Origin of the sequence: Flavobacterium sp. UBA7682, from assembly GCF_002482945.1 — a bacterium.
Classification (GTDB): Bacteria; Bacteroidota; Bacteroidia; order Flavobacteriales; family Flavobacteriaceae; genus Flavobacterium.
The window spans coordinates 173,014-230,684 of record NZ_DLGY01000026.1 but is presented as its reverse complement, the minus strand read 5'-3'; the positions used below and the strand labels follow the sequence as shown (position 1 = coordinate 230,684).

The 57,671-nt window shown below is 34.5% G+C and carries 57 protein-coding genes (2 of these 57 only partly in view); 45 read left to right on the top strand and 12 right to left on the bottom strand.

Translation table 11 applies throughout. The features are described 5' to 3' along the window. The 16 genes from B3C16_RS07360 to B3C16_RS07285 all read left to right on the top strand — a co-directional run. Positions 1-754: the 3' portion of a sugar phosphate isomerase/epimerase family protein gene (locus B3C16_RS07360; protein ID WP_199717090.1), read on the top strand. Its footprint begins 38 nt before the window's first position; the window shows 754 of its 792 coding nt (coding positions 39-792); its start codon lies off the left edge, out of view; its stop codon occupies positions 752-754. Further along, positions 735-1,538 (top strand): glycosyltransferase family 2 protein, encoded by an 804-nt coding sequence (locus B3C16_RS07355; protein WP_121312206.1) that lies wholly within the window; start codon positions 735-737, stop codon positions 1,536-1,538. The genes B3C16_RS07360 and B3C16_RS07355 overlap by 20 nt, the downstream gene beginning before the upstream one ends. Positions 1,539-1,568: 30 nt before the next feature. After that, positions 1,569-5,231 carry a hypothetical protein gene (locus B3C16_RS07350; protein ID WP_291130387.1) on the top strand — a complete coding sequence of 1,221 codons (3,663 nt, stop codon included), beginning with the start codon at positions 1,569-1,571 and terminating at the stop codon, positions 5,229-5,231. A gap of 47 nt (positions 5,232-5,278) precedes the next feature. Beyond that, positions 5,279-6,244, top strand: coding sequence for a glycosyltransferase (locus B3C16_RS07345; RefSeq protein ID WP_121312208.1), 966 nt, complete (start codon positions 5,279-5,281; stop codon positions 6,242-6,244). Between the two features lie 3 nt (positions 6,245-6,247). Continuing rightward, positions 6,248-7,987, top strand: coding sequence for a glycosyltransferase family 39 protein (locus B3C16_RS07340; protein WP_291130385.1), 1,740 nt, complete (start codon positions 6,248-6,250; stop codon positions 7,985-7,987). After that, positions 7,987-9,117 (top strand): FAD-dependent oxidoreductase, encoded by a 1,131-nt coding sequence (locus B3C16_RS07335; RefSeq protein WP_121312210.1) that lies wholly within the window; start codon positions 7,987-7,989, stop codon positions 9,115-9,117. The genes B3C16_RS07340 and B3C16_RS07335 overlap by 1 nt, the downstream gene beginning before the upstream one ends. Next, positions 9,110-10,030 (top strand): glycosyltransferase, encoded by a 921-nt coding sequence (locus tag B3C16_RS07330; RefSeq protein ID WP_121312211.1) that lies wholly within the window; start codon positions 9,110-9,112, stop codon positions 10,028-10,030. Before B3C16_RS07335 ends, B3C16_RS07330 begins: the two co-directional genes overlap by 8 nt. A 65-nt stretch (positions 10,031-10,095) precedes the next feature. Beyond that, positions 10,096-10,467: a hypothetical protein gene (locus B3C16_RS07325; RefSeq protein ID WP_121312212.1), complete on the top strand. Its 372-nt coding sequence runs from the start codon at positions 10,096-10,098 to the stop codon at positions 10,465-10,467. Positions 10,468-10,536: 69 nt separating this feature from the next. Continuing rightward, complete coding sequence (locus tag B3C16_RS07320; protein ID WP_121312213.1) at positions 10,537-11,802, top strand: oligosaccharide flippase family protein; 1,266 nt, start codon at positions 10,537-10,539, stop codon at positions 11,800-11,802. Between the two features lie 42 nt (positions 11,803-11,844). Next, positions 11,845-12,522, top strand: a complete 678-nt coding sequence (locus B3C16_RS07315; protein ID WP_121312214.1) for an acyltransferase — start codon at positions 11,845-11,847, stop codon at positions 12,520-12,522. Further along, positions 12,522-13,748 carry a hypothetical protein gene (locus tag B3C16_RS07310; protein ID WP_121312215.1) on the top strand — a complete coding sequence of 409 codons (1,227 nt, stop codon included), beginning with the start codon at positions 12,522-12,524 and terminating at the stop codon, positions 13,746-13,748. Before B3C16_RS07315 ends, B3C16_RS07310 begins: the two co-directional genes overlap by 1 nt. Further along, positions 13,745-14,908 (top strand): glycosyltransferase family 4 protein, encoded by a 1,164-nt coding sequence (locus tag B3C16_RS07305; protein WP_121312216.1) that lies wholly within the window; start codon positions 13,745-13,747, stop codon positions 14,906-14,908. Before B3C16_RS07310 ends, B3C16_RS07305 begins: the two co-directional genes overlap by 4 nt. A 53-nt stretch (positions 14,909-14,961) precedes the next feature. Continuing rightward, positions 14,962-16,077, top strand: a complete 1,116-nt coding sequence (locus B3C16_RS07300; RefSeq protein WP_121312217.1) for a DUF1972 domain-containing protein — start codon at positions 14,962-14,964, stop codon at positions 16,075-16,077. Beyond that, a complete protein-coding gene (locus B3C16_RS07295) occupies positions 16,010-17,362 on the top strand; it encodes an O-antigen ligase family protein (RefSeq protein WP_291130383.1) in 1,353 nt (450 codons plus the stop codon). Before B3C16_RS07300 ends, B3C16_RS07295 begins: the two co-directional genes overlap by 68 nt. A gap of 6 nt (positions 17,363-17,368) precedes the next feature. Next, positions 17,369-18,352, top strand: a complete 984-nt coding sequence (locus B3C16_RS07290) for a UDP-glucuronic acid decarboxylase family protein (protein ID WP_121312219.1) — start codon at positions 17,369-17,371, stop codon at positions 18,350-18,352. Between the two features lie 6 nt (positions 18,353-18,358). Next, a complete protein-coding gene (locus B3C16_RS07285; protein ID WP_291130379.1) occupies positions 18,359-19,726 on the top strand; it encodes an undecaprenyl-phosphate glucose phosphotransferase in 1,368 nt (455 codons plus the stop codon). On the opposite strand, the gene B3C16_RS07280 is transcribed toward B3C16_RS07285, so the two are convergent. Genes B3C16_RS07280 through B3C16_RS07265 form a run of 4 tightly spaced genes read right to left on the bottom strand, consistent with a single transcriptional unit; the run spans position 19,723 to position 24,730 of the window. After that, positions 19,723-20,907 carry a glycosyltransferase family 4 protein gene (locus tag B3C16_RS07280; RefSeq protein ID WP_291130376.1) on the bottom strand — a complete coding sequence of 395 codons (1,185 nt, stop codon included), beginning with the start codon at positions 20,905-20,907 and terminating at the stop codon, positions 19,723-19,725. The two genes, B3C16_RS07285 and B3C16_RS07280, sit on opposite strands and share 4 nt — an antisense overlap. A 37-nt stretch (positions 20,908-20,944) precedes the next feature. Next, positions 20,945-22,030 carry a non-hydrolyzing UDP-N-acetylglucosamine 2-epimerase gene (gene wecB, locus B3C16_RS07275; protein WP_291130373.1) on the bottom strand — a complete coding sequence of 362 codons (1,086 nt, stop codon included), beginning with the start codon at positions 22,028-22,030 and terminating at the stop codon, positions 20,945-20,947. Positions 22,031-22,033: 3 nt separating this feature from the next. Next, positions 22,034-23,347 (bottom strand): phenylacetate--CoA ligase family protein, encoded by a 1,314-nt coding sequence (locus B3C16_RS07270; RefSeq protein WP_121312223.1) that lies wholly within the window; start codon positions 23,345-23,347, stop codon positions 22,034-22,036. A 57-nt stretch (positions 23,348-23,404) separates the two neighbouring features. Beyond that, the gene (locus tag B3C16_RS07265) at positions 23,405-24,730 is read right to left on the bottom strand and encodes a T9SS type A sorting domain-containing protein (protein ID WP_121312224.1); all 1,326 of its coding nucleotides are present in this window, start codon (positions 24,728-24,730) and stop codon (positions 23,405-23,407) included. 105 nt (positions 24,731-24,835) lie between these two features. On the opposite strand from B3C16_RS07265, the gene purD reads away from it, so the two are divergent. After that, the gene (gene purD / locus B3C16_RS07260; RefSeq protein ID WP_291130368.1) at positions 24,836-26,110 is read left to right on the top strand and encodes a phosphoribosylamine--glycine ligase; all 1,275 of its coding nucleotides are present in this window, start codon (positions 24,836-24,838) and stop codon (positions 26,108-26,110) included. Here the strand turns inward: purD and B3C16_RS07255 are convergent. Next, on the bottom strand, positions 26,102-26,332 hold the full coding sequence (locus B3C16_RS07255) for a DUF6341 family protein (RefSeq protein ID WP_121312226.1): 231 nt from the start codon (positions 26,330-26,332) through the stop codon (positions 26,102-26,104). The two genes, purD and B3C16_RS07255, sit on opposite strands and share 9 nt — an antisense overlap. Before the next feature lie 45 nt (positions 26,333-26,377). Here B3C16_RS07255 and B3C16_RS07250 point away from each other — a divergent pair, with 45 nt between their 5' ends. Further along, on the top strand, positions 26,378-27,307 hold the full coding sequence (locus B3C16_RS07250; protein WP_121312227.1) for a DUF6427 family protein: 930 nt from the start codon (positions 26,378-26,380) through the stop codon (positions 27,305-27,307). Here the strand turns inward: B3C16_RS07250 and upp are convergent. Next, positions 27,302-27,955, bottom strand: coding sequence for a uracil phosphoribosyltransferase (gene upp, locus B3C16_RS07245; protein ID WP_121312228.1), 654 nt, complete (start codon positions 27,953-27,955; stop codon positions 27,302-27,304). The two genes, B3C16_RS07250 and upp, sit on opposite strands and share 6 nt — an antisense overlap. Before the next feature lie 134 nt (positions 27,956-28,089). On the opposite strand from upp, the gene B3C16_RS07240 reads away from it, so the two are divergent. Both B3C16_RS07240 and B3C16_RS07235 read left to right on the top strand, forming a co-directional pair. Further along, entirely contained in the window at positions 28,090-28,695 is a 606-nt protein-coding gene (locus B3C16_RS07240; RefSeq protein WP_162126792.1) for a DUF4254 domain-containing protein, read from the top strand. Between the two features lie 59 nt (positions 28,696-28,754). Continuing rightward, a complete protein-coding gene (locus B3C16_RS07235; RefSeq protein WP_291130571.1) occupies positions 28,755-29,753 on the top strand; it encodes a glycosyltransferase family 9 protein in 999 nt (332 codons plus the stop codon). Between the two features lie 34 nt (positions 29,754-29,787). On the opposite strand, the gene B3C16_RS07230 is transcribed toward B3C16_RS07235, so the two are convergent. Beyond that, positions 29,788-30,843: a ferredoxin--NADP reductase gene (locus B3C16_RS07230; RefSeq protein WP_291130360.1), complete on the bottom strand. Its 1,056-nt coding sequence runs from the start codon at positions 30,841-30,843 to the stop codon at positions 29,788-29,790. A 118-nt stretch (positions 30,844-30,961) separates the two neighbouring features. Here B3C16_RS07230 and B3C16_RS07225 point away from each other — a divergent pair, with 118 nt between their 5' ends. The 22 genes from B3C16_RS07225 to B3C16_RS07120 all read left to right on the top strand — a co-directional run bounded on the left by B3C16_RS07225 (position 30,962) and on the right by B3C16_RS07120 (position 50,564). Then, positions 30,962-31,303, top strand: a complete 342-nt coding sequence (locus B3C16_RS07225) for a PadR family transcriptional regulator (protein WP_291130357.1) — start codon at positions 30,962-30,964, stop codon at positions 31,301-31,303. Beyond that, entirely contained in the window at positions 31,300-31,920 is a 621-nt protein-coding gene (locus B3C16_RS07220; RefSeq protein ID WP_291130354.1) for a hypothetical protein, read from the top strand. Before B3C16_RS07225 ends, B3C16_RS07220 begins: the two co-directional genes overlap by 4 nt. A gap of 1 nt (position 31,921) precedes the next feature. After that, the gene (locus B3C16_RS07215; RefSeq protein ID WP_291130351.1) at positions 31,922-32,128 is read left to right on the top strand and encodes a hypothetical protein; all 207 of its coding nucleotides are present in this window, start codon (positions 31,922-31,924) and stop codon (positions 32,126-32,128) included. Then, positions 32,116-32,613: a hypothetical protein gene (locus tag B3C16_RS07210; RefSeq protein ID WP_291130348.1), complete on the top strand. Its 498-nt coding sequence runs from the start codon at positions 32,116-32,118 to the stop codon at positions 32,611-32,613. The genes B3C16_RS07215 and B3C16_RS07210 overlap by 13 nt, the downstream gene beginning before the upstream one ends. Before the next feature lie 56 nt (positions 32,614-32,669). Then, on the top strand, positions 32,670-34,136 hold the full coding sequence (locus B3C16_RS07205; protein WP_291130345.1) for a DUF5687 family protein: 1,467 nt from the start codon (positions 32,670-32,672) through the stop codon (positions 34,134-34,136). Positions 34,137-34,168: 32 nt separating this feature from the next. Beyond that, complete coding sequence (locus B3C16_RS07200; RefSeq protein ID WP_291130342.1) at positions 34,169-34,867, top strand: ABC transporter ATP-binding protein; 699 nt, start codon at positions 34,169-34,171, stop codon at positions 34,865-34,867. Between the two features lie 89 nt (positions 34,868-34,956). Further along, entirely contained in the window at positions 34,957-37,752 is a 2,796-nt protein-coding gene (locus tag B3C16_RS07195) for a tetratricopeptide repeat protein (protein ID WP_291130339.1), read from the top strand. A 4-nt stretch (positions 37,753-37,756) separates the two neighbouring features. Then, on the top strand, positions 37,757-38,161 hold the full coding sequence (locus tag B3C16_RS07190; protein ID WP_291130336.1) for a bactofilin family protein: 405 nt from the start codon (positions 37,757-37,759) through the stop codon (positions 38,159-38,161). Then, the gene (locus B3C16_RS07185) at positions 38,130-38,363 is read left to right on the top strand and encodes an AtpZ/AtpI family protein (RefSeq protein WP_121312236.1); all 234 of its coding nucleotides are present in this window, start codon (positions 38,130-38,132) and stop codon (positions 38,361-38,363) included. The genes B3C16_RS07190 and B3C16_RS07185 overlap by 32 nt, the downstream gene beginning before the upstream one ends. A 1-nt stretch (position 38,364) precedes the next feature. Continuing rightward, positions 38,365-38,763 (top strand): hypothetical protein, encoded by a 399-nt coding sequence (locus B3C16_RS07180; protein WP_121312237.1) that lies wholly within the window; start codon positions 38,365-38,367, stop codon positions 38,761-38,763. 117 nt (positions 38,764-38,880) lie between these two features. Further along, positions 38,881-40,056, top strand: coding sequence for a F0F1 ATP synthase subunit A (gene atpB / locus B3C16_RS07175; protein WP_291130331.1), 1,176 nt, complete (start codon positions 38,881-38,883; stop codon positions 40,054-40,056). 60 nt (positions 40,057-40,116) lie between these two features. Then, a complete protein-coding gene (atpE, locus tag B3C16_RS07170) occupies positions 40,117-40,308 on the top strand; it encodes an ATP synthase F0 subunit C (RefSeq protein ID WP_199717091.1) in 192 nt (63 codons plus the stop codon). Positions 40,309-40,388: 80 nt separating this feature from the next. Next, complete coding sequence (locus tag B3C16_RS07165; protein WP_291130326.1) at positions 40,389-40,889, top strand: F0F1 ATP synthase subunit B; 501 nt, start codon at positions 40,389-40,391, stop codon at positions 40,887-40,889. Beyond that, on the top strand, positions 40,889-41,422 hold the full coding sequence (gene atpH, locus B3C16_RS07160) for an ATP synthase F1 subunit delta (RefSeq protein ID WP_291130568.1): 534 nt from the start codon (positions 40,889-40,891) through the stop codon (positions 41,420-41,422). Before B3C16_RS07165 ends, atpH begins: the two co-directional genes overlap by 1 nt. A gap of 21 nt (positions 41,423-41,443) precedes the next feature. Continuing rightward, positions 41,444-43,021: a F0F1 ATP synthase subunit alpha gene (gene atpA / locus B3C16_RS07155; RefSeq protein ID WP_291130323.1), complete on the top strand. Its 1,578-nt coding sequence runs from the start codon at positions 41,444-41,446 to the stop codon at positions 43,019-43,021. 75 nt (positions 43,022-43,096) lie between these two features. Continuing rightward, positions 43,097-43,957, top strand: a complete 861-nt coding sequence (gene atpG, locus B3C16_RS07150) for an ATP synthase F1 subunit gamma (protein ID WP_121312243.1) — start codon at positions 43,097-43,099, stop codon at positions 43,955-43,957. Positions 43,958-44,110: 153 nt separating this feature from the next. Then, a complete protein-coding gene (locus B3C16_RS07145) occupies positions 44,111-45,577 on the top strand; it encodes a lipopolysaccharide biosynthesis protein (protein ID WP_291130318.1) in 1,467 nt (488 codons plus the stop codon). Position 45,578: 1 nt separating this feature from the next. Next, positions 45,579-46,013, top strand: coding sequence for a dUTP diphosphatase (gene dut / locus B3C16_RS07140; protein WP_121312245.1), 435 nt, complete (start codon positions 45,579-45,581; stop codon positions 46,011-46,013). A 119-nt stretch (positions 46,014-46,132) separates the two neighbouring features. Then, on the top strand, positions 46,133-47,143 hold the full coding sequence (locus tag B3C16_RS07135; protein ID WP_121312246.1) for a sugar phosphate nucleotidyltransferase: 1,011 nt from the start codon (positions 46,133-46,135) through the stop codon (positions 47,141-47,143). 7 nt (positions 47,144-47,150) lie between these two features. Beyond that, a complete protein-coding gene (locus tag B3C16_RS07130) occupies positions 47,151-48,500 on the top strand; it encodes a tetratricopeptide repeat protein (RefSeq protein ID WP_291130314.1) in 1,350 nt (449 codons plus the stop codon). After that, complete coding sequence (locus B3C16_RS07125) at positions 48,500-49,285, top strand: DUF4292 domain-containing protein (protein WP_291130311.1); 786 nt, start codon at positions 48,500-48,502, stop codon at positions 49,283-49,285. Before B3C16_RS07130 ends, B3C16_RS07125 begins: the two co-directional genes overlap by 1 nt. Positions 49,286-49,307: 22 nt before the next feature. Then, positions 49,308-50,564, top strand: a complete 1,257-nt coding sequence (locus B3C16_RS07120) for a murein hydrolase activator EnvC family protein (protein ID WP_121312249.1) — start codon at positions 49,308-49,310, stop codon at positions 50,562-50,564. Between the two features lie 39 nt (positions 50,565-50,603). On the opposite strand, the gene B3C16_RS07115 is transcribed toward B3C16_RS07120, so the two are convergent. Further along, on the bottom strand, positions 50,604-51,113 hold the full coding sequence (locus B3C16_RS07115) for an acyl-CoA thioesterase (protein WP_291130308.1): 510 nt from the start codon (positions 51,111-51,113) through the stop codon (positions 50,604-50,606). Positions 51,114-51,173: 60 nt separating this feature from the next. Continuing rightward, positions 51,174-52,118: an SPOR domain-containing protein gene (locus tag B3C16_RS07110; protein ID WP_291130305.1), complete on the bottom strand. Its 945-nt coding sequence runs from the start codon at positions 52,116-52,118 to the stop codon at positions 51,174-51,176. 101 nt (positions 52,119-52,219) lie between these two features. Here B3C16_RS07110 and dprA point away from each other — a divergent pair, with 101 nt between their 5' ends. Beyond that, complete coding sequence (gene dprA, locus B3C16_RS07105; protein ID WP_291130302.1) at positions 52,220-53,323, top strand: DNA-processing protein DprA; 1,104 nt, start codon at positions 52,220-52,222, stop codon at positions 53,321-53,323. A gap of 10 nt (positions 53,324-53,333) precedes the next feature. Beyond that, a complete protein-coding gene (locus B3C16_RS07100) occupies positions 53,334-54,770 on the top strand; it encodes a hypothetical protein (RefSeq protein WP_291130299.1) in 1,437 nt (478 codons plus the stop codon). A gap of 11 nt (positions 54,771-54,781) precedes the next feature. On the opposite strand, the gene trpS is transcribed toward B3C16_RS07100, so the two are convergent. Continuing rightward, positions 54,782-55,759, bottom strand: a complete 978-nt coding sequence (trpS, locus tag B3C16_RS07095; protein ID WP_121312254.1) for a tryptophan--tRNA ligase — start codon at positions 55,757-55,759, stop codon at positions 54,782-54,784. Between the two features lie 54 nt (positions 55,760-55,813). Further along, positions 55,814-56,065 (bottom strand): GxxExxY protein, encoded by a 252-nt coding sequence (locus B3C16_RS07090; protein WP_349680453.1) that lies wholly within the window; start codon positions 56,063-56,065, stop codon positions 55,814-55,816. A gap of 229 nt (positions 56,066-56,294) precedes the next feature. Here B3C16_RS07090 and B3C16_RS07085 point away from each other — a divergent pair, with 229 nt between their 5' ends. Further along, a complete protein-coding gene (locus B3C16_RS07085; RefSeq protein WP_291130296.1) occupies positions 56,295-57,032 on the top strand; it encodes a lysophospholipid acyltransferase family protein in 738 nt (245 codons plus the stop codon). Between the two features lie 82 nt (positions 57,033-57,114). Here B3C16_RS07085 and B3C16_RS07080 read toward each other — a convergent pair whose 3' ends face one another. Beyond that, positions 57,115-57,671: the final stretch of a hypothetical protein gene (locus B3C16_RS07080; RefSeq protein ID WP_291130293.1), read on the bottom strand. It continues 1,075 nt past the right edge of the window; the window shows 557 of its 1,632 coding nt (coding positions 1,076-1,632); its start codon lies beyond the right edge, outside the window; the stop codon is at positions 57,115-57,117.

The window sequence follows — 57,671 nt, the reverse complement described above, 5'->3', positions numbered from 1 at the left end:
AAGCGATGAATCAATGTATACTTTTTTAAAGTCTGTAGATTTTGAAGGATTAGAAATTGCGCCAACGAGGATATTTCCTGAAAAAGCGTATGATCAATTGGAGGAAGCCCAATTATTTAAACAGCAAATACTAAGTAATTACAGCTTAGAAATTCCGTCTATGCAAGCTATTTGTTTTGGCAGAAGCGAAGCCATTTTCGGAACAGAAGAAGAGCGAAGTAGTATCATGGAATATATAAAAAAAGCTATCGATTTTGCAGCAGTATTAGAGTGCAAAAACTTGGTTTTTGGTTCGCCCAAAAACAGAATTATTGGCAAAGGCCAAGAAACGATAGCCTTTTCTTTTTTTGAGGAATTAGGAATTTATGCCGCTTCAAAAGATACTGTTCTTGCCATGGAACCGAATCCGGAAATTTATGGAACCAATTTCCTGAATACAACAACCGAAGCTATCAATTTTGTAAAAGAAATCAAAAGCACAGGATTGAAAGTCAATGTTGATTTAGGCACTATAATTTACAACACTGAAACACTTGATACGATTGCCGATAATATTGATTTGATTAATCATATTCACATCAGTGAACCTAATTTGGAACCAATTACAGAAAGAGCTATACACGTCGAGTTGTATGGCTTATTAAAAGAGTATAAATATGGTAATTTTGTTTCCATTGAGATGAAAAATGCCAACGATATTTCAGTAGTTAAGAACACCATTCATTACATAAAAGATGTATTCAAAAGAAAATAAAAATATTTCAGGAGTTCCAGACTATATTTCTACTGAGTTTCATGAAAAAAAAACTAAGTATTGTCTTTGTATTCCTATAATTAATGAGGCTGAAAGAATTCATTTGCAGTTGGAACGCGCAAAAAAAAGTGGCGTTGACCAATTAGTTGACATCATCATTTGTGACGGAGATTCTAAAGACGGTTCAACCGAATTGTCCAAAATGGAAGCTTTGGGCGTAAACACGTTATTGGTAAAAAAAGGATTTGGCAAGCAAGGCGCACAACTAAGAATGGGCTTTTGGTTTGCTTTAGAAAGAGGTTATGAGGGCGTTTTAACCATTGACGGAAATAATAAAGACAGTATAGAATCAGTGTCATTATTTATTGAAAAATTGGAACAAGGTTATGATTTTATTCAAGGATCAAGATATGTCAAAGGCGGAAAAGCGATCAATACACCGTTAATCAGAAGTTTTGCAGTAAAGTTTATCCATTCTCCCATGATTTCGTTAACGGCAAAGCACAAGTTTACGGATTCCACTAATGCTTATAGAGCTTACTCTAAAAAATATTTAACACATCCTAAAGTGCAACTCTTCAGAGATATTTTTGTTACTTATGAATTGTTGGCTTTTTTATCGGTGCGAGCAACGCAAATCGGATTAAAAGTTGGCGAAGTTCCTGTAGAAAGGCGTTATCCTGAAAAAGGGAAAGTTCCAACGAAAATCAGTTTTTTTAAAGGAAATATGAATTTGATTAAAATTCTATTCAATAACTTAAAAGGAAAATACAACCCAAAATAAACAGCAAGATACTTTATAATTCAGCAGAAAATGAAAATAAAATTAAGTTTAAAAAATCTGATACAATTTCATCAAAACAACGCTAATCTGTCAAAAACCTTTATCGTTTTTAGTGGGTTTTTGGCGTTGGCTTTTGGCGCGCCGTTTTTAAATCTCCTTTTTGCTTTAAAACCCGAAATGACCTCTTTTAGTTCGCACATTATTTCAAATGTAGCTCTGAATGATTTGGACATTTCTAAGCGTGTGAATTACTATTATTATGGCTTGTTTTCGGTTTTATTTTTTGGATCTCTGTTTTATTATTTATTGTACCAATGGGTTGGCAAAACCTATCAAGCAAGCAATGAGAACGAATCAGACAAAGTAATCAAAGCACTTTTATCAGCTTCTTTAATAGGAATCGCTGTGGTTATTATCAGCTTTTTTATAGTTAAGGTTGACATCTCGATTTATTTTTTAGTTATTTTAGGATTCGTGTTGGTTTTAAACCTTAAAAGAAATCACAAACTTCTTGATTTTGATTTAGCAATTTGGCCAGTATTAATAGCGCTTCCTATTGCTCAGTACTTATTTATTTTCTTCAAAAAGCATAATTTATTTCAAATAACCCCTGAAAAATTTGTTTTCAAAAAGATACCAATTCCTTTAGATCCTGCGCTTTTGACGTTTGTCTTGTTATTGCTTATTACCGCATTAACAGCTTATTTTTTTAGAAATCAGATTTTTAAAAATGTGACCGAGAGCAATTTTTATAGTATCAAAAATGCTTTTTTGATTTCTTTTATTCCGGTATTATTAGTGCCGATAGTTTTTTCGATACTAATCGAAATTACTAATATTTTCAACATCAGATTTGATATTGTATTCAATAATCCGTTTCTTTTGTTCACGTTGTTGTTTGTTTTAGCCGGAGTAGTTTCTTTCGTTTTATTCAAGAAAAATAGTCAGAAAACCGAAGTCAATGTCTCAAAAACTGACATGATAGGAAAATATTATTATCCTTTGTTGTTCTTGGGATTTATGATGATAATAACTCAGCCTTGGAGAATGGCAAGTTCGGGTAATGAGTTTTTTGAAACTGCCAATCACGGATTAGCTATTGATCATTTTTTCAGATATGGCAGCATTCCGATAGTTGAAAATTATGATGCTCATATGCTAAGTATCCAACTCTTTGCGTACCTATTTAGTTTCCTGAATGGGTATGAACCTTGGTCGCCATTTCTTTATGGTCCCTATTTTTATGTAATAGAAATTTTTGTAGTTTATTTTATTTTCAAAAGAGTTTTAGGTTCTTATTACGCCTTTCTAATTCTATTGTCTTTGCCAATTATTACTGTGGTTTCCAATGAGTTTATTGTATCCGGATTGTTAGCGTTGTTTATTTTAAAGATAGTAAACAATAAATCAACCAAACAGTACTATTATTTTTGGGCGATTGCTTTTTTCCTTTGTTTGTATAAATTAGATATTGGTTTTGCGGCTATTTTGTCCGGAATCGGTACTTTTTTAATAGTCGATTATTATCAAAACCGAACACTAAATTTAAAGAAGTTAGCGTTAACCGGAGCAGTTTCGGTTGCTTCGCTTATGGGTCTTTTTGTGTTATTGTGTTTGATAAAAGGCATAAATCCTATAGCTCGTTTTGGAGAATTTCTATTGGCTAGCATGTCAAACCAAAACTGGGCAGTTGTAAAAATGGGCGATATGGATCATATCGTTTTTAGATTGTCATATTATGTACTCCCGATAATTACCATGATTAGTTTGGGATATGTTTTTTTTAAATTAATCTTTAGCGAGAAAATGTTGCTAATGCTGAAAACTAATAAAAAACAAATGAATGTCTTAATCTTCTTTTTGTTTTTTAGTTTGTTCTTTATTTTTAATGCGCCACGAGGAATCGTTAGACATAATTTCGAATATGGCAATATCATCAGAATTACCAGTACTATTCCGTTAGTGTTTTTAATGCTGACACTTTTGTTGAGTAAGTCGAATAAGTTATTGAAATTTTTAAGTGTATTTATTGTTTCTTATTTGTTAGTCAATGCCAATAACACAACTTTTAAAGACAAAAACAGTAGTTTCTTGAATCAAGAATTGGCTTCTTATTCTTTTCATGAAAAATTTTTAGAAGCCGAAAGATTTAACGGGACCAGAGTCAGACAATCCTCTGATCTTTCTGAAGTCAAAACGTTTAAAAATTTATTGGACGCAGTTTTAAAACCTAATGAAACCTATTTTGATTTTTCGTCTAAAAATTATTATCACGCTTTGGTTGGAAGAAAAAACCCATGCTATTTGAACCAAACGCCTTTGATGATTAACGGCGACAAAGGTCAGGATTTAACTATAGAGGAAATCAAAACTGCGCAAATTCCAATTGTTTTAATGCCGATTAAAAATGTCATTTGGTCCTCTATTGACGATGTATATGTTGATTATAAGTTCTATAGAATATCAGAGTATATTTACGCCAATTATACGCCTTTATATAAAATGGGCTCTTTTGACGTGTATGCCAGAAACGATAAAAAGAATCAGTATTCAAGTATTTTAACAGCAAAAGGATTTTTTAATAATAAAACCCAAATCGAAGATTTTAAGTTTTTATTAGCCGACAAAGTAACTAAAAGCAATTTGCAAATTACAACCGATCCTAAAGGTAAGGCAATAATCACAAGTACCGGAGCCAATGCTTTTTTCAGCGGTATGATCCAAAGCCTGAAATCAGACAATAAAATAAACGATGGTAACGGATTGCCAATTACTTTACGTTTTAACATTACTACAGTTGGTGCCGGAAATATAAAAATTTATTATAATCAAGAGCCAGGGGAAAGCTATTCGGAAGAAAGAATTAAAGAATTTCCCATAACAGAGGCAGGCACTTCAGATTTGAGTTTAGATTTTCCTAAAATGCCTTCAGAATTAATGGTTGCGATTAATATGCCTACGATTACAATAAATAATTTTTCTGCTAGTTCCGGTTCGTCAGGCACTGTTTCTAATCCGGAAAAAAAGGATTATTACTTATTAAATCTTCCTAGAATTTGGGCAGAATATGATGGGCAAACCCTTTTTGATATGGTAAAGCCGCTTGAGGAAAATGTAAATGAAACGACGATTTCGATGAACAAATCGGAGCTTAAGAATACTAGAAAACCTTACTATGTTTACCTTGAAGCTAATGCTAATTTTGATTTTGGTGCCAAAATAGAGCTAATGGACGGAAGAGGAAGCCTAGCGTCGTTCTATTTCAATATAATAAAAGGCAAACATCGTTATGCCATAAGAGTTAGCAGTAACTATTATTGGTGGAGTACTCGAAATTCAAAAATTACGTTCACGGCTGATCAACCGATAGAAGTTTTAAAATACGCCATTCTTTCAGATGACGGAAAAGAAATTCAAAATTATAAGGCAGGTGCTATGACCTTGAGTAATGTTAATGATGAAAACTGGAAAGGTGGTGTTGGATTGAAATATAACCTACTTTTGCTAGACTTTTCTCCTAATAAAGAAAAGCTGTTGGTGCCGGGATCCAAAATAAAATTTGCTGACGGAACATTTGCGACTATTGTTGGGCATAATGTAGCCGGGAATTATATTCAGGTAAGCGTAAAAGAAGATGTCAAGAATTTTGTGAACAGCGGTAGCTATCCAAATCCCATTAGAATTGTAAAATAAAGATTTTTAGTTAACTTCAAATTCTGATAAATTTAATAACAGGGTAAATGAGTAAAGAGCCAAAAAAAATAATTTGTTTGACACCGGTCTACAATGATTGGGAAAGCTTCACGATTTTGGCTACCAAAATAGCGGAAGTTGATGCTAATAATGAAAATTATTCTGTTCGCATAGTGGTTGTTAATGATGGTTCTAATGAAGAATTTGATGAGGCTGCTTTTTTAATGAAGGTTCCAATTGAAATCATTACGTTAAAAAGCAATGTAGGACATCAAAGAGCCATCGCCATAGGATTACAGTATATAAACGATGTCAAAACAGATTTTGATTTTGTTGTTGTTTTAGACAGCGATGGCGAAGATCGGCCGGAAGATATAGTTACTTTAGTTTCAAAATGTGAAGAACAGAACAGCAAGAATATTATTTTTGCCCAAAGAAAAAAAAGACAGGAATCGCTTTTTTTTATGATTGGTTATTTTTTCTACAAGTACATATTCCATTTGCTTACGGGTCAAAAAATTAATTTTGGTAACTTTAGTTGTATTCCTAAAAAACTTTTGAAAAGAATTACAGTTCAAGATAATCTTTGGAACCATTATTCGGGAAGTATTATCCAATCAAGAACGTCTTATGATGGTGTTTTTTTAGACAGAGGCAAAAGATATGCAGGTGAATCAAAAATGAATTTCAACAGTTTGGTTATTCACGGCTTGAGTTCTATTTCGGTTTATTTTGACTCTTTGTCAGTACGCATTTTAAAACTGTCTATTTATGGTATAATGGTTTGTTTTTTGGCAGTATTGATAGTTTTGTATAAGAAATTTGTCACCGATACGGCTATACCTGGTTGGGCATCTAATTTAATCTTTATAATTTTCAGCATTATCCTGCAACTGTCTTCAGTTACATTAATTATATTGTTAATGCAATTGAGTTCCAGAAAAAACATAAAAAGTCCCTCAATAAACATTTACAAAGACTTTATTGAGGAAATCAAAGAAATTAAACCATAAAGAATGAAAGAAATTAACTGGACTAAATCGAATTATGCTTTAATAGCTATACTGATTTTTGCAGCAATATTAAGATTTTATCATTTAGATTATCAAAGTATTTGGCTAGATGAAATTCACACTATGCTTGAAGCCAATCCGAAGCAGTCAATGTCGGATGTCTATGTAGCCATTAGCACTGGTGAACAAATGCCACCGCTATATTTTTACAGCATTTATTTTCTCTTTAAAATCTTTGGTTATACCACAATAGTTGCTAGAGTTTTTTCGGCAGTTTTAGGGATAATTAGCATATTTACTATTTACCAGTTCGGGAAAGAGTTGTACTCAAAACAAGTTGGTTTAATTGCAGCTTTGCTTTTGTGTCTCAATCCGTTTCATTTGTTTTTTTCCCAGGAAGCCAGACCTTATATTATTTTACTGATTTTCACCATTTTGGCATTTACAGCTTTGGTAAAATTTGTAAAAAAACCAAATAGAAAAAACGCAATTTTTTATGGTCTTTTTGCTGGATTAATGCTTTCAAGTCATTTCTTTGGTTTGTTTGTAATTGTCTCACAGTATTTTGTTCTTTTAGTGTTTTTGATCTTATCAGATAAAGCTACAAGGGTATCGTTTTTTGTCAATTCCTTTATTTCTGGCATAGTTACTTTATTGCTTTTTATTCCGGCTATAAAAATTTTAATAAGAGTTACCGAAATAAAGGCATTTTGGATTCAACCGACTACGATAGAAACTATCAAGCAAATTTTTAAAGATTTTTGTGGCAACTCAGACTTTATTTTAACGCTTTCCATCTTGGCGCTGTTGTACTATCTTTTTATACAAGTTAAAGAACCAAAAACCAAGAAAACCTATTCCGATATTGTTTCCAACAAGCTGTTTTTGAGTTCGATAATATTATTTTCATGGGTATTAATAGTGTTAGCCATACCAATTTTACGTTCCTATTTGACAGTTCCAATGATTGTAAGCCGCTATTTTATAGTTATTTTGCCGGCTTTGATTGTTTTAATTTCGATTTCGATTTACAGAATCAAAAGCAACCTGATTGCCACATTAGTTGTACTTCTTTTTTCAGTTGGATTGTTATATCAAACCATTGTAAATAATAATTATTACACATCGATTTCAAAGACACAGTTCCGAGAGATTACCCAGTTTATAATTAATAACAATACCTCTAATGATCCGGTTGTTACAACGTTGGGTTGGCATTTTTCCCATTTTTTGGCCAATGACAAAGTAATGATGACATTAAAAGGAAAACCATTGCAAGACTATGTAGTTGAAATGGAACAGGATTCAACAAAAGTGCAATCCTTTTGGTATGTTGATGCTCATGGCAATCCATATAAAGTAAAGGAGCAAGAACAGAAATTTTTAGACCAAAAATTCATAGTAGAAAAAAGTAAAGATTTATTTGATTGCTGGACTAGACATTATGTGGTTAAAAACAAACAAAATTTTCCGGAAAGCAGTATTGTTTTAACCAATCTTACCGATCAAAATTGGATTGGTGGCGTAGGTACCAATTACAATATGTTATTGTTGGATTTTTCTGCAGAAAATGAAGAAAAGATTAAAAGAGCTTCCAAAGTAAAATTCAAAGACGGAAGAATCGCTAATGTTGTTGGTTATGCAAAAGCTGGAGCTTATATTCAGATACAAATAGCCGGAAGTACAAAAGTTTATTCTGAGGTAGCTTCTTATCCAAACATAATTGAAATCATCAATAGATAATGAGTAAGCAGTATGATAAAATCATAATCGGAGCCGGATTGTACGGTCTGTATTCTGCATTAGTTTGTGGCGAAAAAGGCGAAAAAGTATTGGTTTTAGAATACGACAAGCAACCTTTTATGAGAGCAACATATATTAATCAGGCTCGAATTCATATGGGATATCATTATCCTAGATCTTATACGACCGCAACGAAATCAGCCAATTATTACAATCAATTCCTAGAAGATTACGGCTATTGTATCAATGAAAGTTTTGATAAAATATACGCTATTTCTAAAAATTTTTCATGGACCAATAGCAAGCAGTTTGAAAAGTTTTGCAATGATTCTAAAATACCTTGTAAACCAATAAATACCGCCGAGTTTTTCAACCCAAATGTATGTGAAGGAGCTTATCTGTCTAGAGAATGTACTTATGATGCTAAAATTCTGATGACAGGAATTCTAAAGAAAATGGCTATCTTAGAAAATGTGGATATTGTTTATAATTCCAGAATTAAAGAAATAAAAAAAGAGGAAATAAATTATTTAATCACATTACAAAACGAAGAAACGCTGTCAACACCTTATCTGCTAAACTCGAGCTATGCTTCAGTAAATCAAATTATATCACTGTTAGATTTTGAAAAAATAAAGATCAAATATGAACTTTGTGAAGTAATTCTTTGCAAGGTTAGTGACAATTTTAAAAACATTGGAATAACGGTAATGGACGGCCCTTTTTTTTCATTAATGCCATTTGGAAAAACAGGACTTCACACACTGACTTCGGTTTCCCATACACCGCATGCAACCAGTAATAATGATTTACCGACTTTTGAATGCCAAACCAGAAGCAACGGAACTTGTTCTCCAAATCAGTTAGGGAATTGCAATGCTTGTGTAGCAAAACCGGAAACTTCTTGGCAATACATGAAGTCATTGGCCAAAAAATATTTAAAAGAAGAAATCGAGTTAGAATATGTAGAGTCATTATTTTCCATAAAACCAATATTAAAAGAATCAGAAATTGATGATTCCAGGCCAACTATAATAAAAAAACACTCCAGTAAACCTACCTTTGTTTCTGTCTTATCTGGAAAAATTAATACGGTATACGATTTAAATGATATTTTAAACGATGATTAACAAAGAAAAAAAAGTAGTTTCGGCCGTTCTTTATCTTTATAACAATGAGAATGTTATCGTTCCGTTTGTTAAAAAAATAGCCGATGCTTTAGAAGCACTATTTGAAAAGATTGAAATTGTAATTGTAAATGATGCCTCTACAGACAGTTCGGTTGAATTAATAAAAAAAAATTCAGAGCTAAAGAATTACACTATTTCCATTGTCCAGATGAGCTTCCATCAAGGCATTGAAGTGTCAATGACAGCAGGTGTAGACTTGTCATTAGGAGATTTTATATATGAATTTGACGATTTGCTAATTGATTACGACATCTCATTAATTGAAAAATCTTACCGTCAGCTTATTGAAGGAAACGATATCGTTACGGTTTCACCTTTAAAATCAAATTCTTTGATGTCAACACTTTTTTATAAAGTGTATAATTATTTCTCCTTAAGCCGTTATAAAATTCAGTCTGACCGATTCAGAGTTTTGTCACGAAGATCAATCAACAGAGCTTATTCTATCAGCAAATCAATTCCATACAGAAAAGCGCTTTATGCCAACAGTGGATTAAAAATCAGTTCGATTGATTATGTGCCAAATCAAAACAGAGAAAAAAGCACCAATCTTTTTAGGAATAAAATGGCCATAAACACACTGATTATTTACACTAATTTGGCTTTCAGAATTTCGATTGCTATAACAATGTTGTTGTTCTTATTCACGTTGGGAACCGTTTTTTACACACTCATGATTTATTTCAGTAATCAAAAACCAATTGAAGGTTGGACAACATTGATGATTTTGATTTCGGGAAGTTTTTCGGGATTGTTTTTCTTATTGGCCATTATCATAAAATACCTGTCATTGTTGGTTGAATTAGTTTATTCCAAAAAAGTCTATCTTTATGAGTCAATAGAAACAATTTAGACACAAAAAAGTTGAATATTGTTATATTATGTATAAATTTGGCAAAAAAATTAAAATACATTTTTATGAAAATACGTCTTATTTTATGTGCATTTGCTATTCTTACTATAATTTCTTGCAAAGATAATAAGGTAGCTGAAGAAACAAAAACTGCAGAAACTGCTGTTGAAAAGAAAAATAGTTTTAGCTTAACTAATTTAACAGATGAAAATTGGCAAAAAGGAGTTGGAATTAAATATAAAATGTTTTTAACTGATTATTCTAAAGAGAAAGAAGAGTTAATCAAAAACGGTAAGACTTTAGAATTAGCTGACGGACAATTAGTGCCTTATTTAGGGTATGAAGTTGCCGGCACTTACATTCAGATTTTTTTAAATGAAGATGCCATCAAATACAGCGCAGCTGCAGAATTCCCTAATGAGATTACGGTTAAGTAACCCAAAACAATAAAAATTAATTACCACAAATGAAAGCTGTCTTTTATTTGTGGTTTTTTTTTCCTTTTAATGCTGAAATTTTTAAAAACATATATTTCAAATCATAAACCACTCAGCAACCTAATCACTTATGGTTTTGGGCAAGGGTTTAATTTGATAACACCATTGTTGGTCATTCCTTACATCGTTTCTATTTGCGGCGAAGAAGGTTATGGGAAAATTGGGGTAGGAATGGCATTGGCCTTTTTTATCATGGTTTTTGTTGATTATGGTTCTGAAATTGTCGGTGTAAAAGAAGTGGCCATTAATCGGGAAAACCAGCCGGAATTGGAGCGAATTTTTGTCGTAACTTATTTAACCAAATTAATATTGTTGATAGCAATGTTGGTTTTGGTTTCAATTATTTTCTACTTTTTTCCTTATTTCAATCAAGAAAAAACACTTTTCTTTTTCAGCTTGTCTATGGTCGTTGGGCAGTACATCAACCCAACTTGGTTTTTGCAAGGCATAGAGAATTTTAAATGGATAACCATTCTCAATATTCTGTCAAAAGTAATCTACCTAATTGGTGTTTTTCTCTTTATCAACAAAGCAGAAGATTATGTTTACAGCAATCTCCTTTGGGGAATCGGAATGATTATTGCCTATGGAATTACTTGGTTTTACATTGTTTTTCATCATTCTTTTTCTTTCTCAAATGTAAAAAAGACCGAAGTAATCCAAATGATTAAAGAGAATTTTTCCATCTTTTCTTCACAGATTTTTGTGTCACTCCAAATGTATTCTCCAATAGTGTTAATCAGTTTTTTTGGTGGAAATGTGATGGCAGGACAATACAAAATCATCGACCAAATCATCGTCATTTTTAAAACCTATATTTTACTTTTCTTTAATTTTGTTTATCCGAGAGTGTGTTATTTATTAGAAAAAAGTACCGAAGAAGCGCTTCGTTTCTGGAAACTTTACAATGGTTTGAACTTGCTTTTTATTGTTGTATCAATGATAGGCATCATGTTTTTTTCAGTTGAAATTGTTTCCTATTTTAATCCGAAAGAAATAACATCTATCAGCAATCTACTAAAGATTGCCACCATTATTCCGATACTACAAAGTATTACGATTCCCATGAAACAATTGGTTTTAGGTTCCAATAAGCAAAGTGAATATGTTAAATTTACCATGATTATTACGATAATAAGTTTGATTATTATTGTGTTAATTACGCCAATTTACCATGTTTTAGGAGTGCTTATTGCCTTAATCGCCACTGAAATTATTACCTCATTCATTTTTTTCAAAACGATTAAAAACAGCTTATTTCTTCGCACAAGTTAAAAACTATTGTATTTTTGAGGCGTTTAGTAAAATTGCGCTTAGATGATTAAAAGATTTTTTCAAAAAATGCTTTCAAAATCAGGGAAAAGTTATCAGATTGATGACAGAATCCCGACCAAACTGATTTATTCGGTACTTTATAATCGAATGGTTATGTTGGTTAGAGGGTTTTTGAAAACAGGAAAAAAAGTATTCATCGGTAGCAATACAAGAATTCTCAATTCCCGAAACATTACTTTTGGTAAAAACGTTACCATCGGAAGCCACTGTGAAATAGACGGTTTTGCGTCAGAGAAAATTATCTTAGGCGATTGTGTCAAAATTGGATGCTATTCCAAATTACTTTCAACCAGCCATTTTTCAAAATTCGGTAAAGGATTGACTATGGGAAACAATTCGGCCATAGGTGATTTTACGCATTTTGGTGCGCCGGGTGGCATTGAAATAGGAAATGATGTAATCATGGGTTCCTATATTTCTTTTCATTCGGAAAACCACAATTTTACCGATATTTCAAAACTAATCAGAGAACAAGGCGTAACCTCTAAAGGCATTAAATTGGGCAATAATATTTGGGTTGGTGCTAAAGTTACTTTCTTAGATGGTTGTTCTGTCGGAAACAATTCCGTTGTTGCCGCCGGAGCAGTTGTAAACGGAATCTATCCGGATAATGTTGTTATTGGCGGAATTCCGGCCAAAGTAATCAAAACGTTAGCCTAATGAAAATAATCATTCCTAATAATTGGTTTCATCAATTCCTGTTTATACTTTGTATTGCGGTACCTTATTTAGATAATTTTGAGTCAACGATATCAGTATGGAGCTTAGCTTTTATACTTACAATTCAGAGAAAATATTCGGTTTCTCTATTTAAATTAATCATTCCTTACGCTCTAATTTTACTCATTGCGATTGTAGTTTCGTTTAATTACGACTACCAAAAATACTTGATGATTAGAGACATAACCTATCTGTGTAAACCGATGATCGGATTCTTTTTAGGATACCAGTTGTGTGGTCGGAATTTTCAAACTGCTTTCAGATTAATAGTTAAAACAGGTTTTTTTATTGCTATTTGTCACATACTAATTATCCTAAATGCCATTTTTATCCATGGAGTAAGAACAGTGTCAGAACTAAGATTTTATTCGGGCTATTTTAGTGACTATGAAATTTATACGTTTATCATTTTATTATTTCACAAAGAGTTTCAGCTTGATTATTCTAAAAAGACATTAAGGATACTTACAATAATTGTTGGTTTTTCTGCCTTTATGTATTTGGCTCGAACCAATTTTATCCAATTCGTTATACTTTTTATAGCTGTTAAAGGCTATTTGGTAATCAATAAAAAAGCATTAATCATTATAGGTAGTATTATCATTACCTCTGTGGTTGGCTACTCTGTAATAGTTTCAACCAATCCAAGACGAGGCGCAGATGGACTTGAAGGATTTTTGTATAAATTAAAAGTGGCACCAATGGAGCCGTTTAAAACTAAAATCAATAGAGAAGACTATAGGGATTTCAATGACAATTATCGTTCCTATGAAAACATTTTAACCATACGTCAAGTGACCAGAGATGGAGTAACACCCACAATATTTGGGAAAGGAATTGGTTCCCAAATCGATTTGAAGCAACATGTTTGGCTGGGCGACATGCATCTTAGATTCATATCTATACTTCACAACGGATTTATGATTGTCTTTCTGAAATCAGGGTTACTTGGTATTTTTATTTATTTGTTTACCATAATATTTTTCTTCCGGAAACTCAAAACAGAGAAACCAATTGTCAATAATATTAACCTTCTTTTTATAGGAACAGGTGTTTTCCTCTTAGTATCTAATTGGGTATTTTTAGGATTTTATAATTTAACAGAAACCAAATCGATACTTATAGGATTCTTAATTGCCTATAGAGAGAAAATAAATAATCAATGAAAAGCATCCTTTTTATACACCAATCGGCCGAACTTTACGGTTCCGACAAAACGATTTTAATGTTTATCTCAAGTTTGGATAAAAAAAAATACAAATCAGTAGTTATACTTCCTTTTGACGGACCATTAAAAAGAGAGTTCGAAAAGAATGGTATTGAAGTAGTTATTGCTCCGGTTTTAAAGCTTTACCGAAAAATGTTTACCCCAAAAGGCATTTTAAATTTCTTCAAAGAATACCGCGACGGACTAAAAACTCTAAATGCACTTCATAAAGAATACAATTTCAGCATTGTATATTCACATACTTTGGCCGCTTTGATAGGCATTTTTTTTGCCCAAAAAAACAAAATTAAACACCTTTGGCATGTTCAGGAAATTATAGCCAAACCGGTAATTTTTAACAAAGGATTCGTGAAATTATTATCGTTGGACTGTAATCATGTAGCGGCTTATGATTCGAAAACCACGATGGATTTTTGGATAAAAGACAATGAAAAATTAGCTAAAAAATCCCATTTTGTCTGGAATGGTTTAGATGTTGCCCAAAAGCAAAACACTAGCCAAGAAGAGATTGCAGCCATTAGGAAAGAATATTTCAAAGTTGCTGATAATGAGCTTGTCATAGCACTAGTCGGGAGAATCAACAGCTGGAAAGGACAACAATTACTGTTGGAAGCATTTCACAAAATTGCCGGCAACTATCAAAATGTCAAACTGGTTTTTATCGGTTCAGCACCACCAAACCAAGACGTTTTTGAAATAGATTTAAAGCAAAAAATAACCGATTTCGCCCTTACTGAAAGAGTCGTGATTATTCCTTTTCAGGAAGAGATTTGGAAATTTTGGGATTCAATCGATATTGCAGTCGTACCGTCAACTGAACCGGAACCTTTTGGAATGGTGGCTATTGAAGCAATGCTTTCAAAAAAACCGGTAATTGCTGCCAATCATGGTGGTTTAACGGAAATAGTATTGCCTAATGTAACAGGCATATTATTCGAGCCAAAAAACGCCTCTTCGTTGGCTTCTGCTTTAGAAAGCATTATAGTAGATGGTGAAAAGAGAAAACTTTTTGGCGAAAATGGTTATACCAGAACCGTTAATCATTTTTCTTTGCAAAAACACGTTGAAAAATTCGAGGACATTTTTGAAAAAATTTAAATTTCCGGTATTTAAATCCCTATTTTTGCACCTTTAAAAAAAAAATTTTCTGCATGAAAATAGCCATACTAGGAACTCGTGGTGTGCCCAATTATTACGGAGGTTTTGAACAATTTGCCGAATTTTTTTCGGTATATCTGGTTGAACAAGGTCACGAAGTGTATTGCTATAATTCACACGACCATCCTTTTCAGGAAAAATATTTTCATGGTGTAAATATCATTCACCAATACGATCCCGAACACAAAATGGGAACTTTTGGACAATTTATTTATGATTACAATTGCATCATGGATTCTCGAAAAAGAGATTTTGACATCATTTTGCAATTGGGCTATACCAGTAACTCTATTTGGTATTTTTTGCTACCAAAAAAATCAATTATCATCACCAATATGGATGGTTTAGAGTGGAAAAGAACCAAGTATTCCAAACCGGTTCAGCAATTCCTGAGATTTGCCGAAAGATTAGCTGCCAACAGCAGCGATTTTTTAGTTTCGGATTCGTTGGGAATTCAAACGTTCTTGCTACAGAAATACAAAAAAGAGTCAACTTATATTGCTTACGGAGCTTACCCTTTTGCCAATCCCGATGAAGCCATTCTCAAAGAATATGACGTCGAAAAAGAACAATACAATATGATAATGGCGCGCTTCGAACCTGAAAACAACCTTGATATGGTTTTGGAAGGCGTTGCGATGAACGAAGATAAAACCCCTATTCTTGTTATTGGAAAACACCAAACCAAATATGGCGACTATTTGAAAAACAAATTCAAAGCCCATCAAAATATTCGTTTCATCGGTGGTCTGTACAATTTGGAACATTTAAATAACCTTCGCTACTTTTCAAATTTATATTTCCACGGACATTCGGTTGGCGGTACCAATCCGTCATTGTTAGAGGCAATGGCCTCAAAAGCATTGGTAATTGCTCACCATAACGACTTTAATAAAGGTATTTTAAAAGAGAATAGTCATTATTTTTCTAATGCCAAAGAGGTAAAAAATATTCTGAATACTATCAAAAAAAATGATAACTTGCAATTAGTTCAAAACAATTTTGACGCTATCGTCAATGAATTTAATTGGGAAAAAATAAATGGGGAATACTTACAACTCTTTGAAGAATGTTTTTCAAAATCTGATAAAAGAAAGCAAAGAAAATAGGTCTTTTATTCCTGTACTTTTAGTCTTAGTTACCGTTCCGCTGAGTTACGCAATGAATAACATTGCTTTAGGATTGTTTTTTGCAGTAGCCGTAATTAACTTCCGAAAAGCTAATTTTTTCTTTCAAAGCCATTTGATTTTACCAATATTACTCTATGCTTTAATGGCAGCATCCTATTTTTGGTCCATCGATAAAGAGAGCACTTTGTCAGCCTTATCAAAGGAAGTTTCGTTACTGATTATCCCATTAGGCTTTTTGTTTATCAAAGATTTTTCTAAAGATGAAAAAAAGAAAATCATCTCTTATTACAGCTATTTTATTGCCATTTTGGTGGTTTATTATCTGATAAGAGCAGTTATTCGCTATTTCGTTTTACAAGATTTTAGAGTATTTTTCTATCATGGAACCAACGAAGATAATTTTGGATTAGTGCCTAAATTGCTCAATGCGATTCATGTTTCTGTATTTGTGGCCGTAGCCTTTTTCTATTTTTTCACCAAGGAAATAAAATCGAGAATGGATATTTTTTTATCGGTATTGCTTTTTGGTTTTGTACTGTTGCTTTCTTCAAAAAATATTATTTTGGTATTTATTTTATTGGTCATACTTCATCTTTTCTTTTTTTCAAAAGCATCACACAAACTGCGCTTGCGAAACTTAATCGTCTTCGGTCTAATCATCGGCTTAATTTTTTCGTTTGGCAGAATAAAAACTAGATTCCAACAAGAATTTCAAACCAATACCAATAAAAGTTTAAGTGCTAATGTCATAGAAGGAGTTCCGGTCGGAGTTCATTATGTAAGTTTGAAAGAAGCATGGTCAAATGAGACTTTCACACCAAATGATTACTTTCCGGGAACAGCTTTTAGGGTATACCAATTTAGAATTTTTACAGAATTGTTATGTGAAGAAAATGTATTTTTAACCGGTTTTGGACTAAATGCTTCTTATCCAAAAATTGAAGAAAAGGCAAAGCATTACAATCTTTTCATGGGTAATGACGAAACAGAAGGCTATCAAGCCAAAAATTTTCACAACCAGTATATTCAAAATTTCGCCGAATTAGGTATTTTAGGTTTTGTATTATTGTTGTTAATGTTTGTTATTAACGTTAAAATCGCATACAAATCGAAAGATTTTGTCCATTTTGCTTTCGCAATTCTAATGATAAGTTTATTTTTGACGGAATCATTTTTATGGAGACAAAGAGGCGTAGTGTATTTTACGATAATGTATTGTCTTTTTAATTCCGGAATTACAATAAATAATTCCAAAGCAGCATAAAATTATATGAAAAGAATATTAATTACCGGAGCGGCAGGTTTTTTAGGTTCCCATCTTTGTGATAGGTTTATAGCAGAAGGCTATTTTGTAATTGGAATGGATAATTTAATTACAGGAGATTTGAAAAACATTGAGCATTTATTTAAAGATAGAAACTTTGAGTTTTATCATCATGATGTGACTAAGTTTGTTCATGTACCGGGAAAAATCGACTATATCCTTCATTTTGCTTCACCCGCAAGTCCTATAGATTATCTGAAAATTCCAATTCAAACACTAAAAGTAGGCTCACTGGGAACTCACAATCTCTTAGGTTTGGCCAGAGTTAAGAAAGCCAGAATTCTTATTGCTTCCACTTCAGAAGTATACGGCGATCCATTGGTTCATCCTCAAACAGAGGAATATTACGGAAACGTTAATACCATCGGCCCAAGAGGTGTTTATGATGAAGCGAAGCGTTTTCAAGAATCGATAACTATGGCTTACCATACTTTTCACGGTGTAGAAACCAGAATCGTTAGAATTTTTAATACTTATGGTCCAAGAATGCGACTCAATGACGGTCGTGTAATTCCCGCTTTTATCGGACAAGCTTTGAGAGGTGAAGATTTAACGATTTTTGGAGACGGAAGCCAAACGCGTTCGTTTTGTTATGTAACAGACCAAGTAGAAGGTATTTTCAGATTACTCCATTCAGATTATGTGTATCCGGTTAATATTGGAAATCCTGATGAAATCACCATTAAAGATTTTGCAGACGAAATCATAAAACTAACAGGAACCAATCAAAAAGTAGTGTATCATCCACTCCCGATAAATGATCCTTTACAGCGCCAACCTGATACCACCAAAGCCAAAGAAATTTTGGGATGGGAAGCCAAAGTAAAGAGAGACGAAGGAATGAAATTAACTTACGATTATTTCAAATCCCTTTCGAACGAAGAACTTTTAAAAGAAGAGCACAAAGATTTTAAAGGATATATCCATTAGTATTTTATGGTTGCACAGCAAACAGGAAGATATTCAAAATACATAAGACCGATAAGCATTTTATTCGATCTGATTGTAGTAATAACATTGAGTTTGTATTTCTTTAGTGAATTGAAACTTAACGAGTTTTACTATTTGCTATATCAAACATTTACCTGGTTTCTGATTGCTGTAATTGTAAAATACTATGAAGTGTTTAGGTTTACCACACCGGTTGAGATTATTACGAAACTGGTCAAGCAATTCAGTCTCTTTTTACTCGTAGTTATCGCCTTTTTTCCTTTTGCCAAAACGGCAATTTTTAGTGGTAGTGCGATTGCTATTTTTATCACCTTGAGCTTTGTGATCATACTGACGTTTAAATATTTTTTGTTTTTTTATTTAAAGAAATACCGAATTGTAACGGGAAGTAACTTCAGAAATGCCGTAATCATTGGCTACACGCCGGAAGCCATTCGTTTAAAAGAAGTATTCGAAAACAGAAAAGACTATGGCTATCGATTTTATGGTTATTTTTCAGATAAGAAACAAAATCCTGAAATTATAGGTAAAATAGAAGACCTGAAAAAATACACCATTGAAAATAAAATAGACGAAATCTATTGCTCCTTAAATGAAATTTCTAACGAAAAACTAAAAGAGTTAGTGGAGTTTGCAGACGATAATAAAAAGGCGATAAAGTTTATTCCCGATTCAAAAGAGATATTCTCCAAAAATCTAAAAGTCGATTATTACGAATTATTCCCTGTTCTTTCCTTACAAAAAACACAATTACATAATCCCCTTATTAAGGGTTTCAAACGCGCTTTTGATATAGCATTTTCATTATGCGTGATTGTTTTCATATTGTCATGGCTGATTCCTGTACTGGCTATTTTAATAAAATTAGAATCAAAAGGGCCGGTGTTTTTTAAACAAGGAAGACCGGGATTAGATGAAGAAGAATTTTTTTGTTACAAATTCCGTTCGATGCAAGTCAATGGATTTACCGAAAAAGAAGCCTCTAAAAATGACCCTAGAGTTACCCGAATGGGTAAACTGATGAGAAAGACCAGTATGGACGAATTGCCTCAGTTTTTCAATGTGTTATTAGGTGATATGTCCGTTGTTGGACCAAGACCACACTTATGGTCTCAAAATAAAGCCTACGCCAGTAAAATCAAGAAATACATGGTTCGACACTATGTAAAACCCGGAATTACCGGATTGGCACAAGTCAAAGGATTCAGAGGTGAAATCGAAACCGAAGAAGATATGGTCAATCGTATCAAACTTGATGTTTTTTACATAGAAAATTGGTCAATCATCATGGACTTGAAAATCATTTTTCAAACGGTAATTAACATCTTCAAAGGAGAAGAAAAAGCATATTAAAAAACCTTTTTCGCTACCAAATCTTTAATTTGGTTGTCTAAATGAAAAGCAGTTTTGGCGGTATGGAAAATTTTTAGTTTCATTTCATCCAAATCGGATTTGCTCATCTTTGAAATGGCAACCAGTTTTTGGTTCAAATCTTGAAAATCTTCCACTTTTGCAACCCAACCTATATTGTGCTCTTCGACTATTGTTTCTCCTTCGCCACCGCCAAAATAAAGGATAGGAAATCCCAAAGAACCATATTCAAAAATTTTAGAAGGAACTGATCCGTAAATCCTGGTTTTCAAAGGAACAATGGCAATGTCAAAAGTTTTTAAAGTTTCATGCAACTCTTTTCGTTCCATCATTCCGTGGAAGAATATTTTTTGTTCTTTTTTACTCGAAATAAGCACTTCTATTTGGTTTTTCTCTGCACCATCGCCAAACAGATGCAGTTCAACATTTAAGTCCTTTAAATTGATTTTTTCACATAGTTCTAAAACGCCTTGGGCTACGCCTAACAATCCGGCATAAAAAATTTTAATCGGTTGATTTTCGACGGTTTTCAATTCCATTTCAGACACTTGATGGTCAGGATAATTTCGATATAAAAAGCATTCTTTTTCAGGAGTAATGGTTTTTACATGCGTAATAATTTCATTGGATTGTCCCAAAATTAAAGAGGCTTTTTTATAAATAAATCGCTCAAAAAATAATGAAAGCTTATGCGAAAAGGAACCTGCTTTTAAAGCCTCTAATTCGATTGCAGCCAAGGGCCACAAATCGGATACATTTAGAATTATTTTTTTGTTTTTAAGCGAAAGCACCAAAACCGAAATAAAGGAAAGCAATAACGGCGGTGATTGAACGATTACTTTTTTAGGTGTTTTTTTGAACAATAAATAAAAGAACAAACTCAATGAAAAAGACAATATGGAAACAATTCTAACCAAAATGTTTTTGCTGACACTGGGATAAATCCAAAGTCGCTTCACGGTAATATTATCTCGATTTTCGGTTACAGAAAATTTACCTTTATACTCCGGAAACAATTCGCCTTTGGGATAATTTCCTAACGGACAAACTACAGCAACTTTATAATTATTTTGATGTAATTTCAAAGCCAATTGCTCAATTCTGTTCGCAGCGGCACCTTTTTCGGGCGGATAATAATTGGATATGATTAGAATTTCTTTCATGGAAGAACAATATTAAACTTTGCGCTTGTGCGAGAGATTATTTGGTTAGCAAAACAGCAACAATTCGATCTGAGGCGCATCCGTCCCAAAGTTCAGGAATTCCTCTTTTTGACAAACCATTTTTTAGAAATTTTGCAAATTCTAAAGTTAAATTTTCAATAGAAGTTCCAACTAAATTATTCGTTCCAATTTTTATAGTTTCAGGTCTTTCAGTAGTTGTTCGCATCGTAAAACATGGGATTCCTAAAACCGTAGTTTCTTCAGAAATTCCGCCCGAATCCGTAATCACAGCAAAACTGTTTTGAATCAGAAACATAAAATTCAAATAGCCTTGAGGTTCTACCAAGAGGATATTTTTTAGGGTCAGTTTGGTTTCGCCCAAAATTGCTTTAGTTCGCGGATGAATCGGAAAAACTATCTTCTTGTCGCCAACCATTTTATCAATGCCTTGCAGCAACGCAATCAACGATTTTTCTTCGTCAACATTCGAAGGCCGATGTAAAGTCAGAATGACGTAATTATTCTTGACTAAACCAAATTCATCCCAAAATTGCGGTGGCGAAATTCTAGTGAGGTTTTGATATAAAGTGTCGATCATCACATTGCCGACAAAGTGAATGTGCGTTGCATTGGCACCATATTTTATAAGATTTTCTGAGGCGGTTGTTGAAGTTGTGAAGAAATAATCGGTAATACTATCGGTTACAATTCGGTTGATTTCTTCGGGCATAGTCATATCTCCGGAACGAATTCCGGCTTCGACATGTGCCACTTTTACATTGAGTTTTTTGGCAACAATTGCGCAAGCCATAGTCGAGTTGACATCGCCTACGACCAAAACCAAATCGCTCGGATTTTGGATTAATTCTTTTTCAAAAGCCGTCATAATGGCAGCAGTTTGTTCCGCTTGAGTCCCACTTTTGACTTCCAAATTGGCATCCGGTTGCGGAATATTCAGCTCTTCAAAAAAGGTTTCACTGAGATTTTTATCATAGTGTTGACCGGTATGAACCAACCGATAAGAAATGTTTGTTCCTTTGGATTGTTTTTTTTCAATCGCTTTGATGATGGGAGCGATTTTGATAAAATTGGGTCTGGCGCCTGCAATTATGGTGATTTTCATAAATTATTTTACTGTCGAAATAAACTGCTTCAATTTGCCGCTTTTGCTTCTTTCTAATGTTGATTTTCGGGTGAATTTGAACGTTAAACCACTTTCCAAATAGGTGGCAATGGCTTTTTCAATATTTTTTATTTGTATTGATGTCAATTCGATTTTACTGACGTATTCAATATCAAAAGTATCGATTTTCGTTTGTTTAATGACAAATTCTTTTACATTTCCATCGTCTTCAATAATGCTTTTGGTTACATAATAAAAAGTCAATCCCGGAGATTTTTTACCGCTTGGCAAAATGGCAATATCATTAGTTCTTCCGATTAATTTTTTAAGAATTGGTTTTTTGAACGTGCTTTTTTCGTCTAAAATCCCAACATCACCAATATCATATCGGATGAAAGGATGTGCTTTGTTGTATAAAGACGTAATTACTATTCGGCCTTCTTTTCCATTAGGTAAAACAGCATTATCATCGTCTAAAATCTCTACGAATAAAGTTTCAGAATTGACTTGCCATTCGCCGTCAGGATTTTGAAAAGCTATCAAATCCAATTCGGAAGCGCCGTATTCATTGACTACCGGAACACCAAATTGTTTTTCGAGTAGTTTTTTATCATCATCGAATAACATTTCCGAAGTAACAACACAACATTTCAAAGTTGGACAAACGGTTTTTAAAAGGATGTTTTTTTGTTGCAAAAATTTGGCAAACAATACTATCGAACTAGTGTAGCCATTGATATAATCGAAACGTTTTTGTTTGAATTTTTCCAGTACGGTTTCCAAAACTTTATCTGATAAATCAAAAATAGGAAAGCGATAACGATGGCTTAAAAAATCTTTGAAACGTTCTTTGGTGTTGCCTATAAAATCTAACGGAATTCCATAAAAACGAGCTTGTAAAGACGAATTGAAATCTATCCCAAACCATCCAAATCGGTCAAAAATATTGACCCAGGTTAAAGCGTGAGAGAATTTATCTTTAGCAAAAATGAATGGATCACCACTGGAACCGGATGTTTTATTGACATAGACATTTTTGAGATTATAACCCTCAGAAAGTCTTTGTGATAATGGTTTTTGAAAATCTTTTTTGGTCATTATCGGAAGTTTATTCCAATTATCTGACATTCTATCCCCAATTAATTCTTTGTAGGAAGTATTGTGTTTAAGATGAAAAGCTACAATTTCTTTTCTTTTTTCAGTTAAATAGCTTTCATAGTTTGCTTCGTTTAAGGATTGAATTTTTTCAAATTCAGCTTGGGCATCCTTCATCGGATAGCCATTGAGTTGAAGCGATAAGTTGAAGATGTTGAGCATAAAGTAAAAAAAAAGGGCTAACAAATGTCAGCCCTTAAAAATACTATTTTATTAGTATTAATTTTTTATAATCTTAATAGTTTCTGATTTGCTTGCTGAATTAATTTCAAAGAAATAAACACCAGCGGCATAATTTGAAATGTCAAGAGTGTTTTCAACACCATTGAATTCTCTTGTAACCATTACTTTTCCTGATAAATCGGTAACTTTTAAAGTGTATGAATCTAAACCTTCCGTTTGTAAATTTACAAATGAAGTAGCTGGATTTGGATATACTCTAAACTTACTGGTATTAAAATCATTGTTAGATAACGTTCCGGAAAATTTAAATACACCACCTGTAAAAGGATCTTCATTAAATCCTGCACACCATCCTGTAGAACCATCTAAGAAAGTAACAGTACCTCTTTGTTCTCCTGAATCAATTGGAATCCATGTAGTACCATTATCACTACTATAGGCAGAACCAGATGGCGTTCCAGCTGATGTAGCAACTAAAGTTGTAGTTCCAGGAACATAAGTCAAAACTCTATAAGCTCCGGTAAATGGAGTTCCTGCATCCCAAGTGGCACCACCGTCAGTGGTTTTATAAAATGTGTAAGTTGTCCCGGCAGTTTTTAACAAACAACCATTAGTAAGAGAACTCATGGTTAATCTTGCACTTTGTGCTGTTCCGGCAAAATCAGTCACCGGTGCTTGAGAAACAGTCCAATTAAGTCCCATGTTAGAAGATTTTAAAATTCTTCCTTTGCTGGTTACCAACCAAATAGTATTACCAATTGCAGCGTTTCCGCCATTGTATCCATATTCAATTGATGCGCCTGAACCTAGAGGATTTGGGATATTTGCTCCCGGTACTAAAGTCCATGTTTCACCACCATCTGAAGTTGTATAGATTTCAAATTCGCCACCAACTGGATCTCCGAAAGAAACACCATTATTAGCATCAAAAAAATGAACCCCATTGATAAATGAACTTGCAGCATTAAAAGCGCCGGCATTTTGTTGTTCCCAACTAACACCACCATCTGTAGTTTTGTAAATAACACCATTATTTCCTACAGTTGGAGTCAGTGCACTTACCCAAGCAGTAGTAGCACTAATTGGAGCGATATTGTTAATGGATAAAGCTGGGTCACCAACATTAATAGTTCCAGGAGTCCATGTATTTCCTCCATCGGTAGTCATCGTAAACTCTTGAATTACATTTTCTGCGTCTAATCCATCATAAGCTAATGCCCAGACTGTACTAGAATTTACAATATGAATTTCTGAAAGACCTCTGCTTAGAAAGTCAAAACCGGTTGCTTGTGCGTTCCATGATTGAGCATTCGAACTAAATCCTAAAATAAGTAGAGAAAAAGAAAGTAAAATTTTTTTCATTTGAGTATAGTTTTTTTATTTCGCAACTAAATTAATCAAAATTGAGGAACAAAAAAAGAATACTTGTATTTTTGCATACTTTTAACACAACACACAACATTAAAAATGACAATTTTACTACTTGGTTCCGGAGGTCGAGAACACGCCTTATCCTATAAATTACTTCAAAGTCCACAGTGCGAAAAACTCTTTGTTGCACCAGGAAACGCTGGCACGGCTGTAATTGCTACCAATGTTTTTTTTAGCCCAACAGATTTTGAGAGCATCAAAGCGTTTGTAATTAAAGAAAAGATTGACATGGTGGTTGTTGGACCAGAAGATCCTTTGGTTCTTGGCATTTATGATTTTTTTAAAAACGACAACGACATAAATCATGTTCCGGTAATTGGACCGTCAAAAATTGGCGCACAATTAGAAGGAAGTAAAGAGTTTGCCAAAGAATTCTTAATCAAACATAAAATTCCAACAGCGGCTTATGACAGTTTTACTTCAGAAACAGTTGAAAAAGGATGCAGGTTTTTAGAAACACTACAACCACCATATGTTTTAAAAGCAGATGGATTGGCTGCCGGAAAAGGCGTTTTAATTCTCAATGATTTAGAAGAAGCTAAAACCGAATTGCGAAATATGTTGGTTCATGCCAAATTTGGAACCGCCAGTTCAAAAGTGGTTATAGAAGAATTTTTAGACGGTATCGAATTGAGTTGCTTTGTTTTGACTGATGGTAAAAATTACAAAATGTTACCAACGGCCAAAGATTACAAAAGAATAGGCGAAGGTGACACCGGATTAAATACCGGCGGAATGGGTGCTGTTTCACCAGTGCCTTTTGCGGATAAAATTTTATTGGAAAAAATAGAAACCAGAGTTGTAAAACCAACTGTTGAAGGTTTGCAAAAAGACGGAATCGAATACAAAGGTTTTGTGTTCATCGGATTAATCATTGTCAAAGGTGAACCAATGGTAATCGAATACAACGTAAGAATGGGCGATCCGGAAACCGAAGTCGTAATGCCAAGAATCCAATCAGATTTAGTGGAATTATTTCAGGCGGTTGCGAATCAAAAACTAGATGACGTTACTTTAGAAATCGACCCAAGAAGCGCGACCACAATTATGGTAGTTTCTGGCGGATATCCAGAAGATTACGGAAAAGGTTTTGAAATTACCGGAATTGAAAATGTAGAAGATTCATTAGTTTTTCACGCCGGAACTAAAATCGAAAACGGCAAAATAGTAACCAACGGTGGAAGAGTGTTGGTAGTCACTTCTTTTGGAGACAACTTTCAAGAGGCCATAAAAAAATCTTACCAAAATATAGACAAGCTACATTTTGATAAGATGTATTTTAGAAAAGATATCGGTTTCGATCTAGCTTAAGAAAGAATGAGCCGTAGTGTCTTGGTTTTCTTCGTTGTTGTCTTGATGCTTCTTCAATTCTTTACACCAGTAAACGATGTATTTGCAACAAACAATGATTAAAACCCAACTAATGATATTGGCTAACCACCAATTGCTTAATTCTAATGCGCGCAACCAATCTAGTGGTTTGAATAAAAAGTCTACGAATAAAGTTTGAATGCCTTCAAAAAATGCTTTCATTTTATAAAATGTTATATTTACAGCACAAATGTATAAAATATCCTCATGATAACAAGTGTTTTTAAAAAATCTACAATTCTAAATTATTCGCTAATTGTAATTTTAGTATTGTTTTTCTTTTTTCTACATAAATCGAGTGACCTTCACCCGAAAAATTTATCCGATGGATTTCTAAATACTATTGAAGCATTGGTCTTATTATTAGCGTCTCTTTTCTTAGTTAATTTTATTGTAAAAAAAAATGGATTAACAAAAGACAGCAGTTTTGCCATTCTCTTTTTCTTGCTTTTCCTGGCCCTTTTCCAGTCAATTTTTAACAATACAAATATATTATTTGCCAATTTTTTTCTGTTATTGGCCATCAGAAGATTAATTTCTTTGCAGACCTTAAAACAACCCAAAGAAAAGATTTTTGATGCATCCATTTGGATTTTTATTGCCGCATTATTCCATTTTTGGTGTATACTTTTTATCGTTTTAGTCTATATTTCTATCATCTTTCACGTGTCGAGAGATTATAGAAATTGGCTTTTACCATTCGTAGCCTTTGTAACTACAGCGGTAGTTTTTTTCGCCGCGGCTTTGTTTTTTGATAAAACATGGATAGACCATATTTTTAATCAAACGCGAATGAATTTTGAGCTTGATTATTTTACTAATAATTATCAAAATGTGGCGCTTTCTTTTTATTCCGTAATTGCCTTATACTTTGTTTTTTCAACAATTTTCACAGTATCAAACAGACCACTTATTTTACAAGCATCGTATAAAAAAATGATTTTGGCCTTTATCGTTGGAGTGATTGTTTTTCTAATTTCTCCCGATAAAAATAACAGTATGTTGATTTTTACCCTAATGCCTTTGTCTTTAATGTGTACCAATAACATTGAGTTTTCTCAAAACAAGATGTATAAAGAGATTGTATTGTTAATACTAATTTTAGGAAGTTTTTTTATCTTTTTTGCTCAGTTATAATTTACTGCCGTAAGCCAAATCACCGGCATCACCCAAACCGGGAACGATGTAGTTTTTCTCATTGAGTTTCTCATCTAAAGCAGCAACCCAAAGATGACAGTTTTTCGGTAGATTTTTTTCTAGAAATGCTATGCCTTCCGGTGCGGCAATTACAACGGCAATGTGAATTTCCTTTGGTTTTTGTTCCAAATGTAATTTATTCAAAACGGCTACTAAAGATTGTCCGGTGGCCAACATCGGGTCAATTAAAATCAGATTTTTATTTTCAAAAGACGGCGCTGCTTGGTATTCGACCAAAATATCAAACTTATCATCGTTGTTATAATGATGGCGATAAGCAGAAACAAATCCGTTTTCGGCATTATCAAAAATATTCATAAAACCGGTATGTAAAGCCAATCCGGCACGAAGTATGGAACATAAAACTACATGGTCAGCAATGGTAGTCGTGTGTTTTATCCCCAAAGGCGTTTGTACCTCAATGTTTTTATATTCTAAAGTTTTGCTCAATTCATAAGCCATAATCTCACCAATGCGCTCGATGTTTTTTCGAAAACGCATGCTGTCTTTTTGAATGTTGACATCGCGAATTTGGGCCAAAAAATGATTGAGAATACTATTCTGCTCTGAAATGTAATGAATGTGCATGGACGACTTTAATTTTGTATGTTATGGTAAAAGTATAAAAACTATCTTTGCACCAGAGACCTTTTGGTCGAATTTTATGTACCCGAGCCGTCAAGGTGAACGGAACGAAGTTAAATAAAATAAAAATCTAAGTTATGTTTTCACAATTTGCCTTTCCTATTTTCGAGCAAAGTATAAAAGATTACCACGTTATTGATGATGTTTATCAACCAACGTTAAATCCATACACCAAAGGAACTATCGAGTATTTATTGTATGCCAAAAATTGGGTTGATACTGTACAATGGCATTATGAAGACATCATCCGTGACCCCAATATTGATCCGGTAGCCGCTTTGGTTTTGAAAAGAAAAATCGATGCCTCGAACCAAGTGCGTACCGATATGGTAGAATACATCGACAGCTATTTTCTTCAAAAACATAAAGACGTTCAGGTAAAACCCAATGCCAAAATCAACACCGAAAGTCCGGCTTGGGCTATCGACCGTTTGTCTATCCTGGCTTTGAAGATTTATCATATGAATGAAGAAGCGAATCGAGCAGAAGCAACGGCCGAACACAGAGCCAAATGCCAGGAGAAATTGAATGTACTGCTAGACCAAAAAAACGATATGTTTATTTCCATTAACGATTTGTTGACCGATATTGAAAACGGAGACAAATTCATGAAAGTCTATAAGCAAATGAAAATGTACAACGACGACGATTTGAATCCGGTTTTGTACCAAAATAAAAAATAAAAAACGACAAACTTTTGTCAAACCCAATCACACATATAGCCGTCATCCGATTGTCTGCCATGGGCGATGTCGCAATGACGGTTCCGGTTATCCGCGCATTTGTGCATCAAAATCCGAGTGTGAAAATTACCGTGGTTTCGCGTCCGTTTTTCCAACCTTTTTTTGACGAAATTCCGAATGTAAATTTTTTTGCTGTCGATGTGAAAGGAAGACACAACGGGTTTTTTGGTTTAGTCAAATTGTATTCCGATTTGAAGAAGCTAAATATTGATGCTATTGCCGATTTGCATAACGTGCTACGTTCTATAGTCCTTCGAAATTTATTCGCGCTAAGCGGAAAAAAAGTCGCGCATACTGATAAAGGTCGCGCCGATAAAAAAGCATTAACTCGTGCCGAAAATAAAATCTTCGAACCGTTAAAATCGATGGTGGAAAGACATGTTGATACCTTCAAAGAACTTGGTTTTTTCGTTGATTTATCCAACCCGATTTTTCCCGAAAAAGCCATGTTGTCTGATGAAATTTTGAGGATTTCAGGTGAAAAAGAAAGTCAAGAATGGATTGGCATTGCACCGTTTGCTCAATATGAAAGTAAAGTTTATCCGTTAGATTTGATGCAAAAAGTAGTTAATGAATTGGCTACCAATCAAAACTATAAAATCTTCCTTTTTGGTGGCGGAAAAAAAGAAACAGACCAATTAAATATTTTGGCTACAGCCAAAGAAAATGTGATTGTCGTTGCCGGAAAATTATCATTTGAACAAGAATTACAACTCATTTCCAACTTAAACCTCATGCTTTCCATGGATTCCGGAAATGCTCATATTGCGGCAATGTTAGGCGTCAATGTCATCACGCTTTGGGGCGCAACGCATCCTTACGCGGGCTTCAAACCGTTCAACCAACCGATGGAAAACTGCTTAGTTTCCGATAGAGAAGAATATCCTTTATTACCAACTTCGGTATACGGAAACAAAAAAGTAGTCGGTTACGAAGATGTGATGAGAACAATATCAGTTCAGAAAATAATAAGCAGTATTCAGTCGCATTTAGCATAAACTGAACACTATTTACTGAACACTGAACACTTTTCTATACATCATCAAAATCCACATAAATCTCCGAAGAAGTCGGATGCGCTTGACAAGTTAAAATCAATCCGTCAGCGATTTCGCCATCAGTTAAAATAGAATTCTTTTTCATTTCGGCCGAACCGTTGGTGATTCGCGCCAAGCAAGAACTGCAAATGCCTCCTTGACAAGAATAAGGCGCATCGATACCTTGTTTTAAAGCCGCTTCCAACAAAGTTTGTTTTTGTGACATTTCAAAAGTGGTTTCTTCATCATCGACCATTACCGTAATTTTGGTATGGCCTTCATGAGAAGCAGCAGCGGTATTTTCAGCAGCGGTGGAAGTCGAAAACAATTCGAATTTGATGTTTTTTTCCGGAATACTGTGTTCTTTCAATACATTAGAAACCAAATTAATCATTTCTTCGGGACCGCATAAATAGAACTTGTCAAACTCTTTTTCTTTGTGTTTGTTGTTCAACACAAAGTTTACAGTTGATTTATCGATTCGACCAAAAAGTTCATTTTCTACTTTGGCTTGACTGTACACAAAGTGGACAAAAAATCTTCCGACATACTTGAGTTGCAAAGCGTGAAGTTCATCGTGAAAGATAGTTTCTTCCGGGGTTTTATTCCCATAAACCAATACAAAAGAACTGTTTGGTTCGCCTTCTAAAACCGATTTTAGAATTGACATTACCGGGGTAATTCCACTTCCCGCAGCAAAAGCGGCGTAGTTTTTTAAGTTTGAAAAGGTAGGTTCGAAAGTGAATCTTCCTTCGGGTTGACTTACTTCTAAAATATCACCGGCTTTCAAATTATCATTGGCAAATTTGGAAAAGTGCCCACCTTTTACTGATTTAATGGAAATACGCAATTCATCACTATTAGGCGATGAACAAACCGAATAGGCGCGACGCACTTCTTGTCCGTCAAGCGTCAATTTAAGATTAACGTATTGACCGGCTGTAAATTGGTAAGCCGATTTTAATTCGGCCGGAATGGTAAAAGCGACAGAAATAGCACTAGGTGTTTCGCGCTTTACTTCTTTGATATGTAATTTATAAAATGAAGACATGAAATTTGTTTTTGCAAAGGTAACGAACGATTCACTTTTGAGAAAATAATAATTTATACCTAAGATTTCTATGTATATAAAAAACTTATGTATATTTGAATTTCAAAAATAAAACCCGATGAAAAGTTCTCAATTGTACAAAGGAAGTTTAACCACGATTGTGATGAAACTTTTAGAAGAAAACGGCAGAATGTATGGCTATGAAATTACCCAAAAAGTCAAGGAAATCACCAAAGGAGAGTTGAAAATCACCGAAGGCGCCTTGTATCCCGCGTTGCACAAACTCGAAGCCGAAGGCGTTTTAGAAGTCGAAGTGGAAAATGTAGACAATCGCCTGAGAAAGTACTATAAACTTACCGAAAAAGGTTCGGCAGAAACCATTAACCGTTTGGCGGAATTGGAAGATTTTATACGAAATATGCAAACCTTAGTACAACCTAAATTAGATTATAAGCCATGAAATTATCAAAAGAAGAAATCAAATTTATTGATACTTATTTGGAAAGCAACGAGGTCATTTACTCTGATATCCGTCAGGAAATGGTAGACCATATTGCTTCTGCGGTTGAAGAAAAAATGGAATTGGAGCGTGAGGATTTTTACCATGCATTCAAATCCTATATGCTGGTCCATAAAAAAGACATTCTCAAAAACAACAAAAAGCGTTGGAGTTTTTCTTGGGAAGCCATTTGTCAATTTTTACTGTTTTTGGTCAAACCTTATATGGTAATTTTTGGGGTTTTGCTGTTTTTCTTTTTCAAGAATGTAAATGTTAACCTTTATTTCTCTGAGGATTTTACCCTTAAAAATTTGTTTTTTGTTTTGGTCTTGACGGCTATCCTTTTTCAGTCGGGATACATTCATTTTTATCTTAAAAAGAGATTTTACACAGTCGAAAAAACGGCAGTTATATTGGCAATAATTTATTACGGACACCTATTTTTCTTCCCGGTTTTCGGGACAGAACAAGTTTCTTATTGGACACTTACTGTTTTCAGTTTTTTGTTTTTTGGCTATGTTGTCTTTTTTATACAAGAATTGATAAAATTTCACAAGCACCGATTTAATTACATTTAGCATGAAACTCAACGCCGAACAAGTCGAAAGACTTTATACTTTCACGCGCCAACATTATGTAGAATATTACGATTTGCAAACCGAATTGGTGGATCATTTGGCGAATGCCATTGAAGAACAATGGGTAGAAATTCCAAAATTGTCTTTTGAGGAAGCCTTAAAATTGAATTCAAAAAATTCGGCGTTTTTGGGTTTATGGAAGTGGTAGAAAAACGACAAGCAGCGTTGCAAAAAAAGTATCATAAATTGGTTTGGAATGAGCTCAAAAACTTTTTCCGTTGGCCCAAAATTATCGGAACCTTAGCGACTATCGGTATTGTTTTTTACGCCTTAAAGTTATTCCAACAAGATGTTGTAATAGTACAAATGGCTTTTGTGGTTTTGGTCGTTTCCTTTTTTGTCGGGATTTTTTGGTTGTCCAAAAAAAACAAAAAGAATCGCCAAAAAACCGGAAAGAAATGGTTGCTCAAAGAAATTATTTTCGGCTACGGTTCTATCACAGGATTGATGAACTTGCCGATACAAATCGCCTTAAATATCAGAGGTGAAAACTACAGCGATTGGGCTTTGTTGTTCTTTAGTTTTCTGTTGATTATTATGGCGCTTGGCGAATATATTGTGTTGGTTTTAATTCCGTCAAAAGCCGAAACAATTTTGAAACAAACCTATCCTGAATACGAATTTGCCAACTAATTTGTAACTTTTTTCTATCTTTATAAACTAACACACAAAACCTAATACCAAGCAATATGTTCAAACATTTTATTAGACTCGAATGGAAATCTTTTGTCCGTTCGGCTTCTTTTGGGACCAATCTCGCGCTGAAAATCATCATGGGATTAGGAGCGTTATATTTTATGGCTTGTTTTGCCATCATGGGAACAGCCGTTTTTTTTATTCTGAAAGACAACGGCATGGAACCACTTTCAGCCATTAATAAATTCATGATTTATTATGTGCTGTTCGATTTGATTATCCGTTATTTTCTTCAAAAAATGCCGGTAACCAATATCAAACCGCTGTTGATTTTACCCATAAAACGAAGCACTATCGTTCATTATTCTTTAGGCAAAACAATCCTCTCGTTTTTCAACATTTTACATGCTTTTTTCTTTGTCCCTTTCACGATAGTGTTATTGTATAAAGGTTACGGCTATCAAGCTATATTGTGGCATTTGGCTATGATGGCGCTGATTTATACCAATAATTTTTTGAACATTTTGGTCAACAGTAAAAACATTGTTTTTTATATTGTACTTACACTTTTAGTGGCTTTGGCAGCGTCTCAGTATTACAATGTTTTCGATATTACCGCTTACAGTCAAGGGTTTTTCCAAAATATGTATGATACTAATTATTGGTTTTTAATTCCGATTATTTTGGTTGCCATTGTCTATTACAGCGCTTATAACTACTTCAAAAATCGCTTGAATTTAGATGATGGTTTGGCTAAGAAAAGTGACTTGGCGACAACTGAAAATTTCACTTGGTTGAATCAATTCGGCACTTTAGGAACATTCCTCAAAAATGACATTCGATTATTAAAAAGAAATAAACGTTCGAGAATGACATTGATTATGAGTTTTATATTCATTTTTTATGGATTGTTATTTTTTACACAATCTATCGAAGCCTATGATAATCCATGGATGAAAGTATTTGCCGGCGTCTTTGTTTCAGGAGGATTTTTGTTCACTTTTGGGCAGTTTATTCCGAGTTGGGACAGCGCTTATTACCAATTAATGATGAGCCAGAATATCCAATACCGAGAGTATATTAGTTCAAAATGGTGGTTGATGGTCATCGGGACTGTAATTTCAACAATTGTGGCGTCGTTCTATTTGTATTTCGGATTGCATACTTATTTGATTATTGTTGCTGCTGCAATTTTTAATATTGGTGTCAACTCGCATTTGGTGATGCTTGGTGGTGCTTTTGTAAAAACGCCAATCGACTTAACGACCAGCAAACAAGCCTTTGGTGACAAACAAGCTTTTAATGTAAAAACCATGTTAATCGCCATACCAAAAATGTTGTTGCCCATGGGATTATACGCTTTAGGCTATTATTTATTTTCTCCGAATGTCGGACTGATATTCGTAGCCGGTGCCGGTGTTTTAGGCTTTGCTTTCCGAAATTATGTTTTCACACAAATTGAGAAAATATACAAAACCGAAAAGTATGCTACCATCGCAGCTTACAAACAAAAAAACTAATTACTTTTTACTAATTATTAATTACACGAAAAATGATACAAGTCAATAATCTTTCCAAAACATATGCAAATGGCGTTCGCGTTTTAAACATTGAAAATCTTGAAATCCCGAAAGGACAAAGCTTCGGTTTAGTAGGAAACAATGGTGCCGGAAAAACTACTTTCTTTAGTTTATTGCTCGACTTAATCCAACCTAGTTCCGGACATATTATAAACAATAAAGTTCAGGTTAATACCAGCGAAGCTTGGAAACCTTTTACTGCGGCTTTTATTGACGAGAGTTTTTTAATAGGTTATTTGACTGCCGAAGAATACTTCTATTTTATAGGTGATTTGCGTGGACAAAACAAAGCCGATGTAGATGCCTTACTAAAAGAACATGAAGAGTTTTTTAACGGAGAAATCCTAAACAGCCGAAAATACCTAAGAGATTTATCGAAAGGAAACATGAAGAAAGTTGGGATTATTGCCGCCTTAATCGGTAATCCTGAAGTGGTAATTTTAGATGAACCGTTTGCGAATCTTGACCCGACAACGGTAAACCGTTTGAAAAAAATTATCAAAGAATTGGCTGATGATCCTAACAGAACGGTTTTGGTTTCGAGCCACGATTTGGTGCACACTGTTGAGGTTTGTAACCGAATTGTAGCCTTGCATTTGGGCGAAGTCGTAAAAGATATTCAAACTTCACCAGAAACTTTAAAAGAGTTGGAAGCATTTTTTGCAGTCTAATTTTTTGCCATATCAAAAAGAAACGTATTTTTACCAGTTAGTTATACTATTTATAACTTTTTCACGTTATTATAAAAATACGTTTCGCTTTGAAAACCAATACTATTAAATATCTTATCTATACCGGATTGCTTGTTTTTTTGATAGCTTGTTCTACCAAAAGAAACACTTTCCTTTCCCGAAATTCCCACGCACTTAGCACCAAATACAACATCTTATACAATGGCGAAATGGCCTTGGAAAAAGGTATTGATGATGTTAAATTGCAAAACAGCGACAACTTTTGGGAATTACTACCAATTGAGAGAATGCAGGTTACCGAAGAAAGAATGTTACCCGGTGAAAACAGAAACACCAATTTCGAAAGAGCGGAAACCAAAGCCACTAAAGCCATCCAAAAGCATTCGATGAACATTCAGGGTTCTGAGAAAAACCCTCAAATGGACGAAGCGCACTTGCTTTTGGGACAATCCAGATATTACGAACAACGATTTGTGCCGGCATTGGAAGCCTTCAATTATGTATTGTATAAATACCCTAAAAGCGATAAAATTTACGAAGTAAAAATTTGGCGTGAAAAAACCAATATGCGTTTAGAAAACGACGCGATTGCAGTGAATAACCTGACCAAACTTTTAAAAGAAATCAAATTCAAAGACCAAGTTTTTGCAGATGCTAATGCGGCATTGGCTCAAGCATTTTTGAATTTGGAAGAAAAAGACAGCGCCGTGGCCAAAATAAAATTGGCTACAGAGTTCACCAAATCCAACGAAGAAAAAGCAAGATACCGATTCATATTGGCACAACTCTATGAAGGATTGGGTTACAAAGACAGCGCTTATGCGAAATACCAAGAGGTAATCGACATGAACAGAAAATCGGCTCGCCAATATGTGATTCAGGCGCATGCCAAACAAGCAGGTCAGTTTGATTACAAAAGCGGTGATACAATTGCATTCTTAAAAAAATTCAATGACTTGCTTGAAGACCGAGAAAACCGTCCTTTTTTAGATGTCTTGAATCATCAAATGGCATTGTTCTATGAGAAAAGAGGAAACAATGGCACAGCTAAAAAATATTATGAAGCTTCCCTAAAAAAGAAGACACAGGATACTTATCTTATTGCTTCTAATTATAGAAATTTAGCCGATTTATATTTCATCGATTCTAAATTTGTTACAGCAGGAAAATATTTTGACAGCACATTAGTTCATTTAAAACCAAGAACTCGCGAATTCAATTTGATTAAAAAGAAAAGAGAAAATCTTGAAGATGTAATTAAATATGAAGCTATTGCTCAAACAAACGACAGCATTATTTCATTGTTTTCTATGTCAGCCGCTGACAGAACCGCTTATTTTCAAAAACATATTGAAAAGCTGAAAAAAGAGGAAGAAATCGCCCAAAAATTAGCCGAGAAAGAAGCCAGAATCAAAGAAAATCAAGAAAGAAGTGAAGGTAAAATAGATTCGGATATCAATTCCAATCCTAAAAAAGCAAGTCCGACAACCAATTCAAATACAGGTGGAAGCGAAGGAACATTTTATTTTTATAACCCAACAACAGTTGCTTTTGGACAAAAAGAGTTTCAAAAGATTTGGGGTAAACGAACACTTCAAGACAATTGGAGATTAGAAACAAGCCCTGCTAAAACTGATGAGAAAGAAGAGTCAGATCAAGTTGACAAAGACTCTGAAAAAATTTCAAAAGAAGCAGTGGTGGAAGAGCGTTTTACACCTGATTTTTACATTAAACAATTGCCAACCAGTCAGACACTTATTGACAGTTTGAGTAAGGAGAGAAATTTTGCCTATTACCAATTAGGAGTTATCTACAAAGAAAAATTCAAAGAATATCAGTTAGCCGCAGATAAGTTAGAGCGTTTGTTGCAAAATGATCCGGAAGAAAGATTGGTTTTGCCTTCGATGTATAATTTGTACAAAATTTATGAAATTATAGATAAGTCGAAAGCCGAAGAAATGAAAACCAGAATCATCACTTCTTTCCCAAATTCGAGATATGCTCAAATTTTAAACAATCCGAATGGTGAATATGCTGAAAACAGTGACTCGCCAAAATCAGTTTATGAAAGCCTTTACAAACGCTATCAAGAAGGAGATTATAAATTAGTTTTGACCGATACAGAAAGTGCTATCGACCGATTTACGGGAGATGAAATTGTTCCGAAATTAGAATTGTTAAAAGCCAATATTGCCGGAAAATTAGCCGGGCTTGATGAATATGGGAAAGCCCTTAATTTTGTCGCTTTGAATTATCCGAATAGTGAAGAAGGCAAAAAAGCTGAAAAAATGTTATCGGTTGATTTGCCGAAATTACAAGCTTTACAATTGTCAAGTCTCGATTCTAAAAATTGGAAAATTTTGTACAGAACTAAAGATTTTGAAGATAAAAACACCAAAATTCTTAGAGAGAAAATCGCAAAGTTTATCAAAGACAGAGACTTAGGAAAACTAACTGTTTCTTTGGATATTTATACAATGACTGATAATTTCGTAGTGATTCACGGCATGAATTCTAATGATTTAGCGGTTGGAATTACTTCAATATTGAAAGATTATAAAGATTATAAGGTTCAAGAAGTGCCTATTATTATTTCAACAGAAAATTATACTATTCTTCAGATTAAAAAGAATTTAGACGAATTTTTAGCCGGAAACCTGACCAACAATCCAACCAAACCGAATTGGGACGGCACTATAGAAAAACCGGTAGTCCAAGAACAAAAACCGGTTCAGAAACAAGAACAACAAAATTCTAAAGACAATCAATCGGTAAAAACACAAAAAGGAATAGAAGAAGATGAAGGGCAAATGGGTTTACCACCTTCGCCTCAAGGACAGCCAAAATCAGGCAAAAAAGGATAAAGTTATGTTTGAGAAAAGCCCAAAATCATACACTGATCTTTTAGGAAAAACCAACAGAATTGTGGAAGGAACTACGATTACAGGAGATATTGTTTCTCCAGCCGATTTTCGTTTGGATGGCCATCTGATTGGTAATTTTCAATCTAAAGGAAAAATTGTGATTGGTCCGGCCGGAAGTGTAAAAGGAGATATTGTTTGTAAAAACGCCGATATCGAAGGCACTTTTGAAGGCAAAATACAAGTTCAGGAAATCCTTAATGTAAAATCAAAATCCCATATCATTGGAGAAGTGATTTGTGGTAAACTTTCCGTAGAGCCCGGAGCCGAATTTAGTGCGACTTGCGTCATGAAACCACATGTGAAAAACCTTCCTAATAATGGACAATCACCCGAAGAAAAAAGCGCGTAACAAGTGGTTAACACTCATCAATATTCCTATTCAAATGGGCGTAATTGTTTTTTTATTCGCTTATCTCGGTCGTTGGCTCGACGAAAAATATTCCAATCCGCATAGAATATATGTAAAGATTTTAACGATGGTCGGCGTTGCCATTGCCTTTTATAACATCAACCGTCAATTGAAAGAAATTAATAAATCAGATAACCAATAATATGAATTTAGACAAATTCAAATCGATTTTCACCCTTTTGTTATTAGGAGTAATAGGTTTTGTTGTTCAGAAACTATTATTTTATTTTTTTGTTCCAAAAGCTTATGAAGAAGGATTTATCTACTCGATTGAGTTGTTGTATTTGTTCTTTTTCTTCTTTTCTGCCATGCTTATTTTGATTTTGAACAAAGTCAAACAGAACAATATCAATTCGGTGGGTTATACCTTTTTATTTCTTACAACTTTAAAGATGGTAATTGCGTATGCGTTTTTAAGACCAATATTGGCTGGAAACCTTCCCAAAACGCCTACAGAAAAAATGAATTTTTTTATCATTTTTATTTACTTTTTGACAATAGAAACCTTTGTAACCATCAGAATTTTAAATAATAAACAATAAACTTGTTTTAAAATGACAATTCTATCAAAAAAATTAAAACTTATACTTTTTAATATTAATTAATATTGTACTTTTGCACCAAATTTGAAAAAAGTTAATCTAAGTTAATTATCAGATATGGTGTTTTCAAAAAAACCACTCCAATTTATATTAGCTGCTTTAGTAGCTTGTCTTCCTCTATTTAGTTCTGCAAATAACCCTGTTGACAGCACTGCTGTTCCTACAGAAGTAGCGCATAGTGCAGAAGCAAAAACGCATGATGAGCACTCAGGATCAGAAAATTTATCTGAAGCCGAAAAAGCGGAGTTAGAGCGAAAGAACTATGTGAAACATCACTTGTTAGATTCTCACGACTTTACACTTTTTTCCTATGGTGAAGGAGAACACGCTAAGCATATTGGTTTTCCATTACCGGTAATTTTATGGGATAATGGAATTCATTTCTTCATGTCTTCGAAATTCCACCACGGAGAAGCAGTTGCCGAATCAAAAGGTAATTTCTACAAAATAAACCACCACGACGGTAAAGTTTACAAAACGGATGCAGAAGGGACTTTTACAGAAGACGAAAAAGGTCATGTAACCAATACACAACCAATTGATTTTTCAGTAACCAAAAACGTTTTAATGATTCTTATTGTTGGTTTAATAATGTTGACATTATTTGCCGGGTTAGGAAAGTCATACAAGAAAAACGGTTCTATCGCTAAAGGCGCCGGAAGATTCTTTGAGCCAATCATTTTATATATCAGAGACGATATCGCTATCCCAAATATTGGTGAGAAGCATTACAAAAAATACATGAGCTTTTTATTGACGATTTTCTTCTTTATTTGGTTCTTAAATATGTTCGGATTAACGCCGCTGGGAGTAAATATTACAGGTAACATTGCGGTTACAGCTTCATTAGCTATTTTAACCTATTTGATTACTACCTTTACCGCTAAGAAAGATTACTGGAAACACATTTTTTGGATGCCGGGAGTTCCTGTACCAATGAAAATTATATTAGCGCCAATCGAATTATTGGGAACCATCATCAAGCCATTCTCATTGTCAATCCGTTTGTACGCAAATATGTTAGCCGGTCACGTTGTATTAATGACATTGATTTCGTTGATGTATAAATTCGATAGCCCAATCGGAAGTCCGTTATCGTTCTTCTTGGCTTTCGTGTTGTCATTGCTTGAAGTTTTAGTAGCCTTGTTACAAGCTTATATTTTCACGATGTTGGCAGCCTTATATTTTGGTTCGGCTGTAGAAGAGCATCACCATGAGGAAGCTCATCACTAATGGCTAATGGCTTTTGCCTAATGCCTTAAAAAAGAATGTTTAATTAAATATATATACATTATGGAAATTCCAAGAATTATCGGAGCAGGATTAGTAGTTATCGGAGCAGGAATTGGTATTGGTAGAATCGGTGGTTCTGCAATGGACGCAATCGCTCGTCAACCAGAAGCTACTGGAAAAATCCAAACAGCTATGCTTATTGCTGCTGCGCTTGTTGAAGGTATTGGTTTCGCTGCAATTTTTGCATCGTAATTAAAAAATAACAAAAGCTATAACGGTTGGTTATAGCTTTTGTTTACTATTAAACTCAATTAAAATTTAAGATATATATAATGGAAGAATTATTAGGACAGTTTTCATTAGGTTTGTTTATCATGCAAACAGTTTTGTTTCTTGCACTTGTTTTCCTTTTGAAAAAATTTGCGTGGAAACCTATTCTTGATGCAGTTAATGAAAGAGAAGAAGGTATTAAAAATGCTTTGCTTTCTGCTGAAAGTGCTAAAAAAGAAATGCAAAACTTGAAATCAGATAATGAGAAATTATTAGCTGAAGCAAGATTAGAGCGTGACACCATGATGAAAGAAGCTCGTGAAATCAAAGAAAAAATGATCAACGATGCTAAAACGGAAGCGCAAACTGCCGGTCAAAAAATGATCGAACAAGCCAAAGCTTCTATAGAAAGCGAGAAAAATGCAGCTTTGGCTGAATTGAAAGCTCAGGTTTCGACTTTGTCATTAGACATCGCTGAAAAATTATTAAAAGACGAATTATCTAACAAAGAAGCTCAAACCAAATTGGTAGAGAAAATGTTAGGTGATGTAAAATTAAATTAATCGTTATGTCAAGAGCTGCGATTAGATACGCGAAAGCAATTTTAGAAACTGCGGTTTCAAGCGGAAACGCTGCTAAAGTAAACGACGACATGTTGTCAATCGTTGCTTCAGTGGCCGGAAGTGCTGAATTAAGCGAATTTCTATCAAGTCCAATCATTTCTTCAGAAGTGAAAATGAGTGCCTTAAAAGAAGTTTTTGCTACAGTTCAGTCAGAAACCAATTCCTTATTTAGATTGCTTCAGGAAAATAAAAGATTTGAAATTTTAGCCGAGGTTGCCAAACAATTCAACGCCCAATTCGATGAAATGAATGGTGTTGAATTAGCCAAAGTAACAACTGCTTTCCCAATTACTGCTGATTTACAAAGTAAAGTATTGGCAAAGATTGCTACGATTTCAGACAAAAAGATAACTATCGAAAACATTGTAGATCCATCTATTATTGGTGGATTTATTTTGCGAATAGGAGACAAACAATACAACGCTTCTGTAGCAAACAGATTGCAAGAATTAAGAAGAGAATTTAGTAATTAATACCATTAAAGATATATCAAAATGGCGGAAATTAAACCTGCTGAAATTTCAGCAATATTAAAAAAACAGTTAGAGGGATTTCAATCTGGTGCTACTTTAGAAGAAGTGGGATCAGTACTTCAAGTAGGTGATGGTATCGCTCGTGTTTATGGTTTGTCTAACGCACAATATGGTGAGTTGGTACAATTCGAAAACGGATTAGAAGCTATCGTTTTGAACTTAGAAGAAGACAACGTTGGAGTTGTACTTTTAGGTCCATCAACCGGAATTAAAGAAGGTTCTATCGTAAAAAGAACGCAACGTATTGCATCTTTAAAAGTAGGTGAGCAAATCGTAGGTCGTGTTGTAAACACACTAGGTGAGCCAATCGACGGTAAAGGACCAATCGGTGGTGACTTATACGAAATGCCATTGGAAAGAAAAGCTCCTGGAGTTATCTTCCGTCAACCGGTAACTGAGCCGTTACAAACAGGTATCAAGTCAATAGACGCGATGATTCCTGTGGGTAGAGGTCAACGTGAGTTGGTAATTGGTGACCGTCAAACTGGTAAAACTACCGTTTGTATCGATACTATCTTGAATCAAAAAGAATTCTACGATGCTGGGCAACCGGTATTCTGTATTTATGTTGCTATTGGACAAAAAGCTTCAACAGTAGCAGGTATTGCTAAAACATTAGAAGAAAAAGGCGCTATGGCTTACACCACAATTGTGGCGGCTAACGCTTCAGATCCTGCGCCAATGCAGGTATATGCTCCAATGGCAGGTGCTGCTATCGGAGAATATTTCAGAGATTCAGGTCGTCCTGCTTTGATTATCTATGATGATTTATCAAAACAAGCGGTAGCTTACCGTGAGGTGTCTTTGTTGTTAAGAAGACCACCGGGTCGTGAGGCTTATCCTGGAGACGTATTCTACTTACACAGCCGTTTATTAGAAAGAGCTTGTAAAGTAATTGCGGATGATGATATCGCAAAAAACATGAACGATTTACCGGATACCTTGAAACCAATCGTAAAAGGTGGCGGTTCATTAACAGCTTTACCAATCATTGAAACACAAGCGGGTGACGTTTCTGCGTATATCCCAACGAACGTAATTTCGATTACTGACGGACAGATTTTCTTGGATGGTGATTTATTTAACTCTGGAGTTCGTCCGGCAATTAACGTAGGTATTTCGGTATCACGTGTTGGAGGTAACGCTCAAATTAAATCAATGAAAAAAGTTGCCGGTACGTTAAAATTAGACCAAGCGCAATTCCGTGAATTGGAAGCGTTCGCTAAATTTGGTTCTGACTTAGATGCGGTTACTTTAAACGTAATTGAAAAAGGGAGAAGAAACGTTGAAATCTTGAAACAAGCCGTAAACGATCCTTATACTGTTGAAGATCAAGTAGCAATTATCTATGCTGGTTCTAAAAACTTGTTGAGAAACGTTCCTGTAAACAAAGTAAAAGAATTCGAAAGAGATTTCATCGAGTACTTGAACAACAAACACAGAGATGTTTTAAACGCTTTAAAAGCCGGTAAGTTAGATGATAACATTACTGATGTTTTAGAGAAAACAGCTAAAGAAATTTCAGCGAAATATAACTAAAAACAATTTGAAGATTTGAAAATTTGAAGATGTAACAATTTTCAAATTTTCAAATCATCTAATTTTCAAATTAATATGGCAAACTTAAAGGAAATCCGTAATAGAATTACTTCCGTTCAGTCGACGATGCAGATTACATCGGCGATGAAAATGGTTTCTGCCGCAAAGTTGAAAAAAGCACAAGATGCTATTACAGCGATGCGACCTTATGCCGAAAAATTAACGGAATTATTACAAAGCGTTAGTGCTACTTTAGAAGGAGATGCGGGTGGACAATACACGACGCAACGCGAGATCAACAAAGTATTAATTGTTGTTATAACTTCAAACAGAGGTTTGGCAGGAGCATTTAATACCAATGTTATTAAGCAATCCAAAGAAGTTGCTGATGGTTACACCGGAAAACAAGTAGACTTTTTTGCTATCGGTAAAAAAGGAAACGACTTTTTCAGAAAAGTAAATACCGTAATTGAAAACAAAAGTGAAGTATTTGACAATCTAACTTTTGATAACGTAGCCGAAATCGCTGACGTATTGACTCAGAAATTCGTTTCAGGTGAATACGACAAAATCGAAATCGTTTACAACCAATTCAAAAATGCAGCGACACAAATCGTTCAAGTGGAACAGTTTTTACCTTTAGCTCCAATTGCTTCTGATAAGCCTGTTTCTGCCGGAGATTACATTTTTGAACCTTCAAAAGAAGAAATCGTGTTGACCTTGATTCCAAAATCATTAAAAACACAATTGTACAAATCCATCAGAGATTCATTCGCTGCTGAACACGGCGCGCGTATGACTGCAATGCACAAAGCAACAGACAACGCAACCGAATTGAGAAACCAATTGAAATTAACTTACAACAAAGCACGTCAAGCGGCTATTACCAATGAGATTTTAGAAATCGTTGGTGGAGCAGAAGCTTTGAAAGGATAAGAAAAAACGATAGTTTTTCAAACTTTCAAAAAGCGAAGCATTTGAAAGGAAAAATTTTTAGAATAATATTTAAGAAAGAGTGAACATTTGTTCGCTCTTTTTTTTTGGAATGGATTTAATAGTTATTTTTGTTAAAAACCTAAAACTCTCTCATTGAGCCTTTATAAAACTCTTTTTAAGCAAACACTAATCTATGGTTTGGCCACGGTTTTACCGAGAATGATTAGCTTTTTGCTCAATCCGTTATATGTTGACCAATTGCCCAAACAAGAGTTTGCAGACGTGTCTATCGTCTTCGCGTGGTTGGTCTTTTTTAATGTCATTTTATCCTACGGAATGGAAACCGCTTTCTTCCGATTTTACAATACCGAAGACAATAAAAAAAGGGTAATTTCCACTTCGACAGTATCCATATTTTGGACGTCAATCGCGTTTTTAGGATTGGCTTTACTCTTCAGAAATACGTTGTCACATTGGTCTGGTATCAAAGTTGAATACGTCACTTATACCATTTGGATATTGGTTTTAGATGCTTTGGCGATTATTCCGTTTTCACGATTGCGAGCGACTAAAAGGCCGATGATGTATGCCATTGTTAAGATAGGTAATGTGATGATCAACATGATTTTAAACTTGTTTTTCTTATTGTTGTTACCCAAATTGGCTCAAGACAATCCCGAGGGTTTTTTCAATACCATTTATTACGAAAACTTTCAAGTGGGCTATATTTTTGTAGCCAATTTGATTGCCAGTTTCCTAACTTTTGTAGTGCTTTCACCCGACTATTTGAAAATCAATTGGAGTTTCGATTTCAAACTTTGGAAACGAATGATGCAATATGGTTTGCCTATTTTAATTGCAGGCGTTGCCTTTGCCATTAATGAACATTTTGATAAAATCCTTTTAGATTGGATGAATGTTTCAAAAGCAGACATCGGAGCTTATTCGGCGTGTTATAAAATAGGAATGTTTATGGTTTTATTCAGAACCGCTTATACTTTGGGCATAGAACCTTTTTTCTTTAGTCATGCTTCTAACGAAAATGCCCAACAAACCTATGCCACAATAACGAAGTACTTTGTGATTTTCGGTTCGTTCATCAGTTTTTTTGTGATTGCGTTTATTGATTTATTAAAATTGCCATTGGTTCCCGAAGAGACTTATTGGGTAGCCATTAAAGTGGTACCGCTAATAGTAATAGCCAATTTCTTTTTGGGTATTTACACCAATCTGTCGGTTTGGTATAAATTAATTGACAAAACTAGAATTGGCGCCTATATTTCTATTATTGGTGCTTTGGTCACACTTCTGCTCAATTATTTGCTCATCAAACAAGGATTCAGTTATTACGGTTCGGCAATCGCAACCATCGCAGCCTATGGAACCATGATGATAATCTCCTATAAAATGGGGCAAAAGCAATATCCCATACCGTATGACATCAATACGATTCTAAAATATTTAGGACTCTCAATTCTGTTTTCGGGAATCTCTTTTTACATTCCGATTTTAAGGGAGAATTATTTAGTTAAGATAGTGTTACTATCACTATTTTTATACTTTATTTACCGCAACGAAAAAGAAACATTACTTCGAATCATAAAAAGAAAAGCAAAATAAAATGACCATCAAAATCATCAATAAATCCCAACACGAATTGCCCAATTATGAAACCATTGCTTCTGCAGGAATGGATTTGAGAGCCAATTTGACCGAATCAATCGTGTTAAAATCTCTAGAAAGAACCATAGTGAAAACAGGTCTTTTTATCGAATTACCCATTGGTTACGAGGCCCAAGTTAGACCAAGAAGCGGTTTGGCTGCCAAAAAAGGAATCACTGTCTTAAATTCTCCCGGAACGGTCGATGCAGATTATCGTGGCGAAATCGGTGTGATTTTAGTAAATTTATCCAATGAAGATTTTGTCATCGAAAATGGCGAAAGAATTGCCCAATTGATCATCGCCAAACACGAACGTGCTGAGTGGATTGAAGTTGAAGAATTATCCGAAACTTCCCGTGGCGAAGGCGGATTTGGTAGTACAGGAGTGAAATAGTGCTCAGTATTGAGTTGATAGTAATCAGTAAAAAAAAGTAAAAACACCCAGCGAACTTTGCGTTGTCATCCTGAGCTTGTCGAAGGACTTTGCGAACTTTGCGGTTAAAATAAATTAAAATGAAAATTATAGTACCAATGGCCGGTCGTGGTTCACGTCTTCGTCCACACACGTTAACCATACCAAAACCTTTAATTCCGGTTGCCGGAAAACCAATTGTTCATCGCTTGGTAGAAGATATTGCCGGAGTTTTAAATCAGGAGATAGAAGAAGTAGCTTTCATCATCCACGAAAGTTTTGGTAAAAAAGTAGAAGAAGAACTTATTGCAATAGCCAAAAAGCTAGGAGCCAAAGGAACCATTTATTACCAAAATGAAGCTTTAGGAACCGGTCATGCCATTATGTGTGCGAAAGATTCTTTAAGCGGTCCGGCAGTGATTGCGTATGCAGATACTTTAATCCGTGCCGATTTTGATTTAGACCAAACCGCCGACAGTGTGATTTGGGTAAAACAAGTGGATCAACCGGAAGCTTTTGGGGTAATCAATTTAAACGATGCTAATGAAATTGTAGAGCTGGTAGAAAAACCGACAGCGTTTGTTTCTGACTTGGCCGTAATTGGAATCTATTATTTCAAAGACGTTGCGGTATTGAAAAACGAACTGCAATCGGTGTTAGATAACAACATTATTCACGGCGGTGAATACCAAATTAATGATGGAATTAAACAAATGATGGCAAAGGGCATGAAATTTGTGCCGGGGAAAGTAGATGAATGGATGGACTGCGGGAACAAAGATGTAACTGTGGAAACCAACTCCAGAATGTTAGGCTTTTTACACAATGACGGCGAACATTTGATTGACTTTGAGGTGAAATTAGAAAACTCAACAATTATTCCGCCTTGTTATATTGGGGAAGACGTGGTTTTGATTAATTCAACGGTTGGTCCAAATGTGTCTTTAGGTAAAGGAACACATTTGATTAATTCAACCATACAAAACAGCTTGGTGCAAACTCACGCTCATATTAAAAACGCACAATTGAATAACGCAATGATTGGAAATCATGCTACCTTTGACGGTGAATTTAAAAGCATCAGCATTGGAGATTATTCGGTTTTAGAATAAAAAAAAGATGAAAAGACTTGTGATTTATGGTTTATTGCTGGGAATGTTTTTCGTTCCTAACATTGTTTTGGCCCAAGAGGAACCAAACAATATTGCTGTGATAGACGATGGATTTCAAGACCATTTCTATGAAGCGTTAAAGCAAAAAAGCATCGAGAACTATGACAAAGCAATTTTGTCGTTAGAAAGATGTAAAGCAATTCAACCTGAAAATCCGGTGACGTATTTCGAATTAGGTAAAAATTATTTGGCCCAAAAAAAATATAAGGAAGCTTACGATAATTTTGAAAAAGTAACCCAAATAGATCCTAAAAACCGTTGGGCTTGGGTTGGCATGTATGACGTTTGTTATGACACCAAAAACTACATTCAAGCCATTGTAATTGTAGAGAAATTGGTTGAATTTAAAGAAGAATATAAAGAAGATTTGACTTCGCTATATATGAATACGCAACAGTTTGACAAAGCTTTGGAACTCATTAACGAGTTGAATGAAAAAGTAGGCAAGTCAGACAAACGGGAATTGTATAAAGCCGATATACTAAAAGATGCCAAATACCAATCAGCTGAAAAAAACAATCTTTTAGACCAAATTAAAAAATTCCCTAAGGAAGAATCAAACTATATAGCTTTGATTTATATGTATTCGCAAAGCAATCAGGAAGAAAAAGCTTTGGAAATCGCCAAAAAATTGGAAAAAGAAATTCCAACTTCGGATTGGGCAAAAGTGAGTTTGTTCAAATTTCATTTGAATAATAATGATGGAGACAATGCGGTGAAAGCGATGAATTTGGTCTTGCCAAGTTTAAAAATTGATTCCAAAATCAAACACAGAATCCTGAATGAATTTCTGATTTTTGCCAAAAACAATCCAAAATACGAAGCCGATTTAGACAAAGCTATTTCCTATTTTGACAATGATAAAGAAGTGAAAGTCGCTAAAGAAATTGCCAAATTCTATTACCTGAAAGCCAATTGGGACAAAGCCATCAAGTATTTTGACATGCATCTTAAGACTGCGCAAGACGATGTAGAAACACAAATAATAATGCTTCAAGCGCATACCGAAAAACAAGATTTCATTGTTTTAAGCAAAAAGGCAGATGATTTGACGCAACTTTTTCCAACACAACCTCAGTTTTATTATTATGCCGGTTTGGCCTATAACCAAACGCAAAATTTCAAGAAAGCAGCTTCAACCTTAGAAACTGGCTTGGATTTTGTTATCGATGACACGGCTTTGGAAATCAATTTCAACATTCAATTAGGCGAAGCCTATAATGGTTTGGGCGATATGAAGAAGAAAGAAAAGTATTTTACTAAAGCCAATGAACTCATTAATAAACAAAAGAAATAATGAAGTATTGGTATTTTATTTTATCCGTGGTTTTTTTAACCTCCTGCAAATCAAAGGCAGTTTTGGTCGATTCAAATTCGAAACCAACTGTCAGCATTGACGAAAATGCAATAAGTTCCCAAAAAATTATCGAGAATCACTACAATAATAAAAGTGATTTTTCCACGTTATACATTAGGTCAAGCGCAAAGTATCGAGATGAAAAGCAATCTCAAAATGTTTCGGCTGAAATTAAAATTAAAAAAGGGGAAAAGATTTTAGTAAGCATTCGTTTTTTAGGAATTACAATGGCCAAAGCCTTGATTACGCCTAATGAAGTGAAGTATTACGAAAAGTTAAACGGTACTTACTTCGAAGGCGATTATGCTTCTTTGAGCGAATGGTTGGGCACCGATTTAGATTTCAATAAAATACAAAATATGCTTGTCGGAAAACCTATTGACGATTTGACCCAACAAAATTATGTTTATGAATTAACCGATAAGTTCTATAAATTGAGTACCGTTAAGGACAAGACTGAAAAGGCTTTTTCCTTTGAATCGAAAAATTATTTGTTAAAAAAGCAAGAGATATCACAACCTGAAAAAGACAGAACATTCACCGTGAATTATCCGAATTTTCAAGATTTTGCGTCCGCTATTTTACCCGCAAATTTGCAGATAAATGCTATGCAAAAGAAAGGGAAAACAGAAATTTCAATCGATTATAATTCGGTTACTTTTAACGAAGATCTTTCATTTCCCTATAGCGTTCCCGATGGATATGACCGAATTTTTATAAATTAGACTTGCCAAAATATATTTAACTATGCCAAAATTCTTTTTCTGCCTACTATTCTTTTGTTTAGCTACTCCAATGTGGAGCCAACCGCCTACACAAGAAGAACTCGAACAGCGAAAAATCAAAATTCAACTCGAAATTAAAGAGAAAGAAAAACTTTTGCAATCGGTTAAAAGCAAAGAAAGATCTGTAGTGAGTCAGTTATTGATTCAGAAAGAGAAAATTGGGCTCAAAGAAACACTGATTAGAACCACTGAAAAGCAAACCAAGTTATTGAGCAACGACATTTACATCAATCAACTTAAAATCAACCAACTGAATCGCGACTTAGAACAACTGAGAAAAGACTATGCCGAGATGATTTTAAAGTCTTATAAGAGTCGTTCAGAGCAAAGTCGCGCTATGTTCTTATTGTCTTCCCAAAACTTCCTTCAAGCATACAAAAGGGCTCAGTATATGAAGCAATATGCCAGTTATCGAAAAATGCAAGGCGAAGAAATTAAAGGCAAAACCACACAACTGATAACTTACAACGAAAAAATCGGCGCTCAAAAATCGGAAAAAGAAAAACTAATCGCCGAAAACGAAAAAGAAAAGCAGGAATTGGTAAAAGAAAAGCAAGAGCAAGAAAAAATAGCCAATCAAATCAAGAAAGAAAAAGGAAAAATAACGGCTGAAATAAAGAAAAAACAAGCAGAAACCAAAAAGATTGATGCTCAAATCAAGAAAATGATTCGAGAATCGATTGCAGCAGCTAATAGAAAAACAGCGGCAGCTAACGTTAAAGCAAATCCTAAGATTACTGCGGCTGAGAAAAAAGCTATTGAAACGTCAACCAAAATTGTTTTAACTCCGGAAGGTAAAATCGTTTCCGATAATTTTAAAGCCAATAAAGGAAGATTACCTTGGCCGGTGGAAAAAGGCGCTATTAGTTTAGGCTATGGAAATCAACCGCACCCGGTATTTAAAACTTTAGAAGTTCACAATAGTGGTATTGAGATTTCTACTGAAAGTGGATCGTCAGCAAGAGCAGTTTTTGCCGGAGAAGTTACCCAAGTGCAACAAATATCACCGCTTAAAAAAGCAGTATCAGTTAAGCATGGAGATTTTTTCACCATTTACCAAAACTTAAGCACAGTAAATGTACAAGTAGGAGACAAAGTTTCGGCGAAAGAATCATTAGGCAAAATCAGAACTGATGCCGACGGCAGGACAGTGCTCAAATTTTTGGTTTCACAAAACTCTACGCTATTCAATCCAACAACTTGGTTGTCCGGAAGATAAAAGATAAAAAAAGTCCCTAAGCAATTAGGGACTTTTTTGTTATACAAACAACGCTTTTAATTCGGTGGCGTCGTGTGGATTCATTTTCCCGGCCAAAACCAGACTCAATTGCTTTCTGCGAAGCGCTGCATCAAATCTTGATTTTTCCAACTCGGTTTCCGGTTCAATAGCCGGAACAGGAACTGGATTTCCGGTTTCATTCACTGCTACAAAAGTGTAAATTGCTTCGTTAGCCTTAGTTCTACTTCCTGATTCTCGGTCTTCAATCCAAACATCAATAAAAATTTCCATCGAGGAAGTAAAAGCTCTCGAAACTTTGGCTTCCACAGTTACAACGCTTCCCAAAGGAATGGCTTTGTTAAAGGCCACGTGATTTACAGAAGCCGTTACCACAATTCTACGCGAATGTCTTCGGGCAGCAATACTCGCGGCTCTGTCCATTCTGGCAAGTAGTTCACCGCCAAAAAGATTGTTCAGTGGATTGGTTTCACTGGGTAAAACTAAATCGGTTAAAATCGTTAAAGATTCTGAAGGATGTTTTGGAGTCATGTCAATTTTTTTGCAAAGGTAATTACAGCAAACAAAAAATCCTGATTTCTCAGGACTTTTTTATAATTCTTCAATCAGTAACCAAGCATCTTTATTGTCGAGTTTCTGAATGTCTTTCATTGTGTCTTGTGCTTCGGGATAAGAAGCATAACTTCCATACAGCACCGGAAACATACCATGTTTATTGGCAGGTAATCTTTTGGCTTTAAAGCCCAATTTCAACAAGGATTGATAAGCATTCTCTGCGTTGCTTTCTATTCTGAAAACACCGGCAACCACATGATAAGGCATTTTTTCATTCGGAACGGTCAAGGTTACACTGGGTAACGGATTTTCGATAAAGAAAGTCGCTTCTTGTATTTTTTGATTTATTTTTTTCTGAACGTTGGATTGTACCAATAAAGTTTCTTGCTCGACTTGCGTTAAATAATTATCATATAATTTATACCCTAAAACACCAGTTAAACCTAAAGAAAGTGTAACAATCGCGGCATATTTCAACGCTTTGTAACTGCTTCTTTTTTCAGGAGTGAAAGTAATAGGTGCCTTTTCTTCTAGAGTTTCAACGACTTGTTTGTATTCTTCGCGTTTTACGGCAGGAGAAACAAACGAACTCAAACCAAAAGATTCTTTCAAGTAATTGATTTGGTCAACCGGAACAAACACCAAGTTTTTTTCAGAGTTTAAAGTGAACTCGCCGATATTTTTAATTGAAAAACGACCAAACTCCTGAATTTTGTTTTTCCAATCGGATACTTCATTTTGAATGGCATTTACAGCTATTTCATAAGCTATTTTTTCAGTTTGTGCCAAATGATTGGCCAACAAACCGTCATTATTTTTGATGAAAGGATTGAAGGAAACCAATTTCTTCGGAGGATAAAATGAATGTGCATTTTCATCCAATTGTGCCGACTGGAATTCGGTCAAAAAAGCACCGAAACCCGGAACGGTAACACATTGATAACGATATAATAATTGGGAAATGTAGGATTCAATCTTCATATGAACAAATTTAGAGAAACAATAGCAGTATCAAAAAATTATTCACAAATTTTATTAACAATCCAAAAGAAAAATATTTATTTTTGTAGTAATTTATTGATATGAATACAAATGAGCTTTTTCACGTTTTAGCCCTTTCACGAATTGATGGTGTTGGCGATATTGTGGCCAAAAAATTAATAAGTCATTGTGGCTCAGCTGAAAATGTTTTTAAAGGAAAGTTGAAAGACTTAAAAGCCATAGATGGTGTAGGCGATGTTTTGCTCAAGAATCTCAAAAATAAGATAGTTTTCGAAAGAGCCGAACAAGAATTGCAATACATCCAAAATGAAAATATAAAAGTTTTGTACTTTCAAAATGATGATTATCCCGATCGGTTAAAGCATTGTATTGATGGACCTGTTTTGCTGTTTGCTTCAGGGAATTTTGACTTCCAAAATCGTAAAATGATTAGTATAGTCGGAACAAGACAAATCACCTCTTATGGTACAGAATTTTGCAAAAAACTTATAGAAGATTTAGCGATTTTCAATCCAATAATTGTCAGTGGATTTGCCTATGGCGTTGATATTATTGCGCACCAATCGGCGATGGAAAATGATTTGCAAACCATCGGAGTTTTGGCGCATGGCTTAAACCAAATCTATCCAAAATCGCATAAAAAATATGTCGCTAAACTAGAACAAAACGGAGGTTTTTTAACGGAGTTTTGGAGCAATTCGAATCCCGAAAAAGAAAATTTTGTAAAACGAAATCGTATCGTGGCGGGCATGAGCGAAGCCACAATTGTGATTGAAAGTGCCGATAAAGGCGGTTCGTTAATTACGGCCAATATGGCTAATGATTACAATCGCGATGTCTTTGCTGTTCCGGGAAGAACGACCGATAAGTACAGTCAAGGTTGTAATGATTTGATTAAAACACAGCGCGCCAATTTGATTACCTCGGCCGCAGATTTGATTTATTGTTTGAACTGGGCATTAGAAGTTCAAGAAACAAAGTCGATACAAAAGCAACTTTTTGTGACTTTGGATTTTGAAGAACAAAAAATTTACGATTACTTACAGAAAAACGGCAAACAATTGCTTGATATTGTTGCGCTTGAGTGTGATTTCCCGATATTTAAAATTTCTTCCATTCTTTTGACTATGGAATTAAAAGGAATTGTCAGACCTTTGCCCGGAAAATTGTTTGAAGCGGTTTAAAATGAATAGCATGAATATAATTGAAATGGCAGCTTTATTGTCTGTTGAAACCTCAAAAATTGGTTTATTTACCGAGGTAGATTTTGCTGAAATGGAACGCAAATTAGAGCTTGAGAAACACAATCACCCTGATTTAACGGATGAATTAATTTCGCAGCTTTTTGACGCACTAAAAAACCATTCGAAATCATTCCAAGCGGTTATGAACAATAGAGCATTGTTCAACTTTTTTGCTAAAAAAAATCTATCCAAAAAGCAGTTTCAGGAAGAAAGTGAAATTGAGGACAAACAAGCCATAAAAGGTTTTATACAAACGTATTTAATCGACGAACTCAATCCGATTGTTTATGATAAAATTGGAGCCAATGATTTTCAAGAAATCGCTTTGTTGACTGAAGCGCATCAGTTTTTGCCGGACAGGGTTTCAGAAAAAATCATTTACTACGCGACTGAAAAATTGGAGTTGGCCAATAAGGCTTTGAAACCACCTTTTGGAGATTTTTCTAAAATATTATACATCAAAGACGCGAATTTCTTCACTTTTTTGAATGGGTTTAAAAATGAAACCATTGAAGAACAAGTTAAAGCACTTTTTACAACGGTAATGAATATGTATATCGCTGATAAGAGTTCGGAATTAGCCAAACGAACGTTTACCGCAATGAAAAATTATCATACGTTAGATGAACAACTCTCTAAAAATATTGGCATGTTGAAGGAAAGTGCCGAGATCAATTACAAACCTTTTGCTGTAAACAGAAAGAAATATTATTGGATTTACGCTGTAGTGGGATTGATTTTGGTTATCAGAGTTTCCATGTTTATAAGTGATATTTCTGAGATGAATTCTCAGTACGACAGTTATCAGAATTATGACGATTATGAAATGCAGTCTGAACCAAGACAAATAGACCGTTATTACACAGATATGAAGTTCAAAATTGATAGTTTTCGAGTGTTTTTAGCCGATTACAATCAAACTCAAATCAGAAGATTAACAAAGCTTAGCAACATTAAAACCGGTCAAAATCCGTTTGAAACCTTTTATGAAAATCAGCCGACAGGCGAAAGTAATAATTACTTAAGGGTTAGAAATACTTCCAATTATGATGTGGTGCTTTTGGAAAATGCCGTTTTATATGACAGTATAAAAATGCCAAGAACGGCTCATTTCATTAAAGCAGGCGAATCGGTTGCGGTTAACTTTAACAATGCCGATACCAAAACTATTTTCAATATTTATATGGGGAAAAAATTGGCTACTTTCCAAACGGAAAGCAACCATTTATTTGTCAGAAACGGTTCGATTGTGGAATACCGTTTTAGCGAACTCATCCCCAATGTGAAAGAAGTACTCGAAACCGATTATGTGTTTAAAAATGACGCGGATATTAACTTTGTTAACGGTCATTTACGAATAGATTCAGAAGGTCTAATCGAAAACTAACAGATAAAAAATTATTCGAATCCGAGTTTCACTCTTACTTTTTGCAAAACACCGTCAGCGATAGTTCCGGCTTTGGCAGCACCCAATTTTAAAAGCGCATCAACTTCTTCTTGATGACTCATGTAGTAGTTGTACTTTTCTCTTTCGGTTTTGAATCTTTCACAAATCAATTCAAATAAGGCTTGTTTGGCATGACCATAACCAAAATCTCTATTGACATTGGTATACTTGATTTTCATTTCAGCAATCTGTTCCGCATTGGCGACTAATTTATAAATCCCGAATATTTTACAAGTTTCCGGATTTTTAGGTTCTTCCAAAGGCGTGCTGTCAGTTTCGATGCTCATAATTTGTTTGCGCAACGCTTTATCATCCAAGAAAATATTGATGAGATTACCGCGAGATTTACTCATTTTATGACCATCTGTTCCCGGAACATACATGGTTTCTTCTTGTACTTTTCCTTCGGGAATTACAAAAGTTTCACCCATTTGGTGATTGAAACGAGAAGCCACATCGCGAGTGATTTCGATGTGCTGCATTTGGTCTTTTCCTACCGGAACAAAATTGGCATCATACAATAAAATATCTGCCGCCATCAACATCGGATACGAAAACAAACCCGCATTGACATCTTCCAATCGATCGGCTTTGTCTTTGAAAGAATGGGCTAAAGTCAAACGTTGAAACGGGAAAAAGCAACTCAAATACCATGATAATTCGGCTGTTTGCGGCACGTCGCTTTGGCGATAAAAAATCACTTTATTGACATCCAATCCGCAAGCCAACCAAACTGAGGCTGTACTGTAGGTGTTTTGGCGAAGTTCATCGCCGTTTTTAATTTGGGTAACAGAATGTAAATCAGCAATGAAGAGAAACGATTCGTTGCTTGGATTTTTTGACAGTTCAATCGCAGGTAAAATCGCACCCAATAAGTTTCCTAAATGTGGTGTTCCTGTACTTTGAATTCCGGTTAATATTTTTGACATTATTTTAAATTTACCGCAAAGTTCGCAAAGTTTTTCGCAAAGTTCACTAAGTTCTTATAAGTTATTTACAATTCTTCTTATGCCACTTTTCAGCAAAACTTCATTAAAATTTATTAACAGACCAAGCTTGTAATTGCCAAGTTTTAAATAAGTTAAGGTTTTCGCCAAATGAATATCATTCAATGAATCGACACTTTTTATTTCTATAACTAGTTTGTTTTCCACTAATAAATCTATTCTGTAACCACAATCAAGTTTAACTTCTTCAAAAATTAAAGGCATTGATTTTTCTTTTTCTACTTTCAAACCATGTTTATTTATCATATAAAACAATCATTCTTTATAAGCACTTTCAAGTAATCCAGGACCAAGACTTTATGAACCTCAATGGCTAAACCAATAATTTTAGTAGAAATTTCATTTTCGGTCATAAACTCTTTTTTACTTTGCGTTTAATCTTTGTGAACTCTGCGGTTAATAAACAAAGTTAGTACATAGATTTAAAAATTGCATACCTTTCATTACATTTGACGACATGAGAGCATTGAAAATTGTTTTTTGGACGCTTTATCGCATTTGGTTCTACGTTTTGATGGCGATTCCTATCATCATCATGTTTCCGTTTCTTTTTATTTCTATCCTTTCGGAGAAATGGTATCCTTATTTTTTCGTGATGGCTAGAATTTGGGCCAAATTCATTCTCTTCGGAATGGGTTATCGCGTAAGAGTTGAGTTTGAAGAAAAACCGCAAGTAGGCAAAAGTTATATGTTTGTGGCCAATCATACGTCGATGACCGATATTATGTTGATGCTTTCAATTGTGAAAAATCCTTTTGTTTTTGTCGGCAAAAAAGAGCTGTCAAAGATTCCATTATTTGGATTTTTCTACAAACGTACCTGTATTTTAGTAGACAGAAGTAGTTCTAAAAGTAGAATGGCCGTTTTTGAACGCGCTCAAAATAGACTAAAACAAGGTGTCAGCATTTGTATTTTCCCTGAAGGTGGCGTTCCGGATGAAAGTATAATTTTAGATGAATTTAAAGATGGTGCTTTTCGCTTAGCGATTGAACATGCAATTCCAATTGTACCGATGACTTTTTATGACAACAAAAGACTTTTTTCGTATACTTTTTTTAGCGGAAGTCCCGGATTGATGAGAGCCAAAGTACATCGTTTTTTTGAAACTAAAAATCAAGGGCAAGATCTTAAAAAGACTTTAAAAGGCAATGTTAGAGAATTGATTTTAAAAGATTTGCAAGACGATTTAAAATAAAAAGAGTTCCTAACTGAGGAACTCTTTTCAGTTATTACTCGAAAGCAATAACACCACTTAACTAATTTTAAACAATCACAAACTAGAATTTATAGCTGATGCCGCTGTAGATTCCAAACAAATAAGGTTTGAAGTTACCGGCATCTGAACTGAATGTGTTTAATTGGTATTTGAACGTTGGCTCTATATTGAATTCAAAAGACTTCATAAAACCATATTTTAATCCGATACCAAAATTGGTACTGAAATGAATATTATTCAAATTGTTGGCTTCTCCTAAAAAGGTACTCCGATTATCAGAGATTACACTCACAGAGTTGTCTTGAAGGAAAAGCGTACTAAAACCACCGATGATTTTGATGCCAAATTTTTTATCGAGCAACGCATAAGTCATTTCTACAGGCATTTCTAAATAACCCATTTCTTGGTTGATATAACCTTTGTTTTTTTGTACAAAAGACTCTTCAAAAGGTAAAAATGAAGTCTCAGATGTGACGCCAGTAGGAGAATTTATTAAATCATCTTGTACTTGTATCATTGAGCCTGAAGCGGTAGGATTGATGTTTTTTAAGGATCTAGATTCCATTCCGGCAAAATAAACAATATCATTAGTGTTGTAACTCATATTGAATTTGTTCA

Excerpts from the sequence above, each read along its gene's own strand:
- wecB (WP_291130373.1), bottom strand. The coding sequence starts at position 22,030 with ATGAAAATCACCATAATTGCAGGCGCCAGACCCAATTTTATCAAAATC.
- B3C16_RS07220 (WP_291130354.1), top strand. The coding sequence starts at position 31,300 with ATGAAATTATCAAAAGAAGAAATCAAATTTATTGATACTTATTTGGAA.
- B3C16_RS07120 (WP_121312249.1), top strand. The coding sequence starts at position 49,308 with ATGCCAAAATTCTTTTTCTGCCTACTATTCTTTTGTTTAGCTACTCCA.
- dprA (WP_291130302.1), top strand. The coding sequence starts at position 52,220 with ATGAATACAAATGAGCTTTTTCACGTTTTAGCCCTTTCACGAATTGAT.
- B3C16_RS07290 (WP_121312219.1), top strand. The coding sequence starts at position 17,369 with ATGAAAAGAATATTAATTACCGGAGCGGCAGGTTTTTTAGGTTCCCAT.
- atpA (WP_291130323.1), top strand. The coding sequence starts at position 41,444 with ATGGCGGAAATTAAACCTGCTGAAATTTCAGCAATATTAAAAAAACAG.
- upp (WP_121312228.1), bottom strand. The coding sequence starts at position 27,955 with ATGCACATTCATTACATTTCAGAGCAGAATAGTATTCTCAATCATTTT.
- B3C16_RS07280 (WP_291130376.1), bottom strand. The coding sequence starts at position 20,907 with ATGAAAGAAATTCTAATCATATCCAATTATTATCCGCCCGAAAAAGGT.
- B3C16_RS07125 (WP_291130311.1), top strand. The coding sequence starts at position 48,500 with ATGAAGTATTGGTATTTTATTTTATCCGTGGTTTTTTTAACCTCCTGC.
- B3C16_RS07130 (WP_291130314.1), top strand. The coding sequence starts at position 47,151 with ATGAAAAGACTTGTGATTTATGGTTTATTGCTGGGAATGTTTTTCGTT.
- B3C16_RS07300 (WP_121312217.1), top strand. The coding sequence starts at position 14,962 with ATGAAAATAGCCATACTAGGAACTCGTGGTGTGCCCAATTATTACGGA.
- B3C16_RS07305 (WP_121312216.1), top strand. The coding sequence starts at position 13,745 with ATGAAAAGCATCCTTTTTATACACCAATCGGCCGAACTTTACGGTTCC.
- B3C16_RS07215 (WP_291130351.1), top strand. The coding sequence starts at position 31,922 with ATGAAACTCAACGCCGAACAAGTCGAAAGACTTTATACTTTCACGCGC.
- B3C16_RS07315 (WP_121312214.1), top strand. The coding sequence starts at position 11,845 with ATGATTAAAAGATTTTTTCAAAAAATGCTTTCAAAATCAGGGAAAAGT.
- B3C16_RS07295 (WP_291130383.1), top strand. The coding sequence starts at position 16,010 with ATGGGGAATACTTACAACTCTTTGAAGAATGTTTTTCAAAATCTGATA.
- B3C16_RS07340 (WP_291130385.1), top strand. The coding sequence starts at position 6,248 with ATGAAAGAAATTAACTGGACTAAATCGAATTATGCTTTAATAGCTATA.
- B3C16_RS07110 (WP_291130305.1), bottom strand. The coding sequence starts at position 52,118 with ATGAAGATTGAATCCTACATTTCCCAATTATTATATCGTTATCAATGT.
- trpS (WP_121312254.1), bottom strand. The coding sequence starts at position 55,759 with ATGTCAAAAATATTAACCGGAATTCAAAGTACAGGAACACCACATTTA.
- dut (WP_121312245.1), top strand. The coding sequence starts at position 45,579 with ATGACCATCAAAATCATCAATAAATCCCAACACGAATTGCCCAATTAT.
- B3C16_RS07185 (WP_121312236.1), top strand. The coding sequence starts at position 38,130 with ATGGACAATCACCCGAAGAAAAAAGCGCGTAACAAGTGGTTAACACTC.
- B3C16_RS07210 (WP_291130348.1), top strand. The coding sequence starts at position 32,116 with ATGGAAGTGGTAGAAAAACGACAAGCAGCGTTGCAAAAAAAGTATCAT.
- B3C16_RS07285 (WP_291130379.1), top strand. The coding sequence starts at position 18,359 with ATGGTTGCACAGCAAACAGGAAGATATTCAAAATACATAAGACCGATA.
- B3C16_RS07235 (WP_291130571.1), top strand. The coding sequence starts at position 28,755 with ATGGGCGATGTCGCAATGACGGTTCCGGTTATCCGCGCATTTGTGCAT.
- B3C16_RS07335 (WP_121312210.1), top strand. The coding sequence starts at position 7,987 with ATGAGTAAGCAGTATGATAAAATCATAATCGGAGCCGGATTGTACGGT.
- B3C16_RS07085 (WP_291130296.1), top strand. The coding sequence starts at position 56,295 with ATGAGAGCATTGAAAATTGTTTTTTGGACGCTTTATCGCATTTGGTTC.
- B3C16_RS07355 (WP_121312206.1), top strand. The coding sequence starts at position 735 with ATGTATTCAAAAGAAAATAAAAATATTTCAGGAGTTCCAGACTATATT.
- atpB (WP_291130331.1), top strand. The coding sequence starts at position 38,881 with ATGGTGTTTTCAAAAAAACCACTCCAATTTATATTAGCTGCTTTAGTA.
- B3C16_RS07265 (WP_121312224.1), bottom strand. The coding sequence starts at position 24,730 with ATGAAAAAAATTTTACTTTCTTTTTCTCTACTTATTTTAGGATTTAGT.
- B3C16_RS07100 (WP_291130299.1), top strand. The coding sequence starts at position 53,334 with ATGAATATAATTGAAATGGCAGCTTTATTGTCTGTTGAAACCTCAAAA.
- purD (WP_291130368.1), top strand. The coding sequence starts at position 24,836 with ATGACAATTTTACTACTTGGTTCCGGAGGTCGAGAACACGCCTTATCC.
- B3C16_RS07200 (WP_291130342.1), top strand. The coding sequence starts at position 34,169 with ATGATACAAGTCAATAATCTTTCCAAAACATATGCAAATGGCGTTCGC.
- B3C16_RS07250 (WP_121312227.1), top strand. The coding sequence starts at position 26,378 with ATGATAACAAGTGTTTTTAAAAAATCTACAATTCTAAATTATTCGCTA.
- B3C16_RS07240 (WP_162126792.1), top strand. The coding sequence starts at position 28,090 with ATGTTTTCACAATTTGCCTTTCCTATTTTCGAGCAAAGTATAAAAGAT.
- B3C16_RS07320 (WP_121312213.1), top strand. The coding sequence starts at position 10,537 with ATGCTGAAATTTTTAAAAACATATATTTCAAATCATAAACCACTCAGC.
- B3C16_RS07115 (WP_291130308.1), bottom strand. The coding sequence starts at position 51,113 with ATGACTCCAAAACATCCTTCAGAATCTTTAACGATTTTAACCGATTTA.
- B3C16_RS07180 (WP_121312237.1), top strand. The coding sequence starts at position 38,365 with ATGAATTTAGACAAATTCAAATCGATTTTCACCCTTTTGTTATTAGGA.
- atpG (WP_121312243.1), top strand. The coding sequence starts at position 43,097 with ATGGCAAACTTAAAGGAAATCCGTAATAGAATTACTTCCGTTCAGTCG.
- B3C16_RS07350 (WP_291130387.1), top strand. The coding sequence starts at position 1,569 with ATGAAAATAAAATTAAGTTTAAAAAATCTGATACAATTTCATCAAAAC.
- B3C16_RS07270 (WP_121312223.1), bottom strand. The coding sequence starts at position 23,347 with ATGCTCAACATCTTCAACTTATCGCTTCAACTCAATGGCTATCCGATG.
- B3C16_RS07330 (WP_121312211.1), top strand. The coding sequence starts at position 9,110 with ATGATTAACAAAGAAAAAAAAGTAGTTTCGGCCGTTCTTTATCTTTAT.
- B3C16_RS07190 (WP_291130336.1), top strand. The coding sequence starts at position 37,757 with ATGTTTGAGAAAAGCCCAAAATCATACACTGATCTTTTAGGAAAAACC.
- B3C16_RS07345 (WP_121312208.1), top strand. The coding sequence starts at position 5,279 with ATGAGTAAAGAGCCAAAAAAAATAATTTGTTTGACACCGGTCTACAAT.
- B3C16_RS07230 (WP_291130360.1), bottom strand. The coding sequence starts at position 30,843 with ATGTCTTCATTTTATAAATTACATATCAAAGAAGTAAAGCGCGAAACA.
- atpE (WP_199717091.1), top strand. The coding sequence starts at position 40,117 with ATGGAAATTCCAAGAATTATCGGAGCAGGATTAGTAGTTATCGGAGCA.
- B3C16_RS07225 (WP_291130357.1), top strand. The coding sequence starts at position 30,962 with ATGAAAAGTTCTCAATTGTACAAAGGAAGTTTAACCACGATTGTGATG.
- B3C16_RS07165 (WP_291130326.1), top strand. The coding sequence starts at position 40,389 with ATGGAAGAATTATTAGGACAGTTTTCATTAGGTTTGTTTATCATGCAA.
- B3C16_RS07205 (WP_291130345.1), top strand. The coding sequence starts at position 32,670 with ATGTTCAAACATTTTATTAGACTCGAATGGAAATCTTTTGTCCGTTCG.
- B3C16_RS07255 (WP_121312226.1), bottom strand. The coding sequence starts at position 26,332 with ATGAAAGCATTTTTTGAAGGCATTCAAACTTTATTCGTAGACTTTTTA.
- B3C16_RS07325 (WP_121312212.1), top strand. The coding sequence starts at position 10,096 with ATGAAAATACGTCTTATTTTATGTGCATTTGCTATTCTTACTATAATT.
- B3C16_RS07310 (WP_121312215.1), top strand. The coding sequence starts at position 12,522 with ATGAAAATAATCATTCCTAATAATTGGTTTCATCAATTCCTGTTTATA.
- B3C16_RS07135 (WP_121312246.1), top strand. The coding sequence starts at position 46,133 with ATGAAAATTATAGTACCAATGGCCGGTCGTGGTTCACGTCTTCGTCCA.